The 57,182-nt window shown below is 73.5% G+C and carries 50 protein-coding genes and 1 tRNA gene (2 of these 51 cut by a window edge); 25 read left to right on the forward strand and 26 right to left on the reverse strand.

The window, feature by feature from the left end:
* The 3 genes from ftsH to A4R25_RS31460 all read right to left on the reverse strand — a co-directional run.
* On the reverse strand, positions 1-1,773 hold the 5' portion of the coding sequence (gene ftsH / locus A4R25_RS12375; RefSeq protein ID WP_043327886.1) for an ATP-dependent zinc metalloprotease FtsH. The gene continues 258 nt to the left of window position 1, outside the view; the window shows 1,773 of its 2,031 coding nt (coding positions 1-1,773); the start codon lies at positions 1,771-1,773; its stop codon lies beyond the left edge, outside the window.
* Between the two features lie 377 nt (positions 1,774-2,150).
* Entirely contained in the window at positions 2,151-2,726 is a 576-nt protein-coding gene (gene hpt / locus A4R25_RS12380; RefSeq protein ID WP_013288988.1) for a hypoxanthine phosphoribosyltransferase, read from the reverse strand.
* Between the two features lie 99 nt (positions 2,727-2,825).
* Positions 2,826-2,963 (reverse strand): hypothetical protein, encoded by a 138-nt coding sequence (locus A4R25_RS31460; RefSeq protein ID WP_166457512.1) that lies wholly within the window; start codon positions 2,961-2,963, stop codon positions 2,826-2,828.
* Positions 2,964-3,113: 150 nt separating this feature from the next.
* On the opposite strand from A4R25_RS31460, the gene A4R25_RS12385 reads away from it, so the two are divergent.
* Positions 3,114-4,073, forward strand: a complete 960-nt coding sequence (locus A4R25_RS12385; RefSeq protein WP_064446790.1) for a GlxA family transcriptional regulator — start codon at positions 3,114-3,116, stop codon at positions 4,071-4,073.
* 290 nt (positions 4,074-4,363) lie between these two features.
* Here the strand turns inward: A4R25_RS12385 and tilS are convergent, their stop codons facing one another.
* From tilS to dacB, 3 genes are all read right to left on the reverse strand, one after another.
* The gene (gene tilS / locus A4R25_RS12390; RefSeq protein WP_064446791.1) at positions 4,364-5,314 is read right to left on the reverse strand and encodes a tRNA lysidine(34) synthetase TilS; all 951 of its coding nucleotides are present in this window, start codon (positions 5,312-5,314) and stop codon (positions 4,364-4,366) included.
* Between the two features lie 178 nt (positions 5,315-5,492).
* Positions 5,493-6,560 (reverse strand): zinc-dependent metalloprotease, encoded by a 1,068-nt coding sequence (locus A4R25_RS12395; RefSeq protein WP_043330860.1) that lies wholly within the window; start codon positions 6,558-6,560, stop codon positions 5,493-5,495.
* A gap of 66 nt (positions 6,561-6,626) precedes the next feature.
* Entirely contained in the window at positions 6,627-8,132 is a 1,506-nt protein-coding gene (gene dacB / locus A4R25_RS12400) for a D-alanyl-D-alanine carboxypeptidase/D-alanyl-D-alanine-endopeptidase (RefSeq protein ID WP_369830110.1), read from the reverse strand.
* 293 nt (positions 8,133-8,425) lie between these two features.
* Here dacB and A4R25_RS12405 point away from each other — a divergent pair, with 293 nt between their 5' ends.
* Positions 8,426-8,932, forward strand: coding sequence for an inorganic diphosphatase (locus A4R25_RS12405; RefSeq protein WP_013288994.1), 507 nt, complete (start codon positions 8,426-8,428; stop codon positions 8,930-8,932).
* A 57-nt stretch (positions 8,933-8,989) separates the two neighbouring features.
* On the opposite strand, the gene eccD is transcribed toward A4R25_RS12405, so the two are convergent.
* A complete protein-coding gene (gene eccD / locus A4R25_RS12410; RefSeq protein ID WP_064446793.1) occupies positions 8,990-10,372 on the reverse strand; it encodes a type VII secretion integral membrane protein EccD in 1,383 nt (460 codons plus the stop codon).
* A gap of 105 nt (positions 10,373-10,477) precedes the next feature.
* Between eccD and eccCa the strand changes: the two genes are divergently transcribed.
* The 4 genes from eccCa (at position 10,478) to A4R25_RS12430 (ending at position 17,422) form a co-directional block, all read left to right on the forward strand.
* A complete protein-coding gene (gene eccCa / locus A4R25_RS12415) occupies positions 10,478-14,416 on the forward strand; it encodes a type VII secretion protein EccCa (protein WP_064446794.1) in 3,939 nt (1,312 codons plus the stop codon).
* A 109-nt stretch (positions 14,417-14,525) separates the two neighbouring features.
* Positions 14,526-15,824, forward strand: a complete 1,299-nt coding sequence (mycP, locus tag A4R25_RS12420; protein ID WP_064446861.1) for a type VII secretion-associated serine protease mycosin — start codon at positions 14,526-14,528, stop codon at positions 15,822-15,824.
* Between the two features lie 47 nt (positions 15,825-15,871).
* Positions 15,872-16,666, forward strand: a complete 795-nt coding sequence (locus tag A4R25_RS12425; protein ID WP_064446795.1) for a phosphatase PAP2 family protein — start codon at positions 15,872-15,874, stop codon at positions 16,664-16,666.
* Positions 16,667-16,696: 30 nt separating this feature from the next.
* Positions 16,697-17,422, forward strand: a complete 726-nt coding sequence (locus A4R25_RS12430; RefSeq protein ID WP_043327877.1) for a phosphatase PAP2 family protein — start codon at positions 16,697-16,699, stop codon at positions 17,420-17,422.
* 15 nt (positions 17,423-17,437) lie between these two features.
* Here A4R25_RS12430 and A4R25_RS12435 read toward each other — a convergent pair whose 3' ends face one another.
* The 6 genes from A4R25_RS12435 to A4R25_RS12460 form a co-directional block, all read right to left on the reverse strand.
* Positions 17,438-18,616 (reverse strand): MarP family serine protease, encoded by a 1,179-nt coding sequence (locus A4R25_RS12435; protein ID WP_043327876.1) that lies wholly within the window; start codon positions 18,614-18,616, stop codon positions 17,438-17,440.
* Between the two features lie 76 nt (positions 18,617-18,692).
* Entirely contained in the window at positions 18,693-19,385 is a 693-nt protein-coding gene (locus tag A4R25_RS12440; RefSeq protein ID WP_043327875.1) for a CoA pyrophosphatase, read from the reverse strand.
* The gene (locus A4R25_RS12445) at positions 19,382-19,984 is read right to left on the reverse strand and encodes a TlpA disulfide reductase family protein (protein WP_043327874.1); all 603 of its coding nucleotides are present in this window, start codon (positions 19,982-19,984) and stop codon (positions 19,382-19,384) included. Before A4R25_RS12445 ends, A4R25_RS12440 begins: the two co-directional genes overlap by 4 nt.
* The gene (nth, locus tag A4R25_RS12450) at positions 19,984-20,763 is read right to left on the reverse strand and encodes an endonuclease III (RefSeq protein ID WP_064446796.1); all 780 of its coding nucleotides are present in this window, start codon (positions 20,761-20,763) and stop codon (positions 19,984-19,986) included. Before nth ends, A4R25_RS12445 begins: the two co-directional genes overlap by 1 nt.
* A gap of 59 nt (positions 20,764-20,822) precedes the next feature.
* Complete coding sequence (locus A4R25_RS12455; RefSeq protein ID WP_064446862.1) at positions 20,823-21,962, reverse strand: CapA family protein; 1,140 nt, start codon at positions 21,960-21,962, stop codon at positions 20,823-20,825.
* 187 nt (positions 21,963-22,149) lie between these two features.
* Entirely contained in the window at positions 22,150-22,827 is a 678-nt protein-coding gene (locus tag A4R25_RS12460; RefSeq protein ID WP_064446863.1) for an adenosylcobinamide amidohydrolase, read from the reverse strand.
* A 219-nt stretch (positions 22,828-23,046) separates the two neighbouring features.
* On the opposite strand from A4R25_RS12460, the gene A4R25_RS12465 reads away from it, so the two are divergent.
* From A4R25_RS12465 to A4R25_RS12510, 10 genes are all read left to right on the forward strand, one after another.
* Positions 23,047-23,724 (forward strand): Crp/Fnr family transcriptional regulator, encoded by a 678-nt coding sequence (locus tag A4R25_RS12465; RefSeq protein ID WP_007466162.1) that lies wholly within the window; start codon positions 23,047-23,049, stop codon positions 23,722-23,724.
* A 115-nt stretch (positions 23,725-23,839) separates the two neighbouring features.
* Positions 23,840-24,583 carry a metallophosphoesterase gene (locus tag A4R25_RS12470; RefSeq protein ID WP_043327871.1) on the forward strand — a complete coding sequence of 248 codons (744 nt, stop codon included), beginning with the start codon at positions 23,840-23,842 and terminating at the stop codon, positions 24,581-24,583.
* A 105-nt stretch (positions 24,584-24,688) separates the two neighbouring features.
* Positions 24,689-25,309 carry a TetR/AcrR family transcriptional regulator gene (locus A4R25_RS12475; protein WP_043327870.1) on the forward strand — a complete coding sequence of 207 codons (621 nt, stop codon included), beginning with the start codon at positions 24,689-24,691 and terminating at the stop codon, positions 25,307-25,309.
* Positions 25,310-25,339: 30 nt separating this feature from the next.
* On the forward strand, positions 25,340-26,134 hold the full coding sequence (locus tag A4R25_RS12480) for a TIGR03084 family metal-binding protein (RefSeq protein ID WP_064446797.1): 795 nt from the start codon (positions 25,340-25,342) through the stop codon (positions 26,132-26,134).
* Positions 26,131-27,807: an acyclic terpene utilization AtuA family protein gene (locus tag A4R25_RS12485; RefSeq protein WP_064446798.1), complete on the forward strand. Its 1,677-nt coding sequence runs from the start codon at positions 26,131-26,133 to the stop codon at positions 27,805-27,807. The genes A4R25_RS12480 and A4R25_RS12485 overlap by 4 nt, the downstream gene beginning before the upstream one ends.
* Positions 27,804-28,943 carry an acyl-CoA dehydrogenase family protein gene (locus A4R25_RS12490; RefSeq protein WP_064446799.1) on the forward strand — a complete coding sequence of 380 codons (1,140 nt, stop codon included), beginning with the start codon at positions 27,804-27,806 and terminating at the stop codon, positions 28,941-28,943. Before A4R25_RS12485 ends, A4R25_RS12490 begins: the two co-directional genes overlap by 4 nt.
* Positions 28,940-30,547, forward strand: a complete 1,608-nt coding sequence (locus A4R25_RS12495) for an acyl-CoA carboxylase subunit beta (RefSeq protein WP_043327866.1) — start codon at positions 28,940-28,942, stop codon at positions 30,545-30,547. The genes A4R25_RS12490 and A4R25_RS12495 overlap by 4 nt, the downstream gene beginning before the upstream one ends.
* Positions 30,548-30,561: 14 nt before the next feature.
* Complete coding sequence (locus A4R25_RS12500; RefSeq protein WP_064446800.1) at positions 30,562-32,577, forward strand: biotin carboxylase N-terminal domain-containing protein; 2,016 nt, start codon at positions 30,562-30,564, stop codon at positions 32,575-32,577.
* Positions 32,574-33,737: an acyl-CoA dehydrogenase family protein gene (locus tag A4R25_RS12505; RefSeq protein WP_043327864.1), complete on the forward strand. Its 1,164-nt coding sequence runs from the start codon at positions 32,574-32,576 to the stop codon at positions 33,735-33,737. Before A4R25_RS12500 ends, A4R25_RS12505 begins: the two co-directional genes overlap by 4 nt.
* Positions 33,738-34,013: 276 nt before the next feature.
* Positions 34,014-34,466 carry a hypothetical protein gene (locus A4R25_RS12510; RefSeq protein WP_043327863.1) on the forward strand — a complete coding sequence of 151 codons (453 nt, stop codon included), beginning with the start codon at positions 34,014-34,016 and terminating at the stop codon, positions 34,464-34,466.
* Here A4R25_RS12510 and A4R25_RS12515 read toward each other — a convergent pair.
* The 7 genes from A4R25_RS12515 to A4R25_RS12540 all read right to left on the reverse strand — a co-directional run bounded on the left by A4R25_RS12515 (position 34,453) and on the right by A4R25_RS12540 (position 42,160).
* Positions 34,453-35,919: a serine/threonine-protein kinase gene (locus A4R25_RS12515; protein WP_064446801.1), complete on the reverse strand. Its 1,467-nt coding sequence runs from the start codon at positions 35,917-35,919 to the stop codon at positions 34,453-34,455. The genes A4R25_RS12510 and A4R25_RS12515 overlap by 14 nt on opposite strands.
* A gap of 30 nt (positions 35,920-35,949) precedes the next feature.
* On the reverse strand, positions 35,950-36,408 hold the full coding sequence (locus A4R25_RS12520; protein ID WP_043327862.1) for a hypothetical protein: 459 nt from the start codon (positions 36,406-36,408) through the stop codon (positions 35,950-35,952).
* 133 nt (positions 36,409-36,541) lie between these two features.
* The gene (locus A4R25_RS12525; RefSeq protein ID WP_064446802.1) at positions 36,542-40,123 is read right to left on the reverse strand and encodes an adenylate/guanylate cyclase domain-containing protein; all 3,582 of its coding nucleotides are present in this window, start codon (positions 40,121-40,123) and stop codon (positions 36,542-36,544) included.
* Positions 40,120-40,914, reverse strand: coding sequence for an MBL fold metallo-hydrolase (locus A4R25_RS12530; protein ID WP_064446803.1), 795 nt, complete (start codon positions 40,912-40,914; stop codon positions 40,120-40,122). The genes A4R25_RS12525 and A4R25_RS12530 overlap by 4 nt, the downstream gene beginning before the upstream one ends.
* Before the next feature lie 123 nt (positions 40,915-41,037).
* Positions 41,038-41,499 (reverse strand): RidA family protein, encoded by a 462-nt coding sequence (locus A4R25_RS12535; RefSeq protein ID WP_043327860.1) that lies wholly within the window; start codon positions 41,497-41,499, stop codon positions 41,038-41,040.
* A gap of 5 nt (positions 41,500-41,504) precedes the next feature.
* Positions 41,505-41,660: a DUF4177 domain-containing protein gene (locus tag A4R25_RS31085; RefSeq protein ID WP_013289021.1), complete on the reverse strand. Its 156-nt coding sequence runs from the start codon at positions 41,658-41,660 to the stop codon at positions 41,505-41,507.
* Positions 41,661-41,722: 62 nt separating this feature from the next.
* Positions 41,723-42,160, reverse strand: coding sequence for a hypothetical protein (locus tag A4R25_RS12540; protein ID WP_043327859.1), 438 nt, complete (start codon positions 42,158-42,160; stop codon positions 41,723-41,725).
* A gap of 336 nt (positions 42,161-42,496) precedes the next feature.
* On the opposite strand from A4R25_RS12540, the gene A4R25_RS12545 reads away from it, so the two are divergent.
* From A4R25_RS12545 to A4R25_RS12555, 3 genes are read left to right on the forward strand one after another with little or no spacing between them, the layout of a single operon-like run.
* Complete coding sequence (locus tag A4R25_RS12545; protein WP_064446804.1) at positions 42,497-43,084, forward strand: hypothetical protein; 588 nt, start codon at positions 42,497-42,499, stop codon at positions 43,082-43,084.
* A 26-nt stretch (positions 43,085-43,110) separates the two neighbouring features.
* Positions 43,111-44,085, forward strand: coding sequence for an ArsA-related P-loop ATPase (locus tag A4R25_RS12550; protein WP_043327858.1), 975 nt, complete (start codon positions 43,111-43,113; stop codon positions 44,083-44,085).
* A gap of 54 nt (positions 44,086-44,139) precedes the next feature.
* Positions 44,140-45,288, forward strand: a complete 1,149-nt coding sequence (locus A4R25_RS12555) for an ArsA-related P-loop ATPase (protein ID WP_174535410.1) — start codon at positions 44,140-44,142, stop codon at positions 45,286-45,288.
* Between the two features lie 8 nt (positions 45,289-45,296).
* Here the strand turns inward: A4R25_RS12555 and A4R25_RS12560 are convergent, their stop codons facing one another.
* Complete coding sequence (locus A4R25_RS12560) at positions 45,297-45,617, reverse strand: WhiB family transcriptional regulator (RefSeq protein ID WP_043327856.1); 321 nt, start codon at positions 45,615-45,617, stop codon at positions 45,297-45,299.
* A 402-nt stretch (positions 45,618-46,019) separates the two neighbouring features.
* Between A4R25_RS12560 and A4R25_RS12565 the strand changes: the two genes are divergently transcribed.
* The gene (locus A4R25_RS12565; protein ID WP_043330857.1) at positions 46,020-48,458 is read left to right on the forward strand and encodes a transglycosylase domain-containing protein; all 2,439 of its coding nucleotides are present in this window, start codon (positions 46,020-46,022) and stop codon (positions 48,456-48,458) included.
* 69 nt (positions 48,459-48,527) lie between these two features.
* Here the strand turns inward: A4R25_RS12565 and A4R25_RS12570 are convergent, their stop codons facing one another.
* A complete protein-coding gene (locus tag A4R25_RS12570; RefSeq protein ID WP_064446806.1) occupies positions 48,528-48,983 on the reverse strand; it encodes a GatB/YqeY domain-containing protein in 456 nt (151 codons plus the stop codon).
* A 25-nt stretch (positions 48,984-49,008) separates the two neighbouring features.
* Here A4R25_RS12570 and A4R25_RS12575 point away from each other — a divergent pair, with 25 nt between their 5' ends.
* From A4R25_RS12575 to A4R25_RS12590, 4 genes are all read left to right on the forward strand, one after another.
* A complete protein-coding gene (locus tag A4R25_RS12575) occupies positions 49,009-49,902 on the forward strand; it encodes a metallophosphoesterase (RefSeq protein ID WP_043327854.1) in 894 nt (297 codons plus the stop codon).
* Positions 49,903-50,055: 153 nt separating this feature from the next.
* Positions 50,056-50,132, forward strand: a tRNA-Pro gene (locus A4R25_RS12580).
* Positions 50,133-50,214: 82 nt separating this feature from the next.
* Complete coding sequence (locus A4R25_RS12585) at positions 50,215-50,889, forward strand: HAD family hydrolase (RefSeq protein ID WP_043327853.1); 675 nt, start codon at positions 50,215-50,217, stop codon at positions 50,887-50,889.
* A 77-nt stretch (positions 50,890-50,966) separates the two neighbouring features.
* The gene (locus A4R25_RS12590; protein WP_043330855.1) at positions 50,967-52,070 is read left to right on the forward strand and encodes a calcium:proton antiporter; all 1,104 of its coding nucleotides are present in this window, start codon (positions 50,967-50,969) and stop codon (positions 52,068-52,070) included.
* Positions 52,071-52,144: 74 nt separating this feature from the next.
* Here the strand turns inward: A4R25_RS12590 and A4R25_RS12595 are convergent, their stop codons facing one another.
* Positions 52,145-52,618 (reverse strand): hypothetical protein, encoded by a 474-nt coding sequence (locus tag A4R25_RS12595; protein ID WP_223201289.1) that lies wholly within the window; start codon positions 52,616-52,618, stop codon positions 52,145-52,147.
* A 110-nt stretch (positions 52,619-52,728) separates the two neighbouring features.
* On the opposite strand from A4R25_RS12595, the gene A4R25_RS12600 reads away from it, so the two are divergent.
* Positions 52,729-54,018 (forward strand): MFS transporter, encoded by a 1,290-nt coding sequence (locus A4R25_RS12600; RefSeq protein WP_064446807.1) that lies wholly within the window; start codon positions 52,729-52,731, stop codon positions 54,016-54,018.
* Positions 54,019-54,101: 83 nt separating this feature from the next.
* Here A4R25_RS12600 and A4R25_RS12605 read toward each other — a convergent pair whose 3' ends face one another.
* From A4R25_RS12605 to A4R25_RS12615, 3 genes are all read right to left on the reverse strand, one after another.
* Complete coding sequence (locus tag A4R25_RS12605) at positions 54,102-55,844, reverse strand: bifunctional UDP-sugar hydrolase/5'-nucleotidase (protein WP_064446808.1); 1,743 nt, start codon at positions 55,842-55,844, stop codon at positions 54,102-54,104.
* Between the two features lie 315 nt (positions 55,845-56,159).
* Positions 56,160-56,939, reverse strand: a complete 780-nt coding sequence (locus A4R25_RS12610) for a histone deacetylase (RefSeq protein WP_231915504.1) — start codon at positions 56,937-56,939, stop codon at positions 56,160-56,162.
* 11 nt (positions 56,940-56,950) lie between these two features.
* Positions 56,951-57,182 carry the final stretch of a phosphodiesterase gene (locus A4R25_RS12615; protein ID WP_043327850.1) on the reverse strand. 548 nt of this gene lie beyond the right edge of the window, so only the last 232 of its 780 coding nucleotides appear in the window; the start codon falls outside the window, past its right edge; its stop codon occupies positions 56,951-56,953.

The following is a 57,182-nucleotide window of genomic DNA, read 5'->3' on the forward strand; positions in this document are numbered from 1 at the left end:
GTCCAGGACGTCCCGGTATTCCACCAGGATCTCCCAGGCCTCGTCGTGGGCCAGCTCGATCAGCGCGCGCATCTCGCCGTCGATCTCGGCGGCCACCGCGTCGGAGTAGTCCCGCTCGTGGCCCATGTTGCGGCCGAGGAACGGCTCGTCGCCGCTGGTGCCGTACTTGATCGCACCGAGCTTGGAGCTCATGCCGTACTGCGTGATCATCGCGCGGGCCAGCTGGGTGGCCTTCTCGATGTCGTTGCCGGCGCCGGTGGTCGGCTCGTGGAAGACCAGCTCCTCCGCCGCCCGGCCACCGAGCGCGTACGCCAGGGTGTCGATCATTTCGGCCCGGGTCTGGGTGTACTTGTCCTCCGTCGGGAGGACGAGCGTGTGACCCAGCGAGCGACCCCGGGACAGGATGGTCACCTTGTGCACCGGCGCGGCGTGCGGCAGCGCCCAGGCGACCAGCGCGTGCCCACCCTCGTGGTACGCGGTGATCTTCTTCTCCTGGTCGCTCATCACCCGGGTCCGGCGCTGCGGGCCGGCGATCACCCGGTCGATCGACTCCTCCAGGGAGTCGTTGGTGATCGCCCGCTGCTCCTTACGGGCGGTGAGCAGCGCGGCCTCGTTGATCACGTTGGCCAGGTCGGCGCCGCTGAAGCCCGGGGTACGCCGGGCGACCGCGTCGAGGTCGACGTCGGGCGTGAACGGCTTGCCCTTGGCGTGCACCCGCAGGATGGCCTTGCGGCCCTCCATGTCGGGGGCGTCGACCGGGATCTGCCTGTCGAACCGGCCCGGGCGCAGCAGCGCCGGGTCGAGGATGTCCGGCCGGTTGGTGGCGGCGATCAGGATCACGCCGCCCTTGGTGTCGAAGCCGTCCATCTCGACCAGAAGCTGGTTGAGCGTCTGCTCCCGCTCGTCGTGGCCGCCGCCCATGCCGGCGCCACGGTGGCGGCCGACCGCGTCGATCTCGTCGACGAAGACGATCGCCGGGGCGTTCGACTTGGCCTGCTCGAACAGGTCGCGGACACGGCTGGCGCCGACGCCGACGAACATCTCGACGAAGTCGGAGCCGGAGATGGAGTAGAAGGGCACCCCGGCCTCGCCGGCGACCGCGCGGGCCAGCAGCGTCTTGCCGGTTCCGGGCGGGCCGAACAGCAGCACGCCCTTCGGGATCTTGGCGCCGAGGGCCTGGTACTTCGCCGGGTTCTGCAGGAAGTCCTTGATCTCGTGCAGTTCCTCGACGGCCTCCTCGGCCCCGGCCACGTCCGCGAAGGTGGTCTTCGGCGTGTCCTTGGTGATCATCTTCGCCTTGGACTTGCCGAAGTTGAGCACCCGCGAGCCGCCACCCTGCATCTGCGACATGAAGAACAGCAGCAGGAGCACGAGAAGCGCGATGGGAAGCAGGTTGACCAGCAGGCTGACCCAGATGCTGTCCGACGACACCTTGGTGTCGACCGGGCCGGTGATCCGGTCCGCCGCCTCGGCCTCGCGGACCTGGTTCCAGACCTGGCCGCCGACCTCGTACGGGAACTGCGCCTCGATCTTGTCGGTGGTGGTGTCGTCGCCGAACTTGGCCTTGTCCTTCAGGTCGAGCTGGAGCGTCTGCTCCTTGTCCTGGAAGACGACCTTCTCGATGCCGCCCTTGTTGAGCTGGTCGAGCGCGACGGACGTGTCCACCCGGTGGTAGCTGGGACCAGCGGTGAACAGTTGACTGAGCACAACGGCGCCGAGGATGACCAGGATGATCCAGACCACCGGTCGGCGGAAGAAACGCGTACGTTCCATGCTGTTGTCGGGTGCCGAGGCGCCCGCATCCTCCTGATCGACGTCCTGACCGTCTGAATGGTGTCGCCGCCTTGAGCGGCGGCCGCGGCCGCCGTGCGGGCCGGCCCGACCCCCGGGGCACGCAAACTGCCGCACCACGGTCATTCGACGGTACACCGTACGCGCGACGAGCGAGCTTGCGAGCCCGTCACTTACGCGCAGGGCGAACCCGGGTTTGGGCCGGCGTGGCGGGGAGCTCCGCACCCGGCCCACCCATACCGCACGGTCAGCGGTTCGAGGGGTCGGGCGTGGAGGGTGCCTCCACGTCACCGGCCCCTACCGTAGACCGGAAGGCTGAGAGCCCGCTGAATGTCCGCTGACGAAGGGCTCGGCGGAACTCACGCCCGGGCGTACACCTCGGGCTTGAGTACCCCGACGTAGGGCACCTCGCGGTAGCGCTCGCCGAAGTCGAGGCCGTAGCCCACGACGAACTCGGTGGGGATGTCGAATCCGACGTACTTGACCGGAACCTGCACCTTGACCGCGTCCGGCTTGCGGAACAGCGCGACCACCTCGACGCTGGCCGCGGAGCGCGACTCCAGGTAGCGCAGCAGCCAGGACAGGGTCAAACCGGAGTCGACGATGTCCTCGACCACCACCACGTGCCGGCCGGCGATGTCCCGGTCCAGGTCCTTGAGGATGCGGACCACGCCGGACGAGGTGGTGCCCTGGCCGTAGGAGGAGACGGCCATGAACTCCAGCTCGGCGGGCGGGCCCTGGCGGCCCAGCGCGCGGGCGAAGTCGGCCATGAACATGACCGCGCCCTTGAGCACGCAGACGAGCAGGAGGCCGTCCTCGACGTGCGCGTAGTCCGCCGAGACCTGCTTGGCCAGCTCCGCGGTCTTGTCGCGGATCTGGGCCTCCGAGATGATCACGTGGTCGATGTCGGCGTCGTACCAGGAGCCGTCAGCCATGCTCCTAGCCTGCCGTACGCCCCACGGCGGCCGTCGGCGGGGCCGCTCCTTTTGGCGCGGTCCCGCCGGGGATTTTCGGCGCGATCTGAACAAATCACCTCAGCAGGTACGGGAGCGCCAGCGCTGCCCGTCGTCGCTCGGCTTCCAGTCGGCCGAGTCGCGGGTGTCGGCGGTGAGCCCGAAGGCGCTGGCCCCGATGAGGAGAAGCAGGAAGAGCAGGAACAACAGAACGGTCATGGCGGCGCTCGCTTTCGCATGGTTGAGACGGTTTTCGCCGCCGGTGCGCACCGGACACCATTGATTCTGCGAGCCACCGACCGATACGGACAGTGGCAGGAATGTCATTGGGCATCGATTTACTGCCACCGGTCGGGTTACCCTCGTCACATGCTCCGCTCGGTCGCCGTCATCGTCATGGACCAGGTCGCCGCGTTCGAGCTCGGCGTGCTCGCCGAGGTCTTCGGCACCGACCGCACCGCCGACGGCTTCCCCAGCTACCGGTTCGATGTCTGCACCGCCGACGGCGGCCCGGTCCGCAGCCGCTCCGGATTCCTGCTCGCCCCCACCGCCGACCTCACAGTGGTCGAGGACGCCGACCTGGTGGCGGTGCCCGCGCACGCCGACGGCGCCCCGGTGCCCGAACCGGTGCTCGCCGCGCTGCGCCGCGCCGCCGACCGCGGAGCCTGGCTGCTCAGCGTCTGCGCCGGCGCGTTCGTCCTCGGCGAAGCCGGCGTGCTCGACGGGCGCGCCTGCACCACCCACTGGCGCTACACCGACGAGCTCCAGCGACGCTTCCCGGCCGCCCAGGTGCAGTGCGACTCGCTCTACGTGCAGGACGACCGGCTGCTCACCAGCGCCGGCACCGCCGCCGGCATCGACGCCTGCCTGCACCTGGTACGCCAGGAGCACGGCTCCGCCGTGGCCACCCGGCTGGCCCGCCGGATGGTCGTCCCACCGCACCGCGACGGCGGCCAGTCCCAGTACGTCGAGGCGCCCATCCCGAAGGCCCCCGAGGCACCCACCCTGGAACCGGTGCTGGAGTGGCTGATGGGGCACCTCCGCCACCCGGTGACAGTGGACGAGCTGGCCGCGCGCGCCGGCATGGCCCCGCGCACGTTCGCCCGCCGGTTCCGCGCCGAGACCGGCACCACCCCGCACGACTGGCTGACCAACCAGCGGGTGCTGCTGGCCCGACACCTGCTGGAGGACACCACGCTGAGCGTGGAAGGCGTCGCCGAGCAGGCCGGCTTCGGCGACGCGGCGGCGCTACGGCACCACTTCACCCGCCGCGTCGGCACCACCCCGCTCGCCTACCGCACCACCTTCCGCGAACGCACCACCGCCTGACGTTCCCCGCTCCACCCGGCCCACCCCGGCCCACCCCGGCCCGGCCCACCCCGGCGATCATGGAATTGACCGTGGATTTCGTCCGTTTCCTCCCCGTCAACCTCATGATCACCCCCCGGGTGGGCCCGCTTCCCGCGCCGCACCCGTGATCAAGGAGTTTGCGGGCTGCCGGAGGCGTGAAGTGGACACAAAGTCCTTGATCACCGCCAGGCGAGGCGAGGCGGGAGGGGCGAGACGCCGCGGGGCGCCAGGCCGCCGGAGTGGCGGCGCGAACCCGGCTGGATCACCGGTCAGGGCAGGAGGTGACCGGCCTGGCGGCGTACCTGGTGACCGCCGGGCAGGTGCACCGGGCCCTGGCCGCGCCAATCAGTGACCAGGGCGTCCAGCGCTGCCACGTGACTGTGGGACAGCGCGGCCGGCGCGGCACCCAGCTCGCGGGCCCAGGTGTGCAGCACCCGGGTACGGACTGCGGCCGGCAACCCGGCCAGCCCGTCGACGGCGAGCGCACGGCCGTCGGCCCGGACGTCGGCCAGCGCGGCGTCCGCGAGCGCGTCGAGCGCGGCGTTGTCCGCGGCGAGCAGGCGGGCGGTACGGGCCAGGTTCGCCACCACCCCCGGCCCGAGCGCGTCGACGAGTGCCGGCAGCGCGTCGGACCGGACCCGGGCCCGGGCGTACGCGGGGTCGGCGTTGTGCGGGTCCGCCCACGGGTCGAGCCCGAGCGCGGCGCAGGCGTCCCGGGTGTCGGCACGTGGGATGTCGAGAAGTGGGCGCAGCAGGGATACCCCGTCGAGATCACGACTTTCCGGCATCCCGGACAGCCCTCGTGGCCCGGCGCCCCGGGCCAGCGCGAGCAGGACCGTCTCGGCCTGGTCGTCCCGGGTGTGCCCGAGCAGCACCCCGGCCGCGTGGTGCCGGTGGGCCGCCGCGACCAACGCCTCGTACCGGGCCTCGCGGGCGGCCGCCTCGGGGCCGCCGGGCCGGCCGTCCACCCGTACCGGAAGCACCTCGACCGGGTCGAGCCCGGCCGAGCGGGCCCAGGCGGCGACCGCCTCGGCCCGCTCGGCGGAGCCGGGCTGCAGGCCGTGATCGACTGTCACCAGGCCCGCCGGGCGGCCGAGGCGGGGAGCCACGAACGCGGTGGCGGCGGCGAGCGCGAGCGAGTCGGCGCCGCCGGAGCACGCCACCAGCACCGGTCCGGCGCCGGGCAGGCCGGTCAGCGCCCGGCGTACGGCGAGCCGCACGGCGGCGACGGCGGGAGCGGGCGACGGAGAGCGGCGCGATCGCGCGCCGGAATCAGCCCGGCCGGGGCGATCCACCGAGCCAGCCGGATCCGCCGAGCCGGCGGGACCGCCCGGCACGACCGAGCCAGCCGAACTCAGCGCACCAACCGAACTGGGCGAACCACCCGGGCCGGGCGGGTCAGCCGAGGGGCGGGGTGGCACCGGCGGGCCCGTGTACGCGGTTCACCCAGGCGTCCGGGTCGCCCAGCTCGTCCAGGCGCGGCAGCGTCAGCGGCGACGAGAAGATCTTGTTGAAGCCCGGCATCCCCACCCGGTCGACCACGCCGTGCACGAACTTGCGGCCCTCGGCGTACTGGCGCATCTTGACCTCGATGCCGAGCAGCCGCCGGATCGCCTTCTCCAGTGGGTTGCCGGACTCGCGGCGGCGGTTGAACGCCGCCCGGATCGACTCGACGCTGGGGATGACCTGCGGGCCGACGCCGTCCATCACGAACTCGGCGTGCCCCTCCAGCAGCGTCATCAGCGCGGTCAGCCGGTCCAGCACGGCGCGCTGGGCCGGGGTCTGCACGATGTCCAGCACGCTGGCCCGGCTCTCCGGGTCCTTGACCGCGTCGGAGAGCGTCGCCACGCCGCGGCGGAGCCGTTCCAGCAGGTGCTCGCCGCCCTGGGAGGCGTCCACGAACGCCTGCACCTCGCCGAGGAAGTACGCGCGCATCCACGGCACGGCGGTGAACTGGGTGCGGTGGGTGACCTCGTGCAGGCACACCCAGAGCCGGAAGTCGCGCGAGTTCGCGCCGAGCTTCCGCTCCACCTCGAGGATGTTCGGGGCCACCAGCAGCAGCTGGCCGGGGTCACCGGCGAACACCTCGTACTGGCCGAGCACGCGGCCGCTGAGGTACGCCAGCACGGTGCCGGCCTGCACACCCGTCACGCGGGAGCCGATCGCCTCGGTGAGCGCGCCCGGCCGCTTGTCGCCGGAGAGGCGCTCCACGAGCGGGGACACCACCTCACGCAGCCCGGCGATGTTCGCCGCGGCCCAGTCCCGGCGGTCGACCACGCGTACCGGCGGGTGGGCGACCTGCGGACGCAGGCCGGTGTAGTCGGCGACGTGCCCGGCCGCCTCCTCGGTCAGCCGGCGCAGGTCGCCGACCACGTCGGTGGCCTCGGCGTACGACACCCGGGGGCCCGACTTGCTCAGCGCCCCCGCTGTCGCGGCGGCCAGATCCCAGTCCACGAACTGCGCCATGAACCCACCGTACCCGCGCCGGAACACCCCCACCCGGGCTCGCGCCCGCCGATCGACGCCCGTCGGTCAGCGGCAGCCGCACCCGGCCAGCGCGGAGGTGATCCGGTCCAGGGCCGCCCGGGTCTCGTCCAGCGAGCCCTGCGTCCGGTCGGTGAGCACGGCGAACGTGAGCAGCCGGCCGTCGGCGGTGGTGACCGTGCCGGCGATGGCGTTGACCCCGCTGAGCGTGCCGGTCTTGGCGCGCACCACGCCCGCGCCGGCGCTCGTCGCCGCCGCCCGGTAGCGCTCGTCGAGCGTGCCGGACCAGCCGCCGACCGGCAGGCCGCCGAAGATCGCGGCGAGTTCGGGGTGGCTGCCGTTGCCGGCGAGCGTGATCAGGTCGGTGAGCAGCGAGGGGCTGATCCGGTTGGTGCGGGACAGCCCGCTGCCGTCGGCCAGGCTGATCTCGCCGGCCGGCAGACCCAGTTCGCCGAGCACCTGGCCGGTGGCCGCGGCGCCGCCGGCGAACGAGCCGGGTTTGCCCTTGGCGAGCGCCACCTGGCGGGCCATCGCCTCGGCGATCACGTTGTCGCTGTCGCTGATCATGATGTCGACCAGCCGGATCATCGGCAGGGACTCGACGGTGCCCAGTTCGGCGCCGGGGGCCGTACCGGTGGCGCCGGACGCGGCCGGCGCGGTGCCCCGGGTCACCTGGGCCGCGCCGCCGGTGAGCCCGAGCAGCTTGGCGAACTGCCGGCCGGCGGTCAGGTCCGGCTGGGGCACCCGTTCGGCGGCGTGGTTGGTCTGCTCGGCGGTGCGGCGCGCCTCCGCCGGGTTCTTCCGGGCGCCGTCGGTCATCAGCGCGGTGATCGCCGCGCCGAACCCGCCGGTGGGGATGTCGGAGTCCCAGCCGGGTTCGAAGACCGGGCCGGTGAACAGCGACGAGTCGACGATCACCTTGGTCGGCGCGGTGCCGCCGAGCGCGTTGCGCACCTGGGCGGCGAGGTCGTCCAGCCGGGCCGCGCCCGGGTAGAAGCCGTCCTTGTCCACGGCGAGCGTGGGGTCACCGCCGCCGACCAGTACCACCTCGCCCGGGTTCGGGCCGGCCACCGCCCTCGTCGGGATCCGGTAGGCCGGGCCGCGCGCCGCGAGCACCGCCACGCCGGTCGCCAGCTTGGTCACCGAGGCGGGCACCGTCGGGGTGTCCTGGCCGCTGCCGTAGAGCGCCTGGCCGGTGCTCACGTCGGCCACCGACAGGTGCACCCGGTCGCCGAGCGCGGCGGCGCGCACCAGCGGGTCCAGGGCGGCGCGGATTCCGGCCTCGGTGGGCAGCGGGGCGTTGCCGTCCGGCCCGGCCAGCACGGCCGGCGGGGTGGGCTCGGGCGGCGCGGCGACCGCCGTACCCGAAGAACTGTCGTCGCCCAGCCAGCCCGCGACCGGACCGGGCCGGAACACGGCCAGCCCGGCGACCGCCAGGGCCAGCACGAGTACGCACGCGAGCGCCGCGACCAGCCGGGAGCGGCGACGCGGCGCGGCCGGAGGCGGGGAGGGCGGGGGCGGCGCGGCGCCGGCCGGTGGGACGGGCGGGCTCACCGGGATCGGACCCGGAGCCGGACGGTGGGGGACGTTCGCACCCGGGACGGACACCCGGCCGGTGGCGCCACCGGAACCGGAACCCCCGGAAGCGGACCCGTCAACCCTCTCGGGGCGGTAGTGTGAATCTTCCCTCCCCACGGCCCCCTCCTCCCCGCTCGAAATCGCCTTGGGCGACACTACTTCGGTCCGAACACTATGCGGCGGCCGAGGCCGACGGGGGGCGTTCCCCCGCGCCGGGGGCGAACCGCTGGTTCCGTTAGCCAGCGTGGGCAAACGAGGGAGCGTGGGAGATGGATTTCGACGTCACGGTTGAGATCCCCAAGGGTCACCGCAACAAGTACGAGGTAGACCACGCGACCGGCCGCATCCGGCTGGACCGTACCCTCTTCACCTCCACGCAGTACCCGGCCGACTACGGCTTCATCGAGGGCACCCTCGGCGAGGACGGCGACCCGCTGGACGCGCTGGTGCTGGTGCCCGAGCCGACCTTCCCCGGCTGCCTGATCCGCTGCCGCACCATCGGCATGTTCCGGATGACGGACGAGAAGGGCGGCGACGACAAGGTCCTCTGCGTGCCCTACGAGGATCCGCGCCAGGAGCACCTGCGCGACATCCACCACCTGGGCGAGTTCGACCGGCTGGAGATCCAGCACTTCTTCGAGGTCTACAAGGACCTGGAGCCGGGCAAGTCGGTCGAGGGCGCGACCTGGGTCGGCCGGGTCGAGGCCGAGGCAGAGATCGCCGCCTCGTACCGGCGGGCCAAGGAGGCCGAGGAGCGCGGCGAGACGCTGCACTGACGCTCACGCTTTCGCCGGAGGCCCGGGTCGCGCTTCGCGACCCGGGCCTCCGCGTGTTCAGGCGAGCAGGTCGCGGGCCCGGTCGTAGAGGCCCAGCACCGCGCAGGCCACCGGCACGACCGCGACCACCAGCGCGGTGTCGGTCAGGTCGGCCAGCCGGCCGAGGTACGGGGAGACGGGTCGCCGGGCGTACGTGGCGCCCGCGGTGACCGCGGCCAGGGCCAGCGCCAGCCCGCCCACGGCCAGCGCGAACCGGCCGGCCGGACCGGCGCGTTCGGCCAGCACCGCGCCGAGCAGGGCGTACCCGGCCAGCCCGGCGACGACGGCGGGCACCCGGTGGCGGACCGCCACGAACAGCCGGGAGCGCAGCAGCAGCACCCCGCAGGCGACGGCGGCGAGCAGCAGCCCGGCGGTCCGGCCGGTGGCGACGAGCACCGCGACCGCGCCGACCGCGAGCAGCGCGTGGCCGAGCAGCATCCCGGTCAGCACCTCCTCGGCGCGGGCCACCGCCGCGTGCACCCGGCCCCGGTCCGGCAGGTCCCGGGTGCCGGCCGGGCTGGGCAGGGTGAGCGGTGGCAGCGGCAGCTTGCCGACCCGGATGGCCAGCAACGGCAGCCCGCCGAGCGCGAACACCAGCACGGCGAGCAGGACGGCCGCGGCGCCGGCCGGGTCGAGCAGCAGCCCGCCGAACGCGGACGCCACGCCGGTCACGCCCGCCGTCACCCCGGCCACGAAGACCCGGGACCGGCTGGCCACGCCGAGCAGCCCGAGCACCGCCACCAGCAGCAGCGCCACCGAGCCGACGAGCAGTTCCGGTGCGCCCACCCAGCGCAGGCCGGGGATCGGGCCGACCGGATCGCCGGAGGCGACGGCGAGCGCGCCGGCCGTCGCCGCCCAGGGCAGCGCGTACCCGCCGAGGGTGGCGCCGACGGCGCCGTCGCCGTACGCCCGGGAGGCCGCGGTGGCGGTGAGCACCAGGATCAGGGCGACCGCCGCGGCGACCGGCCAGCCGCGCTCGTCCGGTCCGGCCGCGACGACGGCGACCAGCCCGACGGCCAGTGGTACGGCGGCGCCGCCCAGCGCGGCGGCCCTTGTGGCGCGGGCCGACCAGGCGGCGCCCCGGCGCCGGGCCCCGTCGACTATCGCCTCGACCACATCGTCGTACTCCAGCTCGGGCCACTCGGCACGGGCCGGCACCAGGTGCAGCACCTCGCCGTCGCGGACGCCCTGCGGCAGGAGCGCCTGCGCGGTGGCGAGCACCCCGCCGTCGGTGCGGCGCAGCACCCACCCACCGTGCCGTTCCCCGTCGTCGGCCAGGCCTTCCCCGGCGTGCCGGAGCACCTCGGGCAGCAGCTCGGCCAGGGGGACCTGCTCCGGTAGGGCCACGTCGACCCGCCGCCGGGGCGCGCTGATGGTGACCCGGGCGAGCCCGCTTGTCATCGAGGCACCTCCATATCGAGCGGGAACAGTGGGCTGACGGACGAGAGGACTTTACCTACGATGAGCCAGGCTCGGGTTACCCAGAGCCACTTCCGGGGAGGGTGAGTGTCCACTGTCGTCATCAAGCGGCCGCCACGCCGCCCGGCGCCGGAGATTCCGGTCGGCGAGCTGCCGGTCGAGGCGCCGCCGGAGATCCCGGTGGCGACCGGCGGGCGCTGGCAGCAGGCGCTGATGGTGCTGCCGATGCTCGGCGGGACGGTGGCCATGGCGATGATGTTCGGCCGCGGCGGCGGCGCCTACTCGTACGTGGTGGGCGGCATGTTCGGCCTCTCCTCGCTGGCGATGCTGGTGACCACCTGGGGCAGCGCCGGGCCGAAGAAGTCCGAGCTGATGGCCGCCCGCCGGGAGTACCTGCGGCACCTGGCCACGCTGCGCCGCCGGGTGCGGGAGACCGCCGGCGCGCAGCGGGCCGGCCTGTCCTACCGCCATCCCGATCCGGGGCGACTCTGGTCCACCGTCGACAGCCACCGGGTCTGGGAACGGCGGCCCGACGACGCGGACTTCGCCGTGGTCCGGGTCGGTGTCGGGCCGCAGACGCTGGCCACCCCGCTGGTCCCGCCGGTCACCCGCCCGCTGGAGGAGCTGGAGCCGATGACGGCCGGGGCGCTGCGGCGCTTCCTGGACGCGTACTCGGTGGTGCCGGACCTGCCGGTGGCGCTGTCGCTGCGCAGCTTCGCCCGGGTCTTCGTGCGCGGGCCGGCCGGCCCGGTACGCGGCACCGGATCGCCCGCCGCGCAGGCGCTGGCCCGGGCGGTGCTCACCCAGCTCGCCGTCTTCCACGCGCCCGACGAGCTGCTGATCGCGGTCTGCTCCGGGCCGGAACGCCGGGCCGCCTGGGAGTGGGTCAAGTGGCTGCCGCACGCCCACCACCCGAGCCGTACCGACGCGCTCGGCCCGGTGCGGCTGGTCACCAGTTCCGCCGCCGACCTGGAACGGCTGCTGCACGACGTGCTCGGCGCCCGGTCGCGGTTCAGTCCGCACGGCGTGGCAACGGACGGGCCGCACGTCGTGGTGGTGCTCGACGGCGGCGACCTGACCGGGGCCACCGACCTGGCCGGCGACGGCGGCATCGACGCGGTCACCGTGCTCGACCTGGACACCCCGCCGCCCCGGCTGCTCGACCGGTACGCCCTCCTGCTCGACCTGGTCGACGGCCGGCTGCACTCGCACTCCGCCGAGGGGCACGCCGAGGTGGGCGCCGCCGACGCGCTGGCGACCGCCGACGCCGAGGCGGTGGCCCGGCGGCTCGCGCCGCTGCGGCTCGCCGGCACGGTACGCGGGCCGGACGCGCCGCCCGGCGCCGAACCCGGCCTGCCCGAGCTGCTCGGGCTCGGTGACCCGGACGGCTTCACCGCAGAGCAGGGCTGGGCGCCCCGGGCCGCGCGGGACCGGCTGCGGGTGCCGATCGGGGTTGGCGCGGACGGCGGCGCGATCGACCTCGACCTGAAGGAGTCGGCTCAGGACGGCATGGGCCCGCACGGCCTGCTGATCGGCGCGACCGGCTCCGGCAAGTCGGAGCTGCTGCGCACGCTCGTGCTCGGGCTGGCCGCCACGCACAGCTCGGAGCAGCTCAACTTCGTGCTCGTCGACTTCAAGGGCGGTGCCACGTTCGCGCCGTTCGAGCGGCTGCCGCACACCGCCGCCGTGATCACCAACCTGGCTGACGCGCTGCCACTGGTGGACCGGATGGTGGACGCGATAAACGGTGAGCTGATGCGCCGGCAGGAACTGCTGCGCCGGGCGGGCAACTTCGCGAGCGTGCGCGACTACGAGCGCGCCCGGGCGGCCGGCTCGCCGCTGGCGCCGCTGCCGTCACTGCTGCTGATCTGCGACGAGTTCTCCGAGCTGCTGTCCGCCAAGCCCGACTTCATCGACCTGTTCGTGCAGATCGGCCGCCTGGGCCGGTCGCTCGGGGTGCACCTGCTGCTGGCCAGCCAGCGGCTGGAGGAGGGGCGGTTGCGCGGGCTGGACACGCACCTGTCGTACCGGATCGGGTTGCGGACGTTCTCGGCGCTGGAGTCGCGGACGGTGCTGGGCGTGCCGGACGCGCACGAACTGCCGCGCAGCCCGGGGCACGGCTACCTGCGTTCCGGCACCGACCCGCTGGTGCGGTTCAAGGCCGCGTACGTCTCCGGCGCGGTCCACCGGCGCGGCGGGCCGGCGGGCGCGCCCGACGCCGGTGAGTCGCGGGTGCTCGCCTTCTCCACCCATCTGGTGCCGGTGCCCGAGCCGGCCACGCCCGCCGCTCTCCCCGCCGAGGACGACAGCGGCGAGACGCTGCTGGACCTGCTGGTGGACCGGCTGTCCGGGCAGGGCCCGCCGGCGCACCAGGTGTGGCTGCCGCCGCTGGACGCCTCGCCCGCCCTGGACGAGCTGCTCGGCCCGGTCGGCGCCGACCCGGTACGCGGGCTCACCGTCGCCAACCCGGAGCTGCACGGGGCGCTGCAGGTGCCGGTGGCGGTGGTGGACAAGCCGTTCGAGCAGCGGCGTGACCTGCTCTGGCTGGCGCTGGACGGCGCGGCCGGGCACGTCGCGGTGGTCGGCACCACCCGCAGCGGCCGGTCCAGCCTGCTGCGCACCCTGGTCTGCGCGCTGGCGCTCACCCACACCCCGGCCGAGGTGCAGGTTTACTGCCTCGACTTCGGCAGCGGCACGCTGGGCACGTTGCGCGACCTGCCACACGTGGGCGGTGTCACCGGGCGCTCCGACGGCACCGCGGTGCGCCGTACCGTCGGCGAGGTCGCCGGCCTGCTCGCGGAGCGGGAGCGGCGCTTCGCCGAGGCGGGCGTGGAGTCGATGGCCGCGTGGCGACAGCGCCGGGCGGCGGGCGCGACCGACGCCTTCGGCGACGTGTTCCTGGTGGTGGACGGCTGGAACACCCTGCGCGGCGAGTACGAGGACCTGGAACCGCTGGTCACCGAACTGGCCACTCGCGGCCTGGCGTACGGGGTGCACGTGGTGGCGACCGCGCTGCGCTGGTCGGACTTCCGCCCGGCGATCCGCGACCTGTTCGGCTCCCGCCTGGAGCTGCGCCTGGGCGACCCGGCCGACTCGGTGGTGGTCAAGCGGGCGCTGGCGGCGACGGTGCCGGAGGAGCGGCCGGGGCGGGGCATCACCGCCGGCGGGTTGCACTTCCTCACCGCCGTGCCCCGGGTCGACGCGCTCGGCGGCGAGACCGCCGACCTGGTGAAGGCGGTCGCCGGGGCGTGGACCGGTCCGCCCGCGCCCCGGGTGCGGCTGCTGCCGCCGGTGCTGCCCTACGCCGAGCTGGACCAGAGCGCGACAACCGGGCTGGCGTTCCCGATCGGCGTGGCGGAGGCGGACCTCGCCCCGGTGGTGCTGGACTTCGCCACCGAGCCGAACTTCATGGTCTTCGGCGACGCCGAGTGCGGCAAGTCGTCGTTCCTGCGCGCGCTCGCCACGTCGATCGTCAACCGGTTCACCCCGGAGCAGGCCCGGGTGATGCTCGTGGACTACCGGCGCAGCCTGATGGGCGTGATCGACACTCCACACCTGATCGGGTACGGCACGGCGGCGCCGCACACCGCCGAGCTGATCGAGTCGGCCGCCGGCTACCTCGCGGGGCGGCAGCCCGGACCGGAGGTGACCCCGGCTCAACTGCGCAGCCGGTCCTGGTGGCAGGGGCCGGAGCTGTTCGTGCTGGTGGACGACTACGACCTGGTGGCCGGCGGCCCGACGAACCCGCTGCGCGCGCTGGAGGAGCACCTGCCGCACGCCCGGGACGTCGGGCTGCATCTGGTGCTGGCGCGGCGGACCGGCGGGGCGGGACGGACCGCGTACGAGCCGATCGTGCAGCGACTGCGGGAGTTGTCCACGGCCGGGCTGGTGATGTCGGGCGGCCCGGAGGAGGGCGCGCTCGTCGGTCAGGTGAAGGCCGGGCCGCTGCCGCCGGGCCGGGCCCGTCTGGTCACCCGTCGTGAGGGGGTGCGCCTGGTGCAGTTGGCGCATCTTCCGCCCGGGTGATCCGAAGTGCCGAGTTGGCCCGTGACGGCCGGGACAACCGGTAATCTCCGAGCGGCATGTGTCTGACGCGACGGAACGGCTGGGGAATGTGACCAGGGATCGGCAGGGCCTGCCCGGTGGGCCGCCCCGGCGCGTCGCCCGGCGCGCGTTGCTGGCCGTCGCGTCGGCGCTGGTCGTCGTCGCCGGTCCGCTGACGCCGCCGGCACAGGCCGCGCCGTCCGTCCCGGTCGCCGCCTCTCAGCGGCAGTTGGCGGCTCCCGACCGGGTGCTCCGCGGCGACCACGTCCGCGACGAGCAGTGGCAGTTGGAGAAGCTGCGGGCGAAGACCGCCTGGCGCACCTCGACCGGGCGCGGCGTGGTGGTCGCGGTGATCGATTCCGGTGTGGACGGATCGCATCCCGACCTGGCCGGCCAGGTCCTGCCCGGCCTCGACCTGGTGACTCCGGACGGCTCGGACGGGCCTGATCCGGTGGGGCACGGCACCACCGTGGCCGGGCTGATCGCCGGGCGGGCCGACGACGACCGGGGCGTGGTGGGGCTGGCGCCGGACGCCAAGATCCTCCCGGTCCGGGTGCTCGACGCCGAGAACCGCTACGACGACGCGCTCATCATCGCCAAGGCGGTGCGCTGGGCGGTGGACAACGGCGCCGGAGTGGTCAACCTGTCGCTGGGCGGCAGCAGCGACAGCGCGGCCCTGGCCGCGGCGCTCGACTACGCCTTCGCCCGGGACGTGGTGGTGGTCGCCTGCACCGGCAACCTGGCCACCTCGACGACCACCAAGGTCTGGTATCCGGCCCGGGAGCCCGGCGTGCTGGCCGTCGCCGGGCTGGAACGCTCCGGCGAGAACCTCTGGTCCGGCTCGATCACCGGCCACGAGACGGTCCTCAGCGCACCCGCCACCGCGCTCTACGGCGCGCGGCCGGAGGGGGGCTACTGGCGGGTGCAGGGGACGAGCTTCGCCGCGCCGCTGGTGGCCGCGACCGCCGCGCTGGTCCGCTCGCGGTACCCGAAGATGTCCGCCGGGGACGTGGTCAACCGGCTGATCAGCACCGCCCGGGACCTCGGCCCGACCGGACGCGACGACCGGTTCGGCTACGGCCTGGTGGACCCGGTGGCGGCGCTGACCGCCGACGTGCCGTCGGTGGGTCACAACCCGCTGGACGACAACGACTCTCCCGGCGTGGTGGGCTTCGGGCCGGCCCCGGAGGACGGACGCGACACCCGGGCCGCGGCGGCGGGCCGCGGCGGCGACCCGCTGGGGCGCAGGCCGGAGGGCTGGTCGGCGCTGCCGGCGGGGCAGACCGTCGTGGGCGCCCCGGAGCGGCTCTGGAGCGGCCTGGCGCTGTTCGTGGCGTTGATCACCGGCAGCGCGCTGATGGTGCGCCGGTTCCGGCAGATCCGTCGCTGACCGACGCGGTGGTCTGACCGCGCCCGTTCCTGGGTAGGGAAGCCCCCATGGACACCACCGGGGCGACTGTCACGCGCCGCCGGTCGTGGCGGAGCCGCCGCCTCGACCGGGACCACTCACTGGGTCTGCGGCTCTCCCTGGCCACCGCCGCCGCGTTCCTGGTGCTGATCCCGTTCGCCCTGCTCGCGCTGCTGGTGCTCGGCGCCTGGTCGCCGCTGCTCCGGCTGGACGCCTCGATCACCGACGCGTTCCACGGGTACGCGCAGGACCATCCCGCCTGGGTCGCGGTGATGACGGTCTGGACGCACGTCTTCGGGCCCGGCCCGCTGCGGGTGGCCGCGGCAGCGGTGGCGGTGTGGCTGTTCCGGCGCGGCGCGTCCCGGCTCGCGGCCTGGGTGGTCGTCACCATGATCGCCGGTGGGCTGCTCGGCGCGCTGCTCAAGCTCCTGGTCGGGCGGGACCGGCCGGACCTGCTCGAACCGGTGGCCCGGGCGGCCGGTTACTCGTTCCCGTCCGGTCACGCGCTCAACGCGGCGCTGGCGGCCGGGGTGCTGTTGCTGGTGTTCCTGCCGTTCGCCCGGGACAGCCGCGCCGGCCGGATCATGCTGTGGGCAGCCGCGCTGCTGGTGACTGTGGTGACCGGGCTCAGCCGGATCGCGCTGGGCGTGCACTGGACCAGCGACGTGGTGGGTGGCTGGGTGCTCGGGGCGGCGGTGGTGGCCGCGACCTCGGCCGCGTTCGCCACCTGGCGCAGCGGATCCGGGCGACCGTCCGCCCGTCCGCTCCGCGAGGGCGTCGAGCCGGAGCTGGCCGATCAGCGGCCGGAGGGCGGCCGGGCGTAGCCGGAGCCGCCACGGGGTACAGGCGAGCCCATGTCCGATGTCGTGATCCGAGTCACCCGGCGTGTCCTGCTGCCGCTGGCCCTGCTCTTCGCGCTGATGGTGGGTCTGGGCCTGCTGGTGACCCGGGTGCTGGCGCGTACCTGGCCGTTCACCGTGGAGGACACGGTCAACCGGGAGCTGGCCGGCGATCGCACGCCGGGCTGGAACGACGTCTCGCTGGTGTTCAGCACGCTCGCCAGCACCCAGATGATCGTCGTGGTCACGGTGCTGGCGGCGCTGGTGCTGCGGCTGGTGCTGCACCGCTGGCGGGAGCCGCTGTTCCTCTGCGCGGCGGTGACCGCGCAGGCACTGATCTTCCTGTTCACCACGATGGTGATCGACCGGAACCGTCCGGCCGTCGAGCACATGGACGCCTCCCCGCCGACTTCGAGCTTCCCGTCCGGGCACACGTCGGCGGCCACCGCGCTCTACGTGGGTCTCGCGGTGCTGCTGGCGCTGCGGGCGCGCAGCACCCCCGTGAAGGTGGGCTGGTGGGCGCTGCTGGTGCTGGTGCCGGTGGGCGTGGCGCTCACCCGGATGTACCGGGGCATGCACCACCCCAGCGACGTGGTCGCCTCGTTCCTCAACGGCGGCGCCTGCGTGGCGATCATGGCGCGGGCGGTGCTCGACCGCACGCTCACCTGGGGTCGCGCCCGGCTGCCGCTGTCCCGCTCCGGCGACGAGGCGACACCGGCGGGAGCGCCGGCGGGCGGCTGAGCGCCGCCGGCCGGCTCAGGTGCACTCGCCGGTGGCCACTCCCCGGGTACGCTCCGCGCCCGCCAGCGCCACCGGCCGCGCCTCGGCCGCTGTCACCGCGAAACCGGTGTTCGGGTCGTCCGCCGCCGCCGCGAAGATCACGCCGAGCACCAGCCCGTTCGAGGAGACCAGCGGGCCACCGGAGTTGCCGCTGCGGACCAGCGCCCGGATCGTGTAGATCTCCCGGGTGACGTCCCCGGCCGAGTAGATGTCCGGACCGGTGATCCGGTCGACGTCCCGGATCCGGGCCGGGCGGGCGTCGTACGGGCCGTCGAGCGGGAAGCCGAGCACGATCGCGTCCGCGCCGGTGGCGGCCTGACCGGCGGCGAAGCGCAGCGACGGGCCGGGCAGCCCGGGAACGTAGAGCACGGCGAGGTCCCGGTCCGGGTCGTAGACGACGACCTCGCCGTCGTACCGCTCGCCGCGCAGCTCCACCGCCACCGAGCGGGTGCCGGCGACCACGTGCGCGTTCGTCATCACCCGGTCGTCGGCGTACACGAAGCCGGAGCCCTCGATGCGGCGCGAGCAGCTCGGCGCGGAGCCCAGCACCTTCACCACCGACCGCCTGCTGTTCTGCACCACCTGCGAGTTGGCCAGCGCCGGGTCGGGCGGGGCGACCTGCCGGGCCCGGGTCGGCGCGAGATCGCCGAACACGTCCGGGAAGCCGTTGGTGTCGACGGTGTCACGCAGCGCGGTGGACAGGTCCTGCGCCTTGTCCGGCAGCACCTGGTCGACGACGGTGAGCAGCGCGCTGTTACGGACCGAGGAGGCCAGCCACGGCACCGAGGAGGAGCCGAGCGGCACGGCGACCAGCCAGGCCACCAGCATGACCGCGATGACCGAGATGAACGCGCCGCCGACGTCGTCGACCTTCCGCCCGGCCGGCCCGGTGATGGCCGCCCGCAGGTTGGAGCCGAGCCAGCCGGCCAGCGCCTGCCCGAGCACCGCGAGCCCGAAGATCGCCACCAGGGAGACCAGCACGCGGGTGCCGCTCGCCGTGAACTGCTGGGCGATCAGCGGCCCGACCTGGAGGCCGAGCAGCGCGCCCAGGAAGAAGCCGGAGAACGACAGGGCCCCGATGACGAAACCCTGACGGTATCCGCTGATCGCGAACACGAGCATGAGCAGGAGAAGGACGAGATCCACGGCGGACACGCCCCAAGGGTACGGGCACCGGGCCCGTGCTCGGCTCAGCGCTCGCGGAACGTGACCCGAGGATGCGTACCGGTGATCAACGCACGGGTGTCTCGTCGGCCGGTTCGGTGCCCGCCGACGGCGCGGGTGTGGCGTCGACCGGCGGCAGCTCCACCACCCGTGAGCGCGGCCAGGGCCGGGACCAGCCGCCCATCTCCAGCAACCGGTCGATCACGCCGGCGGTGAAGCCCCAGACCAGCATGCCGCGCACCGAGAACGCCGGGCCGGTCCAGCCGCTCGGATGACGGACCCGCATCCGGTTCTCCGGGTCGACCAGCTCGGTGACCGGCAGCCGGGCCACGTGCGCGACCTCGGCCGGCTCGCGCGGGTGCACCGGGTGCGGGTCGTGCCACCAGGCGAGCACCGGCGTGACCACGAAGTCGCTGACCGGGATCCAGAGCCGGGGCAGCTCGGCCAGCACGGTGACGCTGCCGGGGTCGAGCCCGACCTCCTCGTTCGCCTCGCGCAGCGCGGTGGCGCGGGCGTCGGCGTCCTCCGGGTCGGCGGCGCCGCCGGGAAACGCCGGCTGACCGGCGTGGTTGCGCAGCGTCGCGGCGCGCTGGAGGACCAGCACGTCCGGCCCGGCGCCGGGCTCCTCACCGAGCAGCACCAGCACGGCGCTCTCCCGGCCGCCGCGCTCCGGCGTGACGATGCGGGTGAAGTCTTCCGCGCGCGCGGTGCCGAGCCGGCCCAGCAGCGGGTCGAACCACCCCGGCGGCCGTCGGGTCATACCTTCACCCCGAGGTGGCGCTGGAGCAGCGCGGCGAGGCGGGCGTCGTCGAGCGCGCCGGTGGCGTCGGTGTGCCGGATCCGCCCGTCGGCGTCGACGAGCACTGTGAGCGGGAACGCGTTGCGTTCCAGCGCGCGCTGGAACGCGTCGCCCTGGTCGAGCAGCATCGGGAAGCCGACGCCGTAGTCCTCGCCGATGGACTGCGCGCCGCCGCGGCTGTCCCGGCTGTTCACGCCGATGACCTGGAACCGGCCGTCGGCCCGCTCGCTGAGCCGCTGGAACGCGGGCAGCTCCTTGCGGCACGGCGGGCACCAGGACGCCCACACGTTGATCACCGCCGGGCCCTTGACGTCGCGCAGGTTCACCGGCGCGCCGCCGGTGAAGCAGTTGAGCGTCAGGTCGGGGAGCTGGTCCCCGGCCTTACCGGCGGGCGTCGGAGCCGCGGCGGCGGGCACGACGGTCAGCGGAGCACAGTCGGCGAACGGCGAGGGGCGCTCGGCCCGGGTCGCCGGCGCCGGACGTTCCGGCTCGTCGGCCGTGGCGGTGCAGCCCGCCACCGCGAGCAGCAGCGGGACGAGAAGGTACGCGAGACGGCGCATCACGGCACGTCCGCCGCGGCGGCCTGCTGCGGCACCAGGTCGGGGTCGAGGCCGACGGCCACCGCCAGGTCACGGGCCCGGGGGCCCTTGAGCAGCTTGGCCGCGGCGGCCGGCTCGGTCGGCCCGGTGCCGTACGCGGGACACAGCTTCGCCAGCGTGCACGCGCCGCAGGCGGGCTTGCGGGCGTGGCAGACCCGGCGGCCGTGGAAGATCACCCGGTGCGACAGCATCGTCCAGTCGCGCTTCGGGTAGAGCGCGCCGATCGCGTGCTCGATCTTCACCGGGTCGGTCTCGGTGGTGAGCGCCCACCGCTGCACCAGCCGCTGGAAGTGCGTGTCGACGGTGATGCCGGGGACGCCGAAGGCGTTGCCGAGGATGACGTTCGCGGTCTTGCGGCCGATCCCGGGCAGGGTCACCAGGTCGTCGAGCCGCCCGGGCACCTCGCCGTCGTACCGCTCGCAGAGCGCGCGCCCGAGGTTGATCAGGGAGCTGGTCTTGTTGCGGTAGAACCCGGTGGGCCGGATCAGCTCCTCCAGCTCGGCGCGGTCCGCCCCGGCGTAGTCGGCCGCGGTGCGGTAGCGGGCGAACAGCTTCGGCGTGACCTCGTTGACCTTCTTGTCGGTGCACTGGGCGGACAGGATCGTCGCGACGGCCAGCTCCAGCGCGTTGGAGTGGTCGAGTTCACAGTGCGCGTCGGGGTGCGTCTCGGTCAGCACGCGGCCGATGCGCCGGGCGCGGCGCGTACGGCCGAGGTCGGTCTCGGGGGAGCGCGTGGTCACGTCGGCCAGCCTACGTCGCGGGGCCGACGCTCCGGCGGCTCGGCGCGGTGGTCGTGCGCTCAGCCACCCGCGGGCGCGGTGATCCTCCCGGTCGCGTCCAGCTTCGCGCCGGTGTCCGGGAAGTCGGCCCCGTTCAGCTCGCGGACCAGCCCGAGGCCACGGTTCTGCCGGTCGACCGACGGGCGTCCCACTCCGTTCATCACGGTGGAGGTGAACGTGCCGCCGACGAACTTCCCCTCGGCGGTGAGCGACACCTTGAGCACGCCGCCCCAGCCGAGTCGCCCGGAGCTGTTCAGCGACTTCCCGCCGCCGGCGAAGTTGCCCAGGCTGTACGCGATCAGCCGCCCCTTGTAGAACTCCATCCCGCGCAGCACGTGCGGACCGTGGCCGATGACCAGGTCGGCCCCGGCGTCGATGACGGTGCGGGAGAAGCGGATCGGGTCGCCACGGTTCTCGCCGAAGAACATCTCGGTGCCCGGCTTCACCCGGGTCTTGTCCGACCCCTCGGCGCCCATGTGCACCTGCACCACGACGATCTGGGCCGCCTCCTTGGCCATCTCGATCACCTGCTTGGCGGCGTTCAGGTCGACCAGGCTGTTGGACCAGGGGTACGACGAGAAGCCCACCACGGCGACCTTGACGCCCTTGACGTCCACCACGGTGATCTCACCGGGCGCGCCGGTGTGCTTGAGCCCGTGCGCCTCCAGCGCCGACTGGGTGTTCTCGTAGCCCTGCCGGCCGTAGTCGTAGCCGTGGTTGTTGGCCTGGTTGAGCAGCTGGAACCCGGCCGAGCGCAGGTGCGCGGCGTAGCCGGGCGGCGCCCGGAACTGGTAGCAGTTCTTCGGCTGCGGGCCGCACTTGCCGGCGCCGGTGTCGTCGGTGAGCGGCTCCTCCAGGTTGCCCATCACCAGGTCACCCTTGAGCGCCGACTTCACGTCGTCGAAGAAGCCCTTGCCACCGTTGGGCGGCAGCCGGTCCGGGGCGTTGCCCATGATCACGTCGCCGGTCGCGGTGAGCGAGATCGACGGCTCGTCGGGGGCGTTCGGCGCCGCGGGCTGGTCACCGGTGGCGGGTCCGGCCGCGCCGGTCGACCCGCCGCCCTGACCGGCCTGCCACCTCGCGTCGCCGCCCGATCCGCCGGCGTCACCGGCGCAGCCGGCGGCGAACAGGACGGCGGCGAGCGCGGCGAGCGCGGCCAGACGGGTCCGGACCGCGCCTCGACGAGGTCCGGGGAGGGCTGGGCGCGGCGCGGCGACGGCGGCGCGGCGGGCACGGGGCACAGAACGGGCGGGAGCGTACATCGTCGGCGACGCTACCGTCCCCGGAACGCCGCGACGAGGGCCGATCGGTCGGAAAACCCGGCGTGTCGCATGTGAGGGCCGCACGTCAACCCGCCCGCCGGTCGGACCAGGGCACCACGGTCCCGGCGCCGCCCGAGCGGACGGCGGCGTGCACGGCCCGGGCCAGTGGCGCGCCCCAGGCCGACCGGGGCCCGCCGTACGGGGCCGGATCGCCGTCGGCCGGGCAGAGCACAGTCACCGCGTCGGTGGGGGTGCCGGTGGCGGGCAGTCCGAGTTCCCAGATCGCCTGCGCCTTCGCCTCGGTGGCGGTAGCCACCGCGTTGACGAGTGCCGCGTCGCCGAGCCGCTGCGGCACGTACGCGACGATGTTGACCGTGCCGACGCGCTGCGCGGGCTCGGGCACGGCGGGCCGCGCCGGCTCGGGCGCGGCGGCCCAGACCGGCGTGCCCAGGCCGACGGTCGCCCAGACCCGGACGCCGCCGTCGGTGCGGCTGACCACCTCGGTCACGTCCACGCCGGTCAGCAGCCCGACGCCGGGTCCGCCCAGGCCGAGGCCGTGCGCCAGTTCGGCCAGGTGCGCGGCGGGGTCGTCCCGGTCGTACGACATCGGCACCGTCGCGTTCAGCACCCACCCGCGGACGCCGATCCCGCCGCCCAGCGGAGCGGAGCCGACCGCCAGCAGCGGCGTCTCGGCCCGCCAGACCAGCAGAGGGATGTCCCACCCGGCTTCGGACCGGGTGGTCAGGAACGGCTCACACAGCACGCCGGTCACCCTACGATCACAGGAGGGAACGGGTGGCGCCGGCCCGGACCGGAAGCGGGATCTTAGCTGCTCACCGGGTCGGGCGGGTTACGCCCAACGATCAAGATTCCAGGGGTGCACCTCTGATTCCTACTCATGTGCGCCTAGACTGGCGGCGCGCGAGGGATCAGCGGACGGCGGACCCGGCCGACGGACGGCACGCGCAGGCGGAGGTGCGCGATGGACGAGGTACTGGCCCGCAGCGGGATCTTCCAGGGTGTCGACCCGGAGGCTGCCGAGGCGCTCGCCAAGGAGATGGAGACGATCGAGGTCCGCAAGGGCGAAATCGTCTTCAACGAGGGCGAACCCGGCGACAGTCTCTACATCCTCCTGTCCGGCAAGATCAAGGTGGGTCGCCGCGCGGCGGACGGCCGGCAGAACCTGATCGCCGTGATGGGCCCGTCGGACATGGTCGGTGAGCTGTCGCTCTTCGACCCCGGTCCGCGTACGGCGACCGCCACCGCGGTCACCGACACCCGGCTCGTACGCCTGCGCAAGCAGGCCCTGCGGCCGTGGCTGAACAACCGGCCCGAGATCGCCGAGCAGCTGCTGCGGGTGCTGGCCCGCCGGCTGCGCCGGACCAACGACTCGCTCGCCGACCTGATCTTCACGGACGTGCCGGGCCGGGTCGCCAAGAACCTGCTCCAGATGGCCGGCCGCTTCGGCACCCGCGACGGCGGCGTGCTGCGCGTGACGCACGACCTCACCCAGGAGGAGATCGCCCAGCTCGTCGGCGCCTCCCGGGAGACCGTCAACAAGGCGCTCGCCGACTTCGCCTCGCGCGGCTGGCTGCGACTGGACGGCAAGAGCATCATCATCCTCGACCCGGAGCGCCTGGCCCGCCGCGCGCGGGTCTGACCTCCGTACCGGCTTCTCCGGCCCGGCCCGCCAACGCGCGGAGCCGGGCCGGTGCCGTCTCTGCCCGCCGCAGAATCGCTTGGTCCTGCCGGGCCGGTGTCGCCAGGCTGGGGCGATGCCCGATCGTGTCGCCGTCCTCTCCGACATCCACGGTGTGCTGCCCGCGCTGGAAGCGGTGCTGGCCGAGCCGGACGTGGCCGCCGCCGACCTGATCGTCCTCACCGGTGACCTGGCGGCCGGCCCGCAACCGGTCGAGGTGCTGGACCGGCTGGCCGCGCTCGGCGACCGGGCCTGCTGGGTCGGCGGGAACGCCGACCGGGAGCTGGTGCAGGCGCGTGCCGGGGCGGCGTCCCCGATCGAGGTGTCGAACTGGGCCGCGGGGCAGCTCCGCGACGACCAGGTGGCCCGGCTGGCCGCGCTGCCGCCGTCCGTCACGCTGCCGGTCACCGGTCTGGGCGACGTGCTGTTCTGCCACGCCACCCCGCGCGACGACGAGGAGGTCGTGCTCGTCGACTCGCGGCTGGACCGCTGGGCCGAGGTCTTCGCCGGCCTGCCGCCCGAGGTCGGCACCGTGGTCTGCGGGCACACGCACATGCCGTTCACCCGGCTGGCCGACCGCCGCCTGGTGGTGAACCCGGGCAGCGTCGGCATGCCGTACGGGGGCGCGGGCGCCTGGTGGGCGCTGCTCGGTCCGGGCGTGCAACTGCGCCGTACGCGCTTCGACGTGGACGCCGCCTGCGCCCGGATCGCCACCGAGTCCGCCTTTCCGGACGCGGCGGCCTGGGCCGACGAGTACGTCCGCTCCCGCCACTCCGACGCCGACGCGCTCACCGTCTTCGCTCCGCGCGACGGTCGCTGAGGCGTTAAAAAGGGGCCCTTCCGCTACCGCAGGCGTTAACAAGGGCCCCCTCCTTTCAAAAAAGTCAGGCTTGACTGTTTGTTTTGGGGGCGGCAGGCTGATGGCGTGTCCACCGCACCGAGCCGAGTTCCGCAGCAGGAGCGCAGCCGCGCCACCCAGGCCCGGCTGCTGGAGGCGACAGTCGACTGCCTGGTGGAGCACGGCTGGTCCGGCACCACCACGACAGTGGTGGCGGCCCGCGCCGGGGTCTCCCGGGGCGCCCAGCTGCACCACTACCCCACCAAGGCCGCGCTGGTCACCGCCGCCGTCGCGCACCTGACCGAGCGCCGGGCGGCCGAGCTGCGCGCCGAGGCGGCGGCCCTGCCGGTCGGCCCGCAGCGGCTCGACGGCGTGGTCGACCTGCTCGCCGCCTCCTTCACCGGCCCGCTGTTCGCGGCCGCGCTGGAGCTGTGGGTGGCCGCGCGTACCGACGCCGAGCTGCGCGCCGCGCTGGTGCCGCTGGAGGCGCGGATCGGCCGCGAGATGCACCGGCTCACCGTCGAGCTGCTCGGCGTGGACGAGCGCAAGCCGGGCGTACGCGAGTCGGTGCAGGCCACGCTCGACCTGCTCCGCGGCCTCGGCGTGGCCAACCTGCTCAGCGACGACTCGCCCCGCCGCGCCGCCCTGCTGCACACCTGGAAACGCCAGCTCGCCGCGCTGCTCACCCCCGAGAGCGAGCGGCACTGATCCCCTGACCCACCCCCGCCCGGAGGCACAATGGTCGACCTGACAGCCCTGCTCGCGGATCTGGCCGCCGAGTCCGAACAACTCGACGCGCTCGTCGCGGACCTGCCGCCGGACGGATGGGAGCGGCCGACACCGGCCCCGGGCTGGACCGTCGCACACCAGATCGCACACCTGGCCTGGACCGACCACGTCGCCTACCTGGCGGCCACCGACGAGTCCGCGTTCTTCGCCTCGGTGATGGCCGCGCCGGACCCGTCGCGCCTGGTCGAGGACGGCGCCGAGTCCTTCCTCGCGCCCCCGCCTGCGCTGCTGGCCCGCTGGCGTTCCGGCCGGTCGGCGCTCGCCGGCGCGCTCACCGCCGTCCCGGCCGGGCAGAAGATCCCCTGGTACGGCACCAGCATGTCGCCCACCTCGATGGTGACGGCCCGGCTGATGGAGACGTGGGCGCACGGCGAGGACGTGGCAGACGCGCTGGGCGTCAGCCGTACCCCGACGCAGCGCCTGCGCCACATCGCGCACCTCGGCTTCCGTACCCTCGGGCACGGCTTCGCCGCCCACGGCCGTGCGGTGCCCACGGCGCCGGTGCGGGTGGAGCTGACCGCGCCCGCGGGCGGTGACGTGTGGGAGTTCGGGCCGGCCGACGCGGCCGACCGGGTGACCGGCCCGGCGCTCGACTTCTGCCTGCTCGTCACGCAGCGCCGGCACCGCGCCGACCTGGCCCTGACCGCCACCGGGCCGGTGGCCGACGAGTGGCTGGACGTGGCCCAGGCGTTCGCCGGCCCGCCCGGTGACAAGCGGGAACCGGCGAGCGGAGTTCCCTCATGAGCGTGCTGCGGATCGGGAACGCGTCGGGCTTCTACGGCGACCGTTTCGCCGCCTGGCGGGAGATGCTCGACGGCGGCGAGCTGGACGTGCTGACCGGTGACTACCTGGCCGAGCTGACCATGCTCATCCTCGGCCGGGACCGGATGCGCGACCCGTCGCTGGGCTACGCGAAGACGTTCCTGCGTCAGGCGGAGGGCGTGCTCGGCACCGCGCTGGAGCGCGGCGTCACGCTGGTCACAAACGCGGGCGGCCTCAACCCGGCGGGGCTGGCCGACGCGATCCGGTCGCTCGGCGACCGGCTCGGCCTCCAGGTGCGGGTCGGGTACGTCGAGGGCGACGCGATCCAGCGGCCGGACGCGCTGACCGCCAACGCGTACCTGGGCGCGTTCGGGATCGCGGCCTGCCTGGACGCGGGCGCGGACGTGGTGGTCACCGGTCGGGTCACCGACGCCTCGCTGGCGGTCGGCCCGGCGATCGCCCGCTTCGGGTGGACCCGCGACGACCTCGACGCGCTGGCCGGGGCCACGGTGGCCGGGCACCTGATCGAGTGCGGCGCGCAGGTCACCGGCGGCAACTTCAGCTTCTTCACCGAACTGCCGGACGGCGGGCACCGGCCCGGATTCCCGATCGCCGAGCTGCACGCGGACGGCTCGTCGGTGCTCACCAAGCACGCCGGCACCGGCGGCGCGGTGACGGTCGAGACGGTCACCGCCCAGCTGCTGTACGAGGTGGGCGGCCCGGACTACCTCGGGCCGGACGTGGTGACCCGGCTCGACACGGTACGGCTGGAGCAGGAGGGCCCGGACCGGGTACGTGTCTCCGGGGTACGCGGCACGCCGCCGCCGGACACGCTGAAGGTGGGCGTCAACAACCTGGGCGGCTTCCGCAACTCGATGACGTTCGTGCTGTGCGGGCTGGACATCCCGGCCAAGGCGGCACTGGTCCGCGCCCAGATCGAGGAGTCGGTCGGCACGGAGGGGCTGGAGTTCACGCTGGCCCGTACCGACCACCCGGACACCGGCGACACCGAGGCGGCGAGCGCGCTGCTGCACGTACACCTGCGCGACGGCGACAAGTCGCGGGCCGGGCGGGCGTTCTCGGCGGCGGCGGTGGAGCTGGCGCTGGCCTCCTATCCGGGTTGCACGCTCACCACGCTGCCCGGTGACGCGACGCCGTACGGGGTGTTCACCGCCGACGCGATCGCGCAGGACGCGGTCGAGCACGTGGCGGTCCTGCCCTCCGGCGAGCGGGTGCCGATCCCACCGCCGACGGTGACGAGCGGCTTGGAAGGGACCCTTGTACAACACGAGGCGTTAACAGGGGGCCCTTCCTTGCACGCCACCCGGCGGGGGCCGCTCGGTGAGCTGGTCGGCGCGCGCTCGGGCGACAAGGGCGGCGACGCCAACCTGGGCGTCTGGGCCCGCACCGACGCGACCTGGCCGTGGCTGCGCGACTGGCTGACCGTGGAACGGCTGGCCGAGCTGCTGCCGGAGACGGCGTCGCTCACCGTCGAGCGGTACGAGCTGCCGAACCTGCGCGCCGTCAACTTCGTGATCCGCGGGCTGCTCGGGCAGGGCGTGGCCGCGTCCACCCGGTTCGATCCCCAGGCCAAGGCGCTCGGCGAGCTGCTGCGCTCCCGGGTGGTCGATCTTCCGACGGAGGTTCCGGCATGACCATCGTGGACACGCCGGAACGCCGGCAGCTACGCGAGCTGACCCGCTCGTTCGTGGTCCGGGAGGTGCTGCCGCACCTGTCCGACTGGGAGCGGGCCGGCGAACTGCCCCGGTCGCTGCACGAGACCGCCGCGAAGGTCGGCCTGCTCGGCATCGGCTTCCCGGAGTCGGTCGGCGGCAGCGGCGGCGACCTGCTCGACTCGATGGTGGTCACCGAGGAGATCATCCGCTCGGGCGGGTCGTCGGGGCTGATCGCCGCGCTGTTCACGCACGGGATCGCGCTGCCGCACATGGTTCAGGCTCAGGACGAGGCGCTGATCGAGAAGTACGTCCGGCCGGCGCTCGCCGGGACGATGATCGGCGCGTTGGCGATCACCGAGCCGGACGGCGGCTCGGACGTGGCGGGCATCCGCACCTGCGCCGTACGCGACGGCGACCACTACGTCGTGAACGGCGCCAAGACGTACATCACCAGCGGGGTCCGGGCAGACTTCGTCACCACTGCGGTCTGCACCGACTTTCCCGGGTCGGGCTCGCTCAGCCTGCTCGTGATCGACAAGGGCACGCCGGGGTTCACGGTGGGCCGGCGGCTGGAGAAGCTGGGCTGGCACTGCTCCGACACGGCCGAACTGTCCTTCGTCGACGTCCGGGTGCCGGTGGGCAACCGGGTCGGCCCGGAGGACACCGGCTTCCTCGCCATCATGCAGCAGTTCGCCGCCGAGCGGCTGTCGCTCGCCACGCAGGCGTACGCGACCGCGCAGCGCTGCGTGGACCTGACGGTGCGGTGGTGCCGGGACCGTCAGACGTTCGGCCGGCCGCTCGTTTCGCGGCAGGTGGTGCGGCACCGGCTGGCCGAGATGCACTCCCGCACCGAGGCGGCCCGGGCGTACGTGCACGAGGTCGCCGAGCGGGTCGCCGCCGGGCAGCCGGTGGTGACCGAGGTGGCGATCGCGAAGAACGTGGCGGTGTCCGCGTGCGACTTCGTCGTCGACGCGGCGCTGCAACTGCACGGCGGTTTCGGCTACATGCGTGACGCCGAGGTGGAGCGGCACTACCGCGACGCCCGGCTGCTCGGCATCGGCGGCGGCGCCACCGAGATCATGAACGAGATCATCGCGAAGGGCATGGGCCTGTGAGCACGACAGTTCTGCAGAGCACGATCGACCCGTCCGCGCCCGCCTTCACCGCCAACCGGGAGGCGCTGCTGGAACGCCTCGCCGAACTGGAGGCGGCGCTCGACCAGGCCCGGGGCGGTGGCGGCGAGAAGTACGTGACCCGCCATCACGGTCGCGGCAAGCTGCTCCCGCGGGAGCGGATCGAGCTGCTGCTCGACCCGGACAGCCCGTTCCTGGAGCTGTCGTCGGTGGCCGCGTTCGGCACCGACTTCCCGGTCGGCGCCAGCACCGTGACCGGCATCGGCGTGGTCGAGGGCGTCGAGTGCCTGATCGTGGCGAACGACCCGACGGTACGCGGGGGCGCGATCAACCCGTGGTCGCTGGCGAAGACCCGGCGGGCGGGTGAGATCGCGGCGGCGAACCGGCTGCCGATGGTGAACCTGGTCGAGTCGGCCGGGGCGGACCTGCCCACCCAGGCGGAGATCTTCATTCCGGGCGGCCGGGTGTTCCGGGACCTGACCCGACTGTCGGCGCAGCGGATCCCGACGGTGAGCGTGGTCTTCGGCAACGCCACCGCCGGTGGCGCGTACGTGCCCGGCATGTCGGACTTCACCATCATGATCCGGGACCGCTCGCAGGTCTACCTCGCCGGGCCGCCGCTGGTGAAGATGGCCACCGGCGAGGTCACCGACGACGAGTCGCTGGGCGGCGCGGCGATGCACGCCACCACGTCCGGCCTGGCCGACTTCCTCGCCTCCGACGAGCGCGACGGGATCCGGCTGGCCCGGCAGTGCGTCCGCCGGCTCAACTGGCGCAAGCAGGGCCCGCCGCCCCGCAACCCGCACCCGCTGCCACCCCGGTACGACCCGGAGGAGCTGCTCGGGATCGCCAGCGCCGACCTGAAGGTGCCGTTCGACCCGCGCGAGGTGCTGGCCCGGGTACTCGACGACAGCGCGTTCGACGAGTTCAAGCCCGGCTACGGCACCGCGCTCGTGACCGGCTGGGGTGAGCTGCACGGCTACCCGGTCGGCGTGCTGGCGAACGCCCGGGGCGTGCTGTTCAGCGAGGAAGCGCAGAAGGCGGCGCAGTTCATCCAGCTCGCCAACGCGGCGGACACACCGCTGGTCTTCCTGCAGAACACCACCGGTTACATGGTCGGCACCGAGTACGAGCAGCGCGGCATCATCAAGCACGGCGCCCTGATGATCAACGCGGTGTCGAACTCGAAGGTGCCGCACCTGACGGTCAACCTGGGCGCCTCCTACGGCGCCGGCAACTACGGCATGTGCGGCCGGGCGTACGAGCCGCGGTTCCTGTTCACCTGGCCGAACGCGAAGTCGGCGGTGATGGGCCCGGCGCAGCTCGCCGGGGTGCTGTCCATCGTGGCCCGGCAGGCCGCCGCCGCCCGGGGCCGCGAGTACGACGAGGACACCGACGCCGCCATGCGGATGATGGTCGAGCAGCAGATCGAGTCGCAGTCCGGCGCGCTGTTCCTGTCCGGGCGGCTCTACGACGACGGGGTGATCGACCCCCGGGACACCCGTACCGTCCTCGGGCTGTGCCTGTCGGCGATCCACAACGGACCGGTGAAGGGCGCCGACGGTTTCGGCGTCTTCCGGATGTAGGGGGCGTACTCAAGATGATCACCAAGCTTCTGGTCGCGAACCGGGGCGAGATCGCCCGCCGGGTCTTCGCCACCTGCCGCGCCCTCGGCGTGGCCACCGTCGCCGTGCACTCCGACGCGGACGCCGACGCGCCGTTCGTCGCCGACGCCGACCAGGCGGTACGGCTGCCGGGGAACACGCCGGCCGAGACGTACCTGCGCGTCGACGCCATCCTCGACGCGGCCCGCCGGTCCGGCGCGGACGCCGTCCACCCCGGTTACGGCTTCCTGGCCGAGAACGCCGAGTTCGCGGCGGCGGTGACCGACGCGGGTCTGACCTGGGTCGGGCCGTCCGCGAAGGCGATCGCGGCGATGGGCGACAAGATGGCCGCCAAGGCGCTGCTCGCCGACGCGGGCGTGCCGATGCTGCCCACCTGGACCGATCCGGCCGAGGTCACCGCCTTCCCGGTGCTGGTCAAGGCCGCCGCCGGTGGCGGCGGCCGGGGCATGCGGATCGTCCACGACGCGGCCGGGCTGGCCGAGGCCGTCGCGGGCGCGCGCCGCGAGGCCGCGGCGGCGTTCGGCGACGGCACGGTCTTCATCGAGCGGTACGTGGAACGCGGCCGCCACGTCGAGGTGCAGATCTTCGGCGACACCCACGGCACCGTCGTGGCCCTCGGGGTACGCGACTGCTCGATCCAGCGCCGCCACCAGAAGATCGTCGAGGAGGCGCCCGGCGTGCTGCCCGACGACGTGCGCGCGGCGCTGCACGAGGCGGCGGTGGCCGCCGGGCGGGCCGTCGACTACGTCGGCGCGGGAACAGTGGAGTTCCTGCTCGCGCCGGACGGGCAGGTGCACTTCCTGGAGATGAACACCCGCCTCCAGGTGGAACACCCGGTCACCGAGCTGACCACCGGGCTGGACCTGGTACGGCTGCAACTGCTCGTCGCCGAGGGCGAGCCGCTGCCGGTCACCACCACGCCGCCGGCCGACGGCCACGCCATCGAGGTACGGCTGTGCGCCGAGGACCCGGCTCAGGGCTTCCGTCCGGCCACCGGCACGCTGCACCGGTTCGCGATCCCCGGGGTCGCCGCCGAGTTCGGTCCGGCCCGGGGGCTGCGCCTGGACTCGGGCGTGGTGGACGGCTCGACGGTGAGCGTGCACTACGACTCGATGCTGGCGAAGCTCGTCGCCTGGGCGCCCACCCGCACCGAGGCGGCCCGCGCCCTGGCCGGCGCGCTGGCCCGCGCCGAGCTGCATGGCGTGGCCACCAACCGGGACCTGCTGGTACGCGTGCTGCGCAGCCCGGAGTTCGCCGCCGTGGACGTCGACACCGGCTTCCTGGACCGGCACCCGGAGGTGTTCGAGCCGCTGCTGCCGGCCGAGCAGCTTCCGGTGGCGGCGCTCGCCGCCGCGCTGGCCGCTGCCGCCGCGCGCCGGGCCGCCGCCCCGGTGCTGGCCGGGCTGCCGTCCGGCTGGCGCAACGTGCCGTCCTTCCCGCAGGTCACCCGGTTCACCGGCCCCGGTGACGAGGAGATCGAGGTCCACTACCGCCTGGACCGCACCGGCGCCCTCGCCGAGTGGGGAAGGAAGGGCTCCCTCTTAACGGATCCGGTAGAGGAAGGGTCCCCTGTTAACACCGAGCTGCCGGTGGTCGAGCTGGTGACAGCCGCCCCGGACCGGGTGGTGCTCGATGTCGACGGGGTTCGGCGGGCCTTCCGCGTACACCGGGTGGGGTCGTCGGTCTTCGTGGACGGCCCGGACGGGGCGGCGAGCCTCACCGAGCTGCCCCGCCTGCCCCTGCCCACCGCGGAGCTGGCGGCCGGGTCGCTGCTCGCGCCGCTGCCCGGGGCGGTCACCCGGGTGCACGTCGAGGTCGGTCAGCGCGTCGCCGCCGGTGACCTGCTGCTGACACTCGAAGCGATGAAGCTCGAACATCCCGTGCTCGCCCCCGCCGACGGCGTGGTGACGGAACTGCCGGTGCCCGCCGGCGGCCAGGTCGAGACGGGTGCCGTACTGGCCGTCGTGGACCCCGAGGAGGACCACCAGTGAACTTCGACCTCACCCCCGAACAGGACCAGCTCCGCGATGCGGTACGGGAGCTGGGACGCAAGTACGGCCATTCCTACTTCGTGTCGAAGGCCAAGGCCGGCGAGCACACCACCGAGCTGTGGCACGAGGCCGGCCGGCTGGGCTACCTGGGCGTCAACATCCCCACCGAGTACGGCGGCGGGGGCGGCGGCATCACCGACCTGGCGCTGGTGTGCGAGGAGTTGGCCGCGACCGGCTGCCCGCTGCTGCTCCTGGTGGTCTCCCCCGCCATCGCCGCCACGATCATCAGCAAGCACGGCACGGAGGAGCAGCGCAAGAAGCACCTTCCCGGGCTCGCCGACGGCTCCGAGAAGATCGTCTTCGCGATCACCGAGCCGGACGCCGGTTCGAACTTCCACCGGCTGTCCACAGTGGCCCGCCGCGACGGCGACGACTGGCTGCTCAGCGGCCGGAAGATCTACATCTCCGGCGTGGACGAGGCCGGGCACGTCCTCGTGGTCGCTCGCACCGAGGACGCGTCCACCGGGAAGTTGAAGCCGGCGCTGTTCATCGTGCCGACCGACGCGCCGGGCCTGGAGAAGTCCAAGCTGGACATGGAGATCCTGTCGCCGGAGAACCAGTTCCTGCTCTTCCTCGACGACGTCCGGCTGCCCGCCGACGCGCTCGTCGGCGAGTCGCTCGACGCCGGGCTGCCGGCGCTGTTCGCCGGGCTCAACCCGGAGCGCATCACGGTGGCCGCGATGGGTGCCGGCACCGGCCGGTACGCGATCGACAGGGCGAGCGACTACACCGCCACCCGCAAGGTGTGGGGCGGGAACTCGATCGGCTCGCACCAGGGCGTGGCGCACCCGCTCGCGCACGCGGCGGTACAGGTCGAGCTGGCCCGTCTGATGATCTACAAGGCGGCGACGCTGTACGACGCGGGTCGCGACCTGGAAGCGGGCATCTCCGGCAACATGGCCAAGTACGCGGCCGGTGAGGCCGCCGCGCTCGCCGTCGACACCGCCGTCCAGGCGCTCGGCGGGGCCGGCATGACCACCGAGTACGGCGTGTCGACGCTGCTCGGCGCGGTACGCGCGGGCCGGATCGCCCCGGTCAGCCGCGAGATGATCCTCAACTTCGTCGCCCAGCACGTCCTCGGCCAGGACAAGTCCTACTGACCGAGGTGGGCCCGGGGTACGGCGGGTGCCCGATCACCTGCCGTACCCCGGGGGTCCGTCACTGGGCGGTGTGGTCGAGGAGACCTCGGCCTCGCCACTCCCGGATCGACGCTCACGGTAGCGGCTTCCCAACCCGGAGCGATACGGCAGCCGGCCAACAGATGTAACGATTTTTGCTCGATCGACGCTTCTGCCGCTCCGAAGTGGAGCGTGACTGACGGGAAGCCGTCTCGGCCCGCCGGTTGACAGGTTGCCGCGCTGGGCCATGCTTGTCGGGTGAGATCGTTCCCGAAGCCCGATGCGCGGGCGAAGGCCGTCGTCGCGTCCCTGGCGACGGTTGCGGCGGTGGTGGCCCTCGCGGTGTGGCGCCCGCCCGGCATCCTGTCGGTCGTGCTGGCCCTGGTCTGCGTCGTGCTGGGCATGATCGCCGGGGTGACGATCACCGCGGCCCGCCAGCCCGTCAGCGGTGGTGGGCACACCCCGTCGCCCGAGACCTGGCTGCCCGAGGCCGGGTACGGAGTGGACGCCGACACGCTCGAGGCGATCGACCCCCGGGCGGTACGGAACCTGCGCGCCCCCGGCGGCCATCCGGTCGACGCGGACACGCTCGAGACGCTGGACCCGCGGGCGGTACGCGGCCTGCGGACGCAGACCGCGGTGGACGCCGACACGCTGGAGACGCTCGACCCGAGGTCGGTGCGACAGAGCCGAGGGCTCAGCGGCCGGTGAGCGTGGGCCCGGCGAGCGCGTTCACTCCCCGCCCGGCCAGGCACCGGTAGGTGCGGTCGGCGTCGGTCTCCGGCGGCAGCACCTCGAGGTTCCATCCGTTCGCCGGGTCCGCGCCACTGACCACCCGGAACGTGTCGGGGTTGCACACCTTGCCGACGGCCGGGTCGGCGACCACCGCGTCGTGCTTGGCGCCGGCGAGACCGGCCGGCAGGTCGCCCGCGGCGTACGTCTCCCAGGTGTGCTGGCCGTCGCAGGGCACCCGGCTCGCCTCGGCCCGGTCGCGGCGCAGCCGTACCGGACCGAAGCACTCCAGCTCGGAAGCGCACCGCGCGCCGGCCGGGAGCCGCACGTCGGCGGACGCGCAGCCGGGCACCGGCCCCCCGGCCACGCCGCTCGTCACCGGGGTCGGCGGAGCGGCGGGCGTGTGACCGGCGGCCAGCCAGCCGCCACCGGCCGACGCCGCCAGCGCGAGCACCCCGGCGCCGCCGAGGAACCAGCGCTTGGGCCAGCGGCGGGCCCGCGACGCCACGGTCGGGTGGTCGTCGTCGGCGGGCGGGCGCGGGTTCGGGCCGCCGCTACGGCGGTAGCGCTCGGCGCCGTCGTAGAGCGCGCCGCCGGCCGGGGCGCCGTCCAGCGGCAGCCCGGCGAGCAGGCCGCGCAACTCGACCGCGGAGGGACGCGCGCCCGGGTCGTTCGACATCCCCAGCCGGAGTACGTCGATCAGCTCGCCGGGCACCCCGGGCAGCCCGGGGATGGGCTGCTGGAACATCTCCAGCACGGTCACCAGACTCGGGTTGCGTTCCGAGTGCCAGCGCGGCGGCCGGCCGTACATCACCGCGTAGAGGGTGGCGCACAGCGAGTAGACGTCGACGGCCGGGCTGGGCGGGCTGTGGTTGAACGTCTCGGGCGGCGCGTACGCCGGGGTGAGCGCCTCCAGCATGACCGAGGAGTCACGGAACTCGGCGAGCACCGCCAGGCCGAAGTCGGCGAGGACCGCCGAGTTGAACTCGGAGTGCAGGATGTTTGCCGGCTTGACGTCCCGGTGCAGCACGCCCGCCGCGTGCGAGTGGGCCAGCGCGTCGGCGATCTTCACGCCGAGGTCGCGGGTCTCCTCCGGGCCCAGCGGCGAGGTGCGCATCCGCTCCGCGTACGAGCCGTCGCACAGTTCCATGATCAGGTAGGGGTGCTGGTCGACGGTGACCCCGACGTCGAAGAGGTCGACCACGTGGGGGTGCGACGACATCCGCCCGGCGGCGCGGGCCTCGCGCAGGAAGCGGGCCTGGTCGCGTTCGCTGTCCAGCGTCCGGTTCTCGATCTTGACCGCCACCTCGCGCCCCACCGAGATCTGGGTGGCCCGGTAGATGGTGGCGTAGCCGCCCCGGGCGAACACCTGCAGATCGGTCAGACCGGGCACGATTGGCAGCCGCACGGCGCCGGGCGGGGTCTCGGTCACGGTTCGAAAATACCCAACTGGTCCGGCCGCTCAGCGGGCCGCATCGGTGGCCGGCACCGGATCCGGCGCGGAGTCGTCAGTGGCGGTGCCCGCCCGGCGCGCGTCCCACCACAGGCCGACGGCTGTCGCGACCGCGCCCAGCCCCTCCCACGCGGCGACCGCGAAGAACCGGTCCGGCGCGACGTCGGACAGCACCGCGATGGTGAAGACGGTGAACGTGACCAGGCGGAACCAGACAGTGAAGCGGTAGAACGGCCGCCACTCGGTGGCGACGGCGAGCAGGTAGTAGACCCCCATGTTGAACGAGGCCATCGACGACGCGGTGAGGAACGTGCCGGTGTAGTCGCCCGGGGCGCGTTCGGCCGGCACCTCGAAGCCGAGCAGACGAAGCTGAGTCTCCGGCCAGATCAGGCCGAGCGCGCCGAGGAGCAGCGCGAGGAGCCCGAAGACCGCGATCGTCCAGCCGGCGCCCGAGCGCGGCAGCCTCATCGTCCCTCCCCAGCGTGGTCCGCCGGTGACGCAGGCGCGCACCGGGAGGCGGCAGTCGATCCACGACTGTCGCCGCCCACGCTAACCGGCTCCACCGACGAACACATCCCCGGAACCGTCAGAACACGGGTGATCAGCCGCCGGAGAGGCGGACCCGCAACGCGTCGGCGACCATCCGCTCACTGCGCTGTTCGGTGGCGTACGCGAGGCGTACCGCCTCCTCCGCGTTGGTCAGCGCCTCGGCCCGGCGGCCGCAGGCGTCGAGCGCCTCGGCCAGCACCAGCCGCGCCACCACCTGGCTGCGCACGTCCTCGGCCGGCGCCGTGATCGACCGCTGCGCCCAGTCGAGCGCCTGTTCGCGCTGGCCGTGGGCGAGCAGCGCGGCGGCGTACCGGGCCATCGTCTGCCGCCGGGAGAACAGCAGCGAGGGCGCGTTCGCCGCGCCGGTGGCGACCGGGGCCAGCAGCCCCACGGCGGTACCCGGGTCACCGGCCGCGAGGCGGGCCATGGCGAGCAGCACCCGGGGCGCGACCTGGGCCGGGGCCTGCGGGTTGTGCGGCTCCACCCGGGTCAGCACCGACCGTGCCTCCCGCTCGGCGGTCTCGTGGTCGCCCATGTCCAGCGCCACGAAGCCGCGCAGCGTCCCGGCCATGCCGGTCAGCAGCGGGTGGGTGGTGCGGTCGGCGTACTCGAGCGCGTCGGTGAACAGGTCGGCCGCGTGTTCCGGCTCGCCCAGCCCGCGCGCCACCACGCCGCGCACCACGAGCGCGAAGCCCTGCCCCCAGTCGTCGCCCACCTCGGCGAAGTCCCGGTACGCGCGCCGCGCCGCCCGGTCCGCCTCGGCCAGGTCGCCCAGCTCGGCGGTGGCGTACGCCTCGACCGCGCGCAGCGTGCCGACCGCCCACGCCTCGCCGACCCGCTCCCCGAACGGCAGGAACACCCGCGCCATCCGGCACGCCTCCCGCAGCCGTCCGGCGAGCAGCCGGGCGAACGCGGTGGTGCCGCGCAGCCAGGCCCGCCCGTACGGGTCCTTCAGCTCGGCGAAGAGCCGGGCGGCCCGCCCGAGCACCGCGTCGGTGCCGGCGAAGTCGCCCCGGGTGGTGGTCACCCAGGCCAGGTTCTGCAACGACCAGGCCTGCCCGCGCGGATCCCGGGCGGCCAGGCTGACCTGATAGGACGCGGCCAGCCGGCTGCTCGCCTGCCCGAGCCGGCCGGCGATGAAGTCGGCCATGCCGAGCCGCCGCATCGCCGACGCCCGCATGGTGGGCAGGTCGGCGTCGGTGGCCACCTGCAACGCCTCCTGCCAGCTGCGCTCGGCCCGCTCGGCGTCACCCAGCGTCTGCTGGGCCTGCCCGGCCAGCAGCAGCGCGGCGGTCCGGGTGGCCGGGTCACCGGTGTTCGCGGCGATCTTCTCGGCGAACGCGAGCGCGTCGGCCGGGCGGCCGATCTGGAGCAGCGCCCGGGCGTGCGTCACCCGGTCGGCCGGCGGTACGCCGTCGCGGGCCAGCTCGGCCGCGCGCTCGGCGTACTCGACCGCGAGAGCCGGCTCCCCCGACCGCAGTGACCGGCGGGCGGCCCGGCCCAGCGCGGCCACGCCCAGCGGGGTGACCGCCCGGGCCGGCGCGTCCGGGCGCAGCTTGACCGCGTCGGCGAGCGCTGTGGCCCGCTCGACGTGCTCGGCGACGAAGTCGTCCCGGGCGGCCTCGGTGAAGGCGCCCGCCGGGGCGCCGCCCGTCCCGTCCACGCTCTCCGGCGCGGCCCAGCGGGCCAGCGCCGCGTGCCGTTCGGCCAGCTCGGCCTTGCTCACCCCGGCGTACGCGGCCTCCCGCATGAGCGGGGTGGCGAAGGCGAACCCGGTGCGGGTGCGGTGCAGCATGCGGCGTTGCAGCAGCTCCTCCACGGCCCGGTCCAGCTCGACGGCGGCCACCGCGGCGGGCCGGCCGTCCTGCCCGAGCCGCTGCTCGCGCAGCGCCTCCAGCGCACCGGCGGGCACTGTGTCGCCCACCACCGCGGCGTCGCGCAGCGCCGAGCGGGCATCCGGCGGCAGCGCGTCGATACGCGCCGCGAGCACCGCGGCCAGGTCCCGGGAGAGCAGCCGGCTGCCGAGCGAGCCGGGCGCGAGACGCCAGCCGACGTCCGCGCCGCGGCCCGGCCCGGCGGTCAGCGCGCCGCGCTCCATCAGCAGCGTCACGAGTTCGGCCAGGTAGAACGGGTTGCCCTGGGCGGTGGCGAGCAGCCGGTCCGTGTCGGCCTGGGGCATGCGGCCACCGGCGAGGTAGCTGGTGAGCAGCCGGGAGGCGTCCGCGCCGCGCAGCGGCGGCAGCGCGTGCACCTCGGCGTCCGCGACCCGGGTCAGCGCGCCGGCGGTCCGTACCAGCTCGGGACGGCCGAGCAGCAGCACGAGCACCGGCCCGCTGAGCCGGTTGAGGGTCAGCGCCAACGCCTTGAGCGTCTCGGCCGTGGCGTCGTGCAGGTCGTCCACCACGATCACCAGCGGCGCCTCCACGGCGAGCGCGGTGAGCAGGTCCGCGACAGCGGTCGGCACGGCTTCGTCGTCCGGTGGCGGCCCGGCCGCGTTCCACTCACCGTTCTCCGTGGCGGGCGGCAGTTCGGCGTACCCGAGCAGGGCCAGGAGCTGGTCCACGGCGATCGGTGGCGGGTCGCCGGGGAGCCGGGACAGGCGCTGGCCGAGGCGGCGCAGCCGCTCCTCGACGGCCGGGCGGGTGACGGCGGTGGCCGCGTCGCCGGGCAGGCCGACGGCGGCGCGGACCAGGTCGGCCAGCGGGGCCAGGCGGCGCCGCTCGCCGAACGCGGCGCACCGCACCGACAGCACCCGGGCGCCGGTGTGCGCGGCGTACCGGCCGGCGCCGACGTCGTATCCGGCGGCGAGGCGTTCCACCTCGGCCGCGAACCGGGACTTGCCGATGCCCGCCTCGGCGGTCATCAGCAGCACCCGGGGCTCGCCCCGGTCGATCACCTCGGCGAGCCGGCCGGCGACCCGGCCGATCTCGGTCTCCCGGCCCACGAACGGCGCCTCGTCGCCGAGACCGGACCGGGTGCCGGGCGCGTCCAGCAGGCCCAGCAGCTCGTACGCCTCGACCGGCTCCCGCTTGCCCTTGAGCCGCAGCGGGCGCAGCGCCCGCCAGGAGGCGACGTGCCGGGTGGCGGCGGAGGTGCGCGCCCCGGCGTAGACCGCGCCGACCGCGGCGGCGTCGGCGAGCCGCGCGGCGGTGTTCACCGTGTCGCCGATGACCGTGTACTCGATCGCCGCCTGGATGCCCGCGATCACGTCCCCGGTGTTGAGGCCGACGCGCAGGCCCAGCGGCGCGCCGCCGCCCCGCTCGTCGTCGAGCACCCGCCGCACCGCGCGCTGCATGGACAGCGCCGCGCGGACCGCCCGCTCGGCGTCGTCCTCGTGGGCGACCGGCGCGCCGAAGACCGCCATGATCCCGTCGCCGGTGAGCTTGTCGACGTGGCCGCCGAACGTCTTGACCGCGCCCGCGAGGGCGGCGAGCACCCGGTCGGTGACCGCGCCGACCCGTTCCGGGTCCAGGTCCTCCGACCAGGAGGTGAAGTCGGACAGGTCACCGAAGAGCACTGTCACCACGCGGCGTTCGGCGGCGGGCAGCGTGGCGGCGGCCGGCAGCGCCGCGCCGCAGTTGTGACAGAACCGCGCCCCGGGTACCGCTACCGTCCCGCACACCGGGCAGGTCACGGCTGCTCCACTCCGAGGTGTTCGAGCTGGGCGCGGACGGACCACTCGGCGGCCCACCACAGCGACCTGTCGACGTCGGCGTAGACCACGGCGACCACCTCGGGCGCGGTGGTGGCGCCCGCGGCCACGGCGGCGCGCACCTGGTCCAGCCGGGCCCGCCGGTGGGCCAGGTAGAAGTCGGCCGCCGCGCCGCAGTCGGCGAGCGCCGGGCCGTGGCCCGGGAGCACCGGGACCTCCCGGTACGTGGAGAGCAGTTCCAGGCTCGACAAATAGTCGCCGAGGTGCCCGTCGGGGTGGGCCACCACGGTGGTGCCCCGCCCGAGGATCGTGTCGCCGGTCAGCACCACCCGATCGCCGTCGTGCTCGGCGAGGAGGCAGACCGAGTCGGCGGTGTGCCCGGGGGTGGGCAGCAGCCGCAGGTCGAGCCCCAGGTCGAGGCGCATGTCGACGGTGAGCGGGTCACCGCCGGCGGTGTGGGCCGGGTCGGCGGCGAGCACGGGTACGCCGTCGAGCAGCTCACGCAGCCGGGGCGCGCCCTCGGTGTGGTCGGGGTGCCCGTGCGTGATCAGCACCGCGCCTATCGGCCCCTGGGCCGCGATCGCGGCGAGGTGCCCCTCGTCGGCGGGGCCCGGGTCGACCACCAGGGCCGGCGCGGCCGGCCCGGCCCGCAGCACCCACGTGTTGGTCCCGTCGAGCGTCATCGGCCCCGGATTGGGCGCGCGCAACAGCGTCACCCACCCCGGCAGCCCATCTGCAAGCGCCCCAGCGGCCCCGGTCACACGCCCACCCATGGCAGCGATCGTACGACTCCCCCGGCCACTCCCCGCGATCTTGCAGTTCCCGCCGCTGGTTTGTCCCCGTCTGGGGCTTCTGCCAGGGCGGCAACCGCAAGATCGCAGGCTCGGCGGGGCGGGTCAGACGACCTCGACGATGACCTCTACCTCTACCGGGGCGTCGAGGGGGAGTTCGGCCACGCCCACCGCGCTGCGGGCGTGGCGGCCGGCCTCGCCGAACACGGCGCCGAACAGGTCCGAGGCACCGTTGATCACGCCGGGCTGGCCGGTGAAACCGGGCGCACTGGCCACGAAGCCGGTCAGCTTCACGACCTTCACCACGTTCTCCAGCCCGACCAGCGCGTCGATCGCGGCCAGCGCGTTCAGCGCGCACCGCTGCGCCAGGTCCTTCGCCTGCTCGGCGGAGACGCCGTTGCCGACCTTGCCGGTGGCGAGCAGCTTGCCCTCGGCCATCGGCAGCTGGCCGGAGACGTAGACGTGCTGCCCGGACTGGACGGCCGGCACGTAGCTGGCCACCGGCGGCACCACCTCGGGCAGCGCGAGGCCGAGTTCGGCGAGCTTCGCGTGGGGTCCGTTGCTCATGCCGGTCAGCCCTTCGGGCGCTTCAGGTACGCGACGAGCTGCTCCGGGTTCGGGCCGGGCACCACCGAGACCAGTTCCCAGCCGTCCTCGCCCCAGTTGTCGAGGATCTGCTTGGTCGCGTGGACCAGCAGCGGCACCGTGGCGTATTCCCACTTCTGCATCGGAGGAGGGCTCCCTTGCCTGACTTGGACTTCGGTCAGGCACAGCCTACGGTCCGCCGTCGTCAACGGGACGCGGGACGCGGCTCCGGCGCGGAGGGCGGCTCGCCACACGGGCCCTCGTGCTCGAAGCGCTGCGGGCACCGGCTGCGGTCGGGCAGCAGCAGATCGCAGAAGACCCGGTGCCTGTTGTTCTGGTCGTCGGCGGTGGAGACGGTGGTCTCGCCCGCGTCCAGCTCCACCAGGAAGCTCAGCGAGGTGGCCACGGTGCCGGCGAGCGCGGTGGCCGCGGCGAGGTCGGCCACCCGTACCGGCAGGTGGATGACGTAGCCGGGCTCGTCCTCGTCCCGCCCCTTCGCGCCGGGGCGGGACGGCGTCCGGACCACCTCGACCGGAAGGCGGTACGACCGCTCGTTGAACGAGGCGGGCACGTCGGCCTCGCCGGGCCGGCCGGACCGGTCGCCGGGGAACTGGGCTCGGGGGGTGTTCTCCGCGTCGCGCATGCGTCGCCTCCGGGCGTCGTACCTGCTCACTGACACCGCCATCCGCCTCGGCACCGTCCGGCGGGTCCGGCTCTCCGTGTCGGGACGAACGTAGGACCTCCGGCCAGTCCCGGCAACGGGACGCGCATGCTTCGTCACAACCAGTCACATATGTGACACAAGCCTGGTCCGGAACGCGACCGCGAACTCGCCTCCCGCCGGTGCGTACGCGGGGCTGGCAAGCGCCCCGCCGACCGCTACCCTTCCGGACTGGGCACGCGCGGACGCGCGCCCGACCACCTCGACCCGTGCCCGTCGCCTGGGGCGGCGACGGGAGCCGCAACCCGGGGGAGACAGATGACCCAACCGCCCGCCGGTGGCGACACCGGCACGCCCGGCGACCCGCACCCACAATCACCGCCCGGCGGCGGCACACCGCCGGGCGCCGTTCCCGCCGCCGGGCCACCGGCGTATCCGCCCGGCCCGCCCGGCGGCCCACCACGCAAGCGACCGGCGCTGCTCATCGCCTCGCTGGTGCTGGCCGCCGCGGTCCTGCTCTGCGGCGGTGGGGGCACTGCCGCGTTCCTGGTCCTGCGCGACACCGAGAACGGCCAGGGAGCGAAGGAACCGCAGATCGCGGTGGACGGCTTCCTCAAGGCCGTCTACCAGGAGCGGGACGCCGAGAAGGCGGCCACGTTCGTCTGCTCGGCGGCCCGGGACGACGAGAAGATCGCCGCCAAGGTCGCCGAGGTGCGCAAGTACGCCGAGCAGTACCAGAACCCCCGGTTCCGCTGGAGCAACCCGACCGTCGACAACGAGACCGGCGACCGGGCCACCGTCTCCGCCCGGGTGACCATGACCACCGCCGACGAGAAGGTCGCCGAGCAGTCCCTGCGCTTCACAGTGGTGCGGAAGACGGGTTGGTGGGTCTGCGAGGTCGGCTGATCCGGCCGGCTGGTTAGGCTCGACGGGTGGCAGCGAGTGAGCAGCCGGCCGAGTCCGCCGGCAGATGGCCGGCCCGCCTGCACGTGGTGACCGGCAAGGGCGGCACAGGCAAGACGAGCGTGGCCGCCGCGCTGGCCCTCGGCCTGGCCGCCGGGGGCCGGCGCACCCTGCTGGTCGAGGTGGAGGGCCGGCAGGGCATCGCCCAGCTCTTCGGCACCGACCCGCTGCCGTACGAGGAGCGGCACCTCGCCGACGCGCCCGGCGGCGGTGAGGTGCGGGCGCTGGCGGTCGACGCCGAGGCGGCGCTCCTGGAATACCTGGACATGTTCTACAAGCTCGGCGCGGCCGGCCGGGCGCTGCGCAAGCTCGGCGCGATCGACTTCGCCACCACGATCGCGCCGGGCCTGCGCGACGTGCTGCTCACCGGCAAGGTCAAGGAGGCGACCACCCGGACCAGCGGCTCGCGCCGGACGTACGACGCGGTCGTGCTGGACGCGCCGCCGACCGGGCGCATCGGCCGCTTCCTGAACGTGACAGCGGAGACCGCCCGGCTGGCCAAGGTCGGCCCGATCAAGACCCAGAGCGAGGGCGTCTCCGCGCTGCTCCGGTCGCCGATGACAGCCGTGCACGTGGTCACGCTGCTGGAGGAGATGCCGGTCCAGGAGACGCTGGACGCAGTCGCCGAGCTGACCCAGCTCGGCTTCCCGGTCGGCCGGGTGATCGTCAACGGCGTCCGCCCGCCGGTGCCGGCCGGCCGGGCCGTGACCGCGGCCGAGCTGGAGCGCGGGCTGGCCGCCGCCGGCCTGCCGACCGACGGCCCGACCGTGGCCGGGCTCGTCGAGGAGGCCCACGACCAGCAGGTACGCCGAGAGCTGGAGGACTCGCTCCGGGGCGACCTGGTGGAGCTGGGCCTGCCCATGATCGAACTGCCGCTGCTGCCCGGAGGAGTCGACCGGGCCGGGTTGGAGGCGCTCGCCGAGACCCTCGTCCGGGCGGATTGACTCACACCTGCGACCGGCACGGAGCAGAGTGCCCCTCGGGACCGATACGCTCGATTGGTGCCTTCCGAAGACGCGGCGCCTCCGCTTGACGTCGACCAGATCCTCGCCGACGACGGTGTACGGATCGTGGTCTGCTGCGGGGCGGGCGGCGTGGGCAAGACGACCACCGCCGCGGCGCTGGCGCTGCGCGCGGCCGAGCGGCACGGCCGCCGGACCGTGGTGCTCACCATCGACCCGGCCCGCCGGCTGGCGCAGTCGCTCGGCCTGACCGAGCTGGACAACACACCCCGCCAGGTCAAGGGCATCGACGTCGAGGCCAGCGGCGGCGAGCTGCACGCCATGATGCTGGACATGAAGCGCACGTTCGACGACGTGGTGCTCCAGCACACCGACCCGGCGAAGGCCGCGGAGATCTTCGCCAACCCGTTCTACCAGGCCATGAGTTCCACCTTCGCCGGCACGCAGGAGTACATGGCGATGGAGAAGCTGGGCCAGTTGCACGCCCGGGGCGAGTGGGACCTGATCGTGGTGGACACGCCGCCGTCTCGGTCCGCGCTCGACTTCCTGGACGCTCCGGCCCGCCTGTCCCGATTCCTCGACGGCCGCATGCTGCGGCTGCTGCTGGCCCCGGCGCGCACCGGCGGACGGAGCATGTTCAACCTGGTGACGGCGAGCTTCGGGATGTTCTCCAAGGTGGTGCAGAAGGTGCTCGGCGCCCAACTGCTCACCGACCTGTCCGGCTTCGTCGCGGCCCTCGACTCGATGTTCGGCGGGTTCCGGCAGCGGGCCGAGCAGACGTACCGGATCCTGCAGGCCCGGGAGACGGCGTTCCTGCTGGTCGCGGCCCCGGAGCCGGACGCGGTCCGGGAGGCCGCCTACTTCGCGGGTCGCCTGCGGGAAGAGCAGATGCCGCTGGCCGGGCTGGTGCTCAACCGGGTGCACCGGCCGGCGGCGGCCCTGTCCGCGGCGGAGAGCCTGGCCGCCGCGGAGCGGCTGGCCGCGGCGGGCGGGCACGAGGGCACCGTCGAGGTGCTGCGCGCGCATGCCGCGCTGGCCCAGCAGGCGGTACGCGAGGAGCAGGTGGCGGCCCGGTTCACCGAGGCGTTCCCGGCGGTGCCGGCGGTGTCGGTGGCCGCGCAGCCCGCCGACGTGCACGACGTCGACGGGCTGCGGACGATCGGCGAGGCGATCAGCCGGAGCTGACCTGGCGGTCAGGTGGCAGTGGTCACCAGGACCTTGTCCTTGCCGGCCTTCTCCTTGGCGTTCTTCTTCATGGCCGCCTCGAACATCTTGCGCCAGCTGGTCACCTGCGGGTGACGGCGCAGCAACGCCCGGCGCTCGCGTTCTGTCATGCCACCCCACACACCGAACTCGATCCGGTTGTCGAGCGCGTCGGCCAGGCACTCGTACCGAACTGGGCAGCTCCGGCAGATCCTCTTCGCCACGTTCTGTTCGGCGCCCTGTACGAACAACGCGTCCGGGTCTCCGTTCTGACATGCCGCCAGTGACGGCCAGTCAGTGATCATGCCCATCTGTACACGTCCCCCCTTGCAGTACCTACCGACTTCGTGCGAGCAGCCCTCGAACTCCCCCCGGTCGTCCGCGCCGGCCTCCCCAGGGCGGCACGAACGACGCACGGCTGCCTTCGCCGCCACCATCATGCTGTGTAGTCGCCCGATTACGCAACGTTGTCGGCGAAATCCATCATTCCGGACACTCCCGGCTTCCCGGGCTTTCGCCCGGCGTCTACCCCGCCCGGGTACGTGAAAACGCTGCGCCCCTCCCGGGTTTCAGAGAGACTTCCGCCGGATCTCACGCAACCCAGGACCAGGGCTCGTGCGTTTAGCACAACGAGGCCGGCGCATGCAGGAAATGGGGAAAGTTCCCCGCGCGCCCGCCGATCCCTGCTCGCGTACCCTGTCGAGGTGACCTGGATGCGGAAACGTGACCACAACGTGCTGACCAACGCCGCATCGCTGCTGATCTGCGGCCTGTTGGCCGGAGTGGTGGTCGCTGCGGCGGCCTTCCCCGCGGTGGCGATGACCGGACTGGCCGCGAAGGCCGGCTCGGAGACATTCGGCGCGCTGCCCAAGGAGCTCACAGTCGCCCGGTCGCCGCAGATGACCAAGCTGCTCGCGTCCGACGGCAAGACCGTGCTGGCCACGATGTACGACGAGAACCGCAAGGACGTCAAGCTCAAGGACATCTCGCCGCACATGCAGAAGTCCATCATCGCGGCCGAGGACCACGACTTCTACAAGCACAACGGCGTGGACCTCAACGGTGTGGCACGGGCGTTCGTCAACAACCAGGCCGCCGGCTCCTCCCGGCAGGGCGCGTCGACGCTGACCATGCAGTACGTCCGGCTGGCCATCTCCTACTCGGCCACCCACCCGGCCGACGTGGTCGCCGCCACCGAGGACACCAGCGCCCGCAAGCTGCGCGAGATGAGCCTGGCGCTGCAGATCGACAAGGAGCTCTCCAAGGACGAGATCCTGGAGCGCTACCTGAACATCGCCGCGTTCGGCAACGGCGCGTACGGCATCTGGGCGGCCAGCCAGGTCTACTTCAACAAGCCGCCGAGCAAGCTGGACATCCAGGAGTCGGCCATGCTCGCCGGCATGGTGAAGGCGCCCACCGCGTTCGACCCGACCACCCCCGCGGGCTACCCCGAGGCGGTCGGCCGGCGCGACTACGTCATCGACAACATGGTGCAGATCGGGGCGATCACCCAGCAGGAGGCGGACGCCGCCAAGAAGATCAAGCTCGTCGTCAAGGGCAAGCGCACCCCGAACGGCTGCACCCAGACCACCACCCGCTCCTGGGGCTTCTTCTGCGACTACCTCTACCGCTGGTGGCTGCAGCAGGAGACGTTCGGCGCCACCTCGTACGACCGTGAGCGGCGGCTCAAGAGCGGCGGCTACACCATCATCTCCACGCTCGACGTGCAGGCGCAGAAGGCCGCTGACAAGGCCGTCCGCAAGAACCTGGGCGAGAGCAGCAAGGCGGCCCGGATGGTGGCCGCCGTCGAGCCCGGCACCGGCCGGGTACGCGCCGTCGCCGTCAACCGCAACTTCAAGCTCGACGACCCGGACGACCCGCAGAACAAGATCTCCAGCGACCCGGCGAAGGCCAAGAAGAAGATCCGGGGCAACTACCCCAACACGGTGAACCCGCTGATCACCGGTGGCCCCGGCATCGCCGGCTACCAGGCGGGCTCGACCTTCAAGATCTTCACGCTGGTGGCCGCGCTGGAGAAGGGCTACCCGCTCAGCTACCCGATCAACGCGCAGCCCGTGTTCAAGTCGAACTACCCGGTCGAGTTCAACTCGCCGGCCGCCTGCCCGGGCACCAACAAGTACTGCCCGAAGAACGCCAACGCCTCGATGGCCGGCATGCACAACATGTGGAGCGGCTTCGGCTTCTCGGTCAACACGTTCTTCATCGACCTGCAGCAGCGGGTCGGCGCGGAGAACGTGGTGAAGGCGGCGCAGAAGCTCGGCATCTCGTTCCGCTCGTCGAGCGACGCGCAACTTGCCGCCAACCCGCACCAGTGGGGCGCGTTCAGCCTCGGCGTCTCGCAGACCACCCCGCTGGAGCTGGCGAACGCGTACGCGACGCTCGGCGCCGACGGCAAGTACTGCGAGCCGATCCCGGTGCAGGAGATCCGCGGCCCGGAGGGCGAGAAGCTCGACGTCGCGAACCCGCGCTGCGAGCAGCGGGTCAGCACCGAGGTGGCCCGGGCCGCCGTGGACGCCGCCCGCTGCCCGGTGGGTGACCGCTCCTCGACCACGAAGTGCGGCACCGCCACCGCCGGCAACGTCCGCAACATCGTCGACGCGCCGGTGGCCGGCAAGTCCGGCACCACCGACTCGGAGAAGACCTCCTCGCTGGTCGCCATGACCAAGCAGTACGCGGTCGCCGGCATCATGGCCGACCCGGACTGGCCGCAGACCAACCAGAAGATGGGCCACGACGTGCCCACCGGCATCAACCCGGCGGTCTACGAGACGCTGCGGGACGCCATGAAGGGCAAGGACCGGAAGAACTTCACCCCGCCCAGCGGCAAGATCGTCCTGGGTGACCAGCGGTCCATCCCGGATGTGAAGTGCGCGTCCATCGAGAGCGCGAAGTCCCGGCTCAAGGGCGCCGGCTTCGAGCCGGTGGTCTCCAGCAACAAGGTGGCGTCGGACTGCCCGGCGGGCACCGCGGCCGGCACCAGCCCGAACGGGCGCACCATCAAGGGCGGCGTCGTCATGATCGAGGTCAGCTCCGGCAAGGGCGACTCGGACCAGGGCGGAACCGCGACGCCGGACCGACCAGGTGGCCCGGGCGGACCGGGTAACGGCCGACCAGGACGACCGGGGAACTGATCCCAGACGAAGCGACGGCCACCTCCGTGAAGGGGGTGGCCGTCGCTTCGTCTTGTGTCTACGGGACGGTCAGAGGCCCAGCTGGCGGCGTACCTCAGCGGCCACCCGGCCCCCCTCGGCGCGGCCGGCCACCGCGGTCTGGGCGGCCTTCATGGCCGGGCCCATCTGCGCCTTGCCGGTGAAGCCGCCCGCGGCGAGCGCCCCCGAGACCAGCTCGGCCAGTTCCTCGTCGGAGAGCTGCTTGGGCAGGTAGCGCTCCAGCACCTCACCCTCGGCGGTCTCCTTGCCGGCCTGCTCGGCGCGCCCGGCGTCGGCGAACGCCACTGCCGCCTCGCGGCGCTTCTTCGCCTCCTTGGCCAGCACCGCGAGCACCTCGTCGTCGCTGAGCTCGCGCTTTTCCCGGCCGGCCACCTCGGCGTTGCCCACGGCCGCGAGGGCCATGCGAAGCGTGGAGGTGGTCAGCTCGTCGCGCGCCTTCAGGGCGGCGCGCATGTCGGCGGTGAGACGGTCCTTCAGCGTGCTCATGGACGGTGAAACTACCCTGAACGCCATGCGAAAGCGCACACTATTCCGTCTCGCGGCCGGAACCGTCGCCGCCGGGGCGGCCACCCTCGCGTACGCGTCGCTCATCGAGCGCAACATGTTCACCCTGCGCCGGTACGACGTGCCGGTGCTCCCGACCGACGCCGAACCGCTGCGGGTGCTGCACCTCTCGGACCTGCACATGATGCCCGCCCAGCGGCGCAAGCAGGACTGGGTGGCCTCGCTGGCCGCGCTCGACCCGGACCTGGTCGTGGTCACCGGCGACAACATGGCCCACCCGGAGTCGGTGCCGGGCGTGCTGCGCGCGCTGCAACCGCTGCTCGACCTGCCCGGCGCGTTCGTCTTCGGCTCCAACGACTACACCGGCCCGGTCCTGAAGAACCCCTTCACCTACTTCCTGCCGGACCGGGAGTACACCGAGGGCACGCCCCTGCCGTACGAGGAACTACGCGACATCCTCACCGGCGCCGGCTGGGTCGACATGAACAACGCACGCACCTCGCTCAAGGCCGGCGGGCGGGAGATCGAGCTGGTCGGCGTGGACGACCCGCACATCGAACGCGACGACTACGACGCCGTGGCCGGCCCGGTCAGCGGCGACGCGGCGCTGTCGATCGCGCTGTCCCACTCCCCCGAGCCCGCGGTGCTGGACCGGATGGCGGCCGACGGCTTCGGCCTGCTGCTCGCCGGGCACACCCACGGCGGCCAGGTGTGCGTGCCCGGGTACGGCGCGCTGGTGACCAACTGCGGGCTGCCCCGCTCGATGGCGCGCGGACTGCACCGCTGGCCCGGCTCGGACTCGTGGCTGCACGTCTCCGCCGGCCTCGGCACCCACCCCACCGCCCCCATCCGCTTCGCCTGCCCCCCCGAGGCCAGCATCCTCACGCTGATCTCCCGCTGACCCCGCCGCCCGGCGTCCCCGCTTCCCGGCAGATCTTGGTACGCGCCCGCCCCTCCGAGGGCCGGTTCGTACCAAGATCTGCCGCCCGCGCGGGGCGGGGGGGTACCGAGTTTGACCGTGCGGGCGGGTGGGCTACTATTTGTCGGCACGCCTCGGGGTGTGGCGCAGCTTGGTAGCGCGCTTCGTTCGGGACGAAGAGGTCGTCGGTTCGAATCCGGCCACCCCGACCAGAGGTAAGAGGGCACATCCGATCCATCGGATGTGCCCTCTGCGTTTCCCCAGCCGTGATCACCCTCGCAGTAGGATCCCGGCATGCCACGGCCGGTCGTCTTCGACCTCTTCCACACCCTGGTCCACGGCGCCGACGACGAGCGGGACCGGGTGGTCGGCGAGATGGCGCTCCTGGTCGGGGTGGCTCCGGCGGCGCTCGTCGCCGCGTACCACGCGACGTGGCGGGACCGGCTCGTCCGGTGGAGCGCGGAGGAGACCGTCCGCATCCTCGCCGAACGCCTCGGCGGCTCGCCGACGGACGAGCAGGTAAGCCGCGCCGCCGCGCATCGGCGTGCGCTGGCCCGCCGCGTGTTGGGCCGCGTCCCGGTCGGCACCCTGGACGTGCTCGACGCGCTGCGCGAGCGCGGCCACCGGCTGGCCCTGATCAGCAATGCCACTTCCGAGACCGCCGAGGCGTGGGCGGCCGGCCCACTCGCCCGGCGCTTCGACGTCGCGGTCTTCTCCAGCGCGGTCGGGCTGGCCAAGCCGGACCCGGCGATCTACCGCACCGCCGCGCAGCGCCTGGGCGTCGCGCCGGCGGAATGCGTCTACGTGGGCGACGGCGCGGACGGCGAACTGGCCGGCGCGGCGGCGGTCGGCATGACGGTGCTGCGGACCACCGAGCACCAGGACACCGATCCCGGCTGGATCGGACCGGTGATCGCGAACCTCCGTGACCTGCCCACCCATGTGGAGCAAACGGCCTCGACCGAATAGATCGACAGGACTGCCCGAGGCCACCCCGCCACGCGGCGTCGACCCTGCCGCCTGGCAAAGTTATGCGCATGCCGCCGATGATCCGATCCCGCCTGACCGATTGGACCACCGTCGCGCCCCTGGTCGCCGTGCTCGTGCTCGTGATGACCTGGGGACGGGAGCTGCCCGGCCCGCTCATCTTCGTGGTGGCGGCCCTGCTCGCCGCGGCTGTGCTGGCGGCCGTACACCACGCCGAGGTGGTGGCGCACAAGGTCGGTGAGCCGTACGGCTCGCTCGTGCTGGCGGTGGCGGTCACCGTGATCGAAGTCGGTCTGATCGTCACGCTGATGATCAGCGGTGGGGACAAGACGCAGGCGCTGGCGCGGGACACCGTCTTCGCCGCCGTCATGATCACCTGCAACGGCATCCTCGGCCTGTCGCTGCTGCTCGGCGCGCTGCGCCGGCAGGTGGCGGTGTTCAATCCGGAGGGCACCGGAGGGGCGCTGGCGACGGTGGCGACGCTCGCCACGCTCAGCATGGTGGTGCCGACGTTCACCACGAGCCGGCCGGGTCCGGAGTTCTCCCCCGCCCAGCTCGCCTTCGCGGCGGTCGCCTCGCTGGCCCTCTATCTGCTGTTCGTGATGGTGCAGACCGGCCGGCACCGCGACTACTTCCTCCCGGTCACCCAGGAGGGCAGCATCCTCGCCGAGGACAAGACCGGCGACGGCCACGCCGAGCCGCCGTCCACACGTACCGCCCTGGCCAGCCTGGCCCTGCTGGTGGTGGCGTTGGTCGCGGTGGTCGGCGACGCGAAGACGATCTCTCCGGCGATCGAGACCGCGGTCAGCGCGGCGAACCTGCCGCAGGCGTTCGTCGGCGTGGTCATCGCGCTGCTGGTGCTGCTGCCGGAGACGCTCGCCGCCGCCCGGGCGGCCCGGCGGGACCGCGTGCAGATCAGCCTCAACCTCGCGCTCGGCTCGGCCATGGCCAGCATCGGCCTGACCATCCCGGCCATCGCGATCGCCTCGATCTGGCTGGACGGGCCGCTGATGCTGGGCCTGGGCGGCACCCAGATGACGCTGCTGGCGCTGACCGCTGTCACAGCGGTGCTCACCGTGGTGCCGGGTCGGGCCACAGTGCTCCAGGGTGGCGTGCACCTGGTGCTGCTCGCCGCGTTCGTCTTCCTGGCCGCGAGCCCGTAGGCCGACGCGCCAGCCGCGGGCCCGTAAACCGACGCGCCAGCCGCCGGCCGGTGAGCCGCCGGCCAACGGGTCCGTCAGTCGTGCGTCTCCGTGCGCGCCACCTCGGCGAACGCGGCGGTCAGGTACTCGGCGAACGGTCGTCCGGTGACCGCCAGCAGGTCGGCCACGAGCAGCGGCGCGTGCCGGGCGACCGCTGCCGGGCCGGGCGGATTGTCGTCGTCACCGGGGTCGTAGACGCCGAGCGCCCCGGCCAGCAGCACCAGCAGCACGTGCGGGTCGACGTCGGGCCACCAGGCCGCCGCCGACCGGACGCACTGTTCCAGCACCTGGCGTACGTCGTCGCCGTCCAGCCCGTCCGGATGCCCCTCCTCCAGCAGCAGCCGGACCACACCGCCGAGCACCAGCCCGGACCGGTCGGCGGTGGCCAGCCGCTCGACGGCCGGGGCGTACGCCTCGGCGTCGCGGGCCTGCGCGGCGCCCACCGCGTCGGTGGCCGTCTCGGCGATCTCGCGGGCCGGTGCGGGCAGGTGCCGCCAGGTCGTCGTCACCGGGTCAGCATGGCAGAGCACGTGTGTTCGCTCACCTTCCGGCCCAGCGACCGCGTGTGTAAGGGGTAAACGGGTCGCGAGAGTCGTACCCGAAGCACAGAATCCCTGCCATGCTGCGCCGCGCCCTGCCCGCCCGTCCCGAAGCCCGCCGGATCCTGCTCGGCACCCTGTTCTCCGCGGTCGGTCGCGGCCTCACCCTGCCGTTCCTGTTCATCTACCTCACCGACGTACGCGGCCTGACCGACACCCGGGCCGGGCTGGTGATCGGCTGGTTCGGCGCTGTCACGCTGGCGCTCTCGCCGCTGGCCGGCACGTTCATCGACCGCTTCGGCGCGCGCCGGGTCGTGTTGCCCTGCCTGGTGATCGAGGCGATCGGCGTCGGCTCACTGGCGCTCGTCGACTCGACCGCCTCGGCGTTCGGCGTGATGACGCTCATCGCCGTCGGCAGCTCGGCGATCTGGGCCGGGCAGAACACGATCCTCGCCTCGCTCACCGACGACGGCGAGCGGCAGCGCGTCTTCGGGCTCAACTTCGCGCTGCTCAACCTCGGTATCGGCACGGGCGGCCTGATCTCCGGCGCGGTGGTCGACGTGGCCCGTCCGGTCACGTTCGAGGTGATCTACCTGCTGGACGCGGTGAGCTACCTGACGCCGGCGCTGATCCTGCTGACGCTGCCGCACGTGGGGCGCCGGCCGGTCGCGGCCACGGGGGCGAAGGCCGCCGATCGGAGGACCGGCGGCTACCTCACGGTGCTGCGGGACCGGCCGTTCCGCCGCCTGGTCATCTTCGGCCTGGTGCTCACCACCTGCGGGTACGCGCAGATCGAGGTGGGCTTCGCGGCGTACTCGGTGCGGGTGGTCGAGGTGACGCCGCGCGTGGTGGCGTGGGCGCTCGCCGCGAACACCGTCATGATCGTGCTCTCCCAGCTGCTGGTGATCCGGCGGCTGGAGGGGCGCAGCCGTACCCGTGCGCTGGCCACCGTCGGCGCGGTGTTCGCCGGCGCGTGGCTGGTGCTCGGCGCGGCCGGCGTGGTGGGCAGCGGCAACGCGCTGCTCGCGGCGCTCGGCGTGGTGGCCTGCTCGGCGATCTTCGGGTTCGGCGAGACGATGCTGTCTCCGGTCATGCCCGCGCTCACGAACGCGCTCGCCACCGACGAGCTGCGTGGCCGGTACAACGCGATGAGCTCGATGATCTTCGGGATCAGCGGTGTGGTCGGCCCGGTCACCGCCGGGCCGCTGATCGGCGCGGCGAACGGCCGGGTCTGGGTGGCGGTCGTGGTGGGCGGCTGCCTGGCCGCCTCGCTGCTCGCGCTGTCGCTGCGTCCGCTGCTCACCGCCGCGCAGGACGGCCGCCTGACGGCCGCCGAGGCGCCGGAGCCCGAGCCCGCGCGGGCGACCTGACCCGGGACACGTCCCCGGCGGCCTGACACGCGAACGGGCCCCGCAGCATTCGCTCCGGGGCCCGTCTGCGGTGCGGTCGGCGGTCAGCCGGCGGCGACCTCGGTGGTGGTGCGGATCCGGTCCAGCGCCGGCGGGGAGACCGGCGACTTCTCGGTCAGGTACGCGGTGAAGGCGTCCAGGTCGATCTGGCCGGTCACCGCGTTGGTGCCGCCGGTCAGGACGCTGAAGCCGTCACCGCCACCGGCGAGGAAGTTGTTCACGGTGACCCGGTAGGTGGCGGTGTCCGTCACCGGGGTGCCGTTGATGGTGAGGCTGCCCCGGACCACCCGGGTGCCGGCGCACGGCGTGCCGGCCGGCGCGGTGGTGCCGTCGACGTCCACGACGTAGTTGACGGTCGAGGACGCGTAGAGCACACGCGCCACTGTGAACTGCTGCTCCAGCATGCAGTAGAGCTGCGCGCCGGTCAGGTCGAGCGTCACCAGGTTGTTGGCGAACGGCTGCACGGTGAACGCCTCGGCGTAGGTGACCGGGCCGGCGTCGAGGTCGGCGCGTACGCCACCGGGGTTCATGAACGCGGCGACCGCGTTCTGCTCGGTGTCGGTCGCGGCGAGCTGCGCGTCGGCGATCAGGTTGCCCAGTGGCGACTCACCGGTCTGGTACGTCGGCTTGCCGTTGGCGTCGACCCCGGTCTGGTACAGGTTCTCCTGGGTCTTGGTGATCGCCGCGGTGGTCTCGCCGACGACCCGGTCGGCCACCGGGCCGAGCGCGGTCTTGTACCGGTTGATCAGGTCGGTCGAGGGCTTGTCCGGCGCCACGTCCCGGGTGACCACCACGTTGTTCGCGGACGCGCTCACCACGTCGCGGGTACGCGGGTCGATCTTCAGGTCGATCTGGGTGACCAGGCGGCCGAACGAGCTGGCGCTGGTGACCAGCTTGCCGTTGATGTTGCAGTTGTACGCGGCGTGGGTGTGCCCGCTGACGATCACGTCGATGGACGGGTCCATCCGGTTGGCGATGTCGACGATCGGGCCGCTGAACCCGGTGCAGTCGTTGATGCCGCCGCCGTTCTGCACGCCGCCCTCGTGCAGCAGCACGACGATGCTCTTGACGCCGAGCAGGCGCAGGATCTTGGCGTACTTGTTGGCGGTGTCGGCCTCGTCGCTGAACCGCAGGCCGGCGACGCCCTGCTGGCTGACGATGTTCGGGGTGCCCTCCAGGGTCATCCCGATGAAGCCGATCGGCACACCCTTGACGATCTTGATGCCGAACGGCTGCATCAGCGGCAGGCCGGTGGAGGTCTTGAACGCGTTCGCCGAGAGGTACTTGAACTTGGCGCCACCGAACGGGGTGCCGTCGGCGCAGCCGTCCACCGGGTGGCAGCCGCCGCGCTGCATGCGCAGCAGCTCGGCCGCACCCTCGTCGAACTCGTGGTTGCCGACGCTCGCGAACTCCAGCCCGGCGAGGTTCATCTCCTCGATGGTCGGCTCGTCGTGGAACGCGGCGGACAGCAGCGGCGAGGCGCCGATCAGGTCACCGGCGGCGACAGTGACGGTGCCCTTGCCCTGCTTCTTGGCCTCGGCGCGCATCGACTTCAGGTGGCTGGCCAGGTATTCCGCGCCACCGGCCGGCTGGCCGTCGATGGTGCCGCTGGACCCGCTCGGCGGCTCCAGGTTGCCGTGGAAGTCGTTGATCGCGAGCAGCTGGACGTCGACCGGCTTCGGGCGCGCCTCGGCCTGGTCGGGGGTGACGGCGACAGCGGTGAACGCGGTCGCGGCGAGTGCGGCCAGGCCGACTACGGCCCGGCGTCGCATCCCGGTGACGGACATGGAACTCCTCGTGAGATACCGATGCTGGTGTCCGGACGATGGTTCGCCCGGTGGCCCTGGTCCGTGCCATGACAGGGGTCGATCGTGGAAGGCGGCAATCGGGGAACGCCACCCCCGCTCGGGGGTAGCTTCTCATCCACCGGGCCTCAGGTCGACCGGGGTGGCATTCGGAATCGTCGACGTGGTGGGAGACCCGTACCGGTCCGCCGGACGAGTCGGACATGACGGTCTGGTGAATTTCCGCGCGGCGCTCGCTGTCGATGCCCGCGTCGTGAAGGGCGCCGGCTCCCAGGGACAGGGAGCCGGCGCCGACGCTCATGTCACGCGCAATTCCTTGCGCTGGCAACCGTCCTCGCCGGAATCAGCGCCTGGCGGACACCCATCGCGAGCCGAACGGTCGTTCACGTCTGACGGATCGACATCCGCAACGGACTGTCCGAATTCGACCGAAGCCCCGGAGAGCCGGTTCGAAAGCCGGCTGTGGGTGGCGGCGACGAGCCCGCGCAACGCCCGCCGGTTCCACCGCCCGGCGACTCCCGGACGGCCCGCCAGGTAGCCGACGATCCGCGCGGTGTCCCAGCCGTGCGCCTCCCGCAGACCGCGCGCCAGCATCCCGAGATAGAGCGGAGCGGGCCGGGTCCACGGCACCTCCACCGCGCGGTGCGGCGCGGTGAACGTGAGCATCGGCAGCCCTTCGCGGACGCCGACCCGCAGCAGCGTCTCGTAGCGGCCCGGCCCGAGCCTCGCCCGCCCGGTCTCGACCGCCGCGCGGATACCGGCCAGGTCGGCGCCCGGCGGCCGGTACATCTCCTGCGCCGCGATGTCGGCGAACTGCTCGACGGTCACCAGGTAGCCGCGCGCCGCCGCCCGGCCGGGCAGCTGCGGGTCGTAGAACGCCATGCCGCCGGTCCAGGCCCGCGACTCGCCCGCGAAATAGACCCCGCCGGGGATCAGCGCCGGGACGGTCCGGCGCGGTGGCCGGCAGTCCCGGCAGCCGGGGTACGTGCGCAGCCCGCCGGGTGGGCGTCCGCCACGCAGGTACCAGTCGAGCCGGGCGGCGTGCAGGTTCGAGCCGTACGCGACGTACCAGAGCATCGGCGTCGCCGTCAGAACCAGCAGGTGCGCCCGGCGGCGTGGCTGACCTGGACGGTGTGTGTCACGCAGCCGCCGTCGGCGACCAGGTGCAGCAGGAAGGCCGTCGGCTCGGCGACGAACCCCGGCTCCTCCTCGTCGGACATACTCAGGCTCACCTGGATCCACGTGCTCGGCGCGACGGTCAGCACCGTACCGGCGAACGCGCTTGTCACCTGGCGGTGCAGGTGCCCCGCGGCGACGCGT

Source organism: Micromonospora sp. NBRC 110037 (assembly GCF_001652995.1).
Lineage (GTDB): Bacteria > Actinomycetota > Actinomycetes > Mycobacteriales > Micromonosporaceae > Micromonospora > Micromonospora chalcea.

Excerpts from the sequence above, each read along its gene's own strand:
- A4R25_RS12385 (WP_064446790.1), top strand. The coding sequence starts at position 3,114 with ATGCTCCGCTCGGTCGCCGTCATCGTCATGGACCAGGTCGCCGCGTTC.
- A4R25_RS12585 (WP_043327853.1), top strand. The coding sequence starts at position 50,215 with ATGCCACGGCCGGTCGTCTTCGACCTCTTCCACACCCTGGTCCACGGC.
- eccD (WP_064446793.1), bottom strand. The coding sequence starts at position 10,372 with ATGACAAGCGGGCTCGCCCGGGTCACCATCAGCGCGCCCCGGCGGCGG.
- A4R25_RS12520 (WP_043327862.1), bottom strand. The coding sequence starts at position 36,408 with ATGAGGCTGCCGCGCTCGGGCGCCGGCTGGACGATCGCGGTCTTCGGG.
- A4R25_RS12470 (WP_043327871.1), top strand. The coding sequence starts at position 23,840 with ATGCCCGATCGTGTCGCCGTCCTCTCCGACATCCACGGTGTGCTGCCC.
- hpt (WP_013288988.1), bottom strand. The coding sequence starts at position 2,726 with ATGGCTGACGGCTCCTGGTACGACGCCGACATCGACCACGTGATCATC.
- A4R25_RS12560 (WP_043327856.1), bottom strand. The coding sequence starts at position 45,617 with ATGGGCATGATCACTGACTGGCCGTCACTGGCGGCATGTCAGAACGGA.
- A4R25_RS12425 (WP_064446795.1), top strand. The coding sequence starts at position 15,872 with ATGGACACCACCGGGGCGACTGTCACGCGCCGCCGGTCGTGGCGGAGC.
- A4R25_RS12590 (WP_043330855.1), top strand. The coding sequence starts at position 50,967 with ATGATCCGATCCCGCCTGACCGATTGGACCACCGTCGCGCCCCTGGTC.
- A4R25_RS12440 (WP_043327875.1), bottom strand. The coding sequence starts at position 19,385 with ATGACCCGACGGCCGCCGGGGTGGTTCGACCCGCTGCTGGGCCGGCTC.
- A4R25_RS31085 (WP_013289021.1), bottom strand. The coding sequence starts at position 41,660 with ATGCAGAAGTGGGAATACGCCACGGTGCCGCTGCTGGTCCACGCGACC.
- A4R25_RS12575 (WP_043327854.1), top strand. The coding sequence starts at position 49,009 with ATGCGAAAGCGCACACTATTCCGTCTCGCGGCCGGAACCGTCGCCGCC.
- A4R25_RS12535 (WP_043327860.1), bottom strand. The coding sequence starts at position 41,499 with ATGAGCAACGGACCCCACGCGAAGCTCGCCGAACTCGGCCTCGCGCTG.
- A4R25_RS12405 (WP_013288994.1), top strand. The coding sequence starts at position 8,426 with ATGGATTTCGACGTCACGGTTGAGATCCCCAAGGGTCACCGCAACAAG.
- A4R25_RS12490 (WP_064446799.1), top strand. The coding sequence starts at position 27,804 with ATGACCATCGTGGACACGCCGGAACGCCGGCAGCTACGCGAGCTGACC.
- A4R25_RS12480 (WP_064446797.1), top strand. The coding sequence starts at position 25,340 with ATGGTCGACCTGACAGCCCTGCTCGCGGATCTGGCCGCCGAGTCCGAA.
- A4R25_RS12465 (WP_007466162.1), top strand. The coding sequence starts at position 23,047 with ATGGACGAGGTACTGGCCCGCAGCGGGATCTTCCAGGGTGTCGACCCG.
- A4R25_RS12610 (WP_231915504.1), bottom strand. The coding sequence starts at position 56,939 with ATGCTCTGGTACGTCGCGTACGGCTCGAACCTGCACGCCGCCCGGCTC.
- A4R25_RS12530 (WP_064446803.1), bottom strand. The coding sequence starts at position 40,914 with ATGGGTGGGCGTGTGACCGGGGCCGCTGGGGCGCTTGCAGATGGGCTG.
- A4R25_RS12570 (WP_064446806.1), bottom strand. The coding sequence starts at position 48,983 with ATGAGCACGCTGAAGGACCGTCTCACCGCCGACATGCGCGCCGCCCTG.
- A4R25_RS31460 (WP_166457512.1), bottom strand. The coding sequence starts at position 2,963 with ATGACCGTTCTGTTGTTCCTGCTCTTCCTGCTTCTCCTCATCGGGGCC.
- A4R25_RS12565 (WP_043330857.1), top strand. The coding sequence starts at position 46,020 with ATGCGGAAACGTGACCACAACGTGCTGACCAACGCCGCATCGCTGCTG.
- A4R25_RS12605 (WP_064446808.1), bottom strand. The coding sequence starts at position 55,844 with ATGTCCGTCACCGGGATGCGACGCCGGGCCGTAGTCGGCCTGGCCGCA.
- A4R25_RS12600 (WP_064446807.1), top strand. The coding sequence starts at position 52,729 with ATGCTGCGCCGCGCCCTGCCCGCCCGTCCCGAAGCCCGCCGGATCCTG.
- A4R25_RS12430 (WP_043327877.1), top strand. The coding sequence starts at position 16,697 with ATGTCCGATGTCGTGATCCGAGTCACCCGGCGTGTCCTGCTGCCGCTG.
- A4R25_RS12500 (WP_064446800.1), top strand. The coding sequence starts at position 30,562 with ATGATCACCAAGCTTCTGGTCGCGAACCGGGGCGAGATCGCCCGCCGG.
- A4R25_RS12485 (WP_064446798.1), top strand. The coding sequence starts at position 26,131 with ATGAGCGTGCTGCGGATCGGGAACGCGTCGGGCTTCTACGGCGACCGT.
- A4R25_RS12395 (WP_043330860.1), bottom strand. The coding sequence starts at position 6,560 with ATGGCGCAGTTCGTGGACTGGGATCTGGCCGCCGCGACAGCGGGGGCG.
- A4R25_RS12540 (WP_043327859.1), bottom strand. The coding sequence starts at position 42,160 with ATGCGCGACGCGGAGAACACCCCCCGAGCCCAGTTCCCCGGCGACCGG.
- A4R25_RS12445 (WP_043327874.1), bottom strand. The coding sequence starts at position 19,984 with ATGCGCCGTCTCGCGTACCTTCTCGTCCCGCTGCTGCTCGCGGTGGCG.
- A4R25_RS12545 (WP_064446804.1), top strand. The coding sequence starts at position 42,497 with ATGACCCAACCGCCCGCCGGTGGCGACACCGGCACGCCCGGCGACCCG.